This is a genomic window from Actinomadura sp. NTSP31 (assembly GCF_041951385.1).
Taxonomy (GTDB): domain Bacteria; phylum Actinomycetota; class Actinomycetes; order Streptosporangiales; family Streptosporangiaceae; genus Spirillospora; species Spirillospora napierensis.
On sequence record NZ_JBGNUT010000030.1, the window covers coordinates 1 to 57,671 of the forward strand.

A 57,671-nucleotide genomic window follows, 5' to 3' on the forward strand; every position below is an offset into this window, starting at 1 on the left:
GTTCTGAGATTGATCGTCCGCAGGCCCTGACCTGCGGACGATCAATCTCAGAACGGACTCAGTACGGTAAAGCTTGCCGGTCTAGACCGGGTTTGTGTTGCAGAGCACGGTGGAGGCGAACGTACTATTCGGGCGGTTTGTCCTGCGTGTTGAGCGAGCACGTCCGCCCGAGATGACGACGAGATCACAAGTCAGATACGGGTACTGGCGCAGCCCGTCTCACGGATGGACAGTCATGGCCGAGGGGCTACCTTTCCCTTCAGCAAACGCGGCGTAACGGGCACGGGGTCAGCGGATGATCTCCGCGACCGCCGGTCACCGCGCCGGCGGCGGCATGGCCGAACCTGTGGCCGGACGGTAGGAGGTATGCAGCGTGGGGGCACCGATCGAGGTCTCCGGTTCCGAGGCGGAAGCACAGCCGGACGCCGTCCTCGCGGGTGTTGAACGCTCGGCGATCCAAGGGCGCTCGCTCGGCCAGATCGCCTGGACCCGCCTGAAGCGGGACAAGGTCGCGATGGCCAGCGCCGTGTTCATCGTCCTGCTGATCATCGCCGCCCTGCCCGGGGTCACCAACCTGCTGGTCGGCTGGTTCGGGTCCCCGCCCGACAAGTTCCACCAGACGCTCGTGGACCCGACGCTCGGCACCCCGTACGGCAAGTTCGGCGGCATCAGCGGGCACCACATCTTCGGCATCGAGCCGACCAACGGCCGCGACCTGTTCGCCCGCGTGCTGTACGGCGCGCGCGTCTCGCTGATCATCGGCGTGCTGGCCACGCTGGTGTCGGTGGTCATCGGCACGCTGCTCGGCGTCGCGGCCGGCTTCTTCGGCGGCTGGGTCGACATGGTGATCGCCCGGCTGATGGACATCTTCCTGGCGTTCCCGCTGATCATGTTCGCGATCGCGCTGTCGGGCGTGCTGCCCAGCAGCATGCTCGGGCTGTCGGGCAACAACCTGCGGATCGCGATCCTGGTGTTCGTCATCGGCTTCTTCGCCTGGCCGTACATCGGCCGCATCATCCGCGGGCAGACGCTGTCGCTGCGCGAACGGGAGTTCGTGGACGCGGCCCGCAGCATGGGCGCGGGCAACGCCTACATCCTGTTCAAGGAGCTGCTGCCGAACCTCGTCGCGCCGATCACCGTCTACGCGACGCTGCTGATCCCGACGAACATCCTGTTCGAGGCGGCGCTGTCCTTCCTGGGCGTCGGCATCAACCCGCCCGCGCCGTCCTGGGGCGGGATGCTGAACCAGGCCACCGAGCTGTACTCCGTCGCCCCGCACTTCGTCATCGTCCCAGGTCTGGCGATCTTCGTCACGGTGCTCGCCTTCAACCTGTTCGGCGACGGTCTGCGCGACGCTCTCGACCCTCGGTCCCGTTGACCCCGGCACTTGGCCGGCAGTAGTGAAAGGGAAGTAATGAGATCTTCCAAGGTCATCTCCGTGGCGGCGGCGGGAGCCGTCGTCCTCAGCCTCGGGCTCAGCGCCTGCGGCGGGGGCGACGACTCCGGCGACGGCGGCGGCGGCAAGGCGAAGTTCGACGCCGGGTCCAAGGGCATCGTCAACGCGTCCGACAAAAAGGGCGGCACGCTGGTGATGGCGCAGCCGGACGACTTCGAGTCGCTCGACCCCGCCAACATCTACTACGCCTACGGCTCGGACTTCTTCCGGCTCTACTCCCGGACGCTGGTGACCTACACCTCCAAGCCGGGCGAGGAGGGCACCAAGCCGTCCCCGGACCTGGCGCAGGGCCTCGGCACGCCGTCCGACGGCAACAAGACCTGGACCTACAAGCTGAAGCCCGGCCTCAAGTACGAGGACGGCAGCGTCATCAAGGCCCAGGACGTCAAGTACGCGGTCGCGCGCACCTTCGACCGCGGCGTGCTGCGCAACGGCCCGTCCTACTTCACGCAGATGCTGGACGCGGGCGACTACAAGGGCCCGTTCAAGGACAAGAACCTCGACCACTTCAAGGGCGTCACGACGCCCGACGACTCGACCGTCGTCTTCCACCTGAAGGCGCCGTTCTCCGAGTGGGACCAGCTGGTGATGTTCAGCGGCCAGACCGTCCCGGTCCCGCAGGCCAAGGACACCGGCACCCAGTACGGCATGCACCCGTTCTCCTCGGGCCCGTACAAGTGGCAGGCCGACTACAAGATGAAGCAGGGCGGCACCCTGGTCCGCAACACCTACTGGGACCCGAAGACCGACCCGAACCGCAAGGCCCTCCCGGACAAGGTCGTCGTCCAGTCCGGCCTGTCGGCGGACGAGATCGACAACCGTGAGATCGACGGCACCGTGCAGATCGACCTGCCCGGCACCGGCGTGCAGGCCGCGGCCCGGCAGAAGATCCTGAGCGACCCCAAGCTCAAGGCCAACTCCGACGACCCGCTGGCCGGCTTCCACTGGTACATGCCGATCAACACCGAGATCGTGCCGAACGTCGAGTGCCGCAAGGCGATCGTCTACGCGACCAACCGCGACGCGCTCTGGCGCGCCTACGGCGGTGACGTGGGCGGCGAGATGGCCACCTCGATCATGCCGGCCGACATCCAGGGCCGCGAGAAGGGCACCGACGCCTACACCAAGGCCCAGGTCGGCTTCACCGGCGACGTGAACGCCGCCAAGCAGGCCCTCGCCAAGTGCGGCAAGCCGAGCGGCTTCGCCGTCACGATGCTGTTCCGCAGCGACCGCCCGAAGGAGCAGGCCGCCGCGGAGGCGATGGAGCAGGCGCTCGGCCGCGTCGGCATCAAGCTGACCCTCAAGGGCTACCCGCACGGCACCTACACCAACGAGCAGTTCGGCTCGCCGGAGTTCAACAAGAAGAACAACGTGGGCCTCGGCACCTACGGCTGGGCCCCCGACTGGCCCACCGGCTACGGCTACCTGCAGGCGGGCACGGACGGCAAGGCCATCGTCGACACCGGCAACGTCAACATCTCCATGTTGAAGGACCCGCAGATCGACAAGATGTGGAACGACGTCGTCAAGGTCAACGACCCGAACCAGCGCGCGCAGATCTACAACCAGATCGACCAGCGCGTCCGCGACCTGGCGGCGATCATCCCGACCGTCTACGCCAAGTCCCTGCTGTACAGGTCGCCGAAGCTCACCAACGTCTACGTCCACTCGGGCTACGGCATGTACGACTACGCCAACCTCGGTGTGACCAGCTGAGCAGGCACCTTCCGCACTACCCGATAGAAGGCAGGTGAAGGCAGAGGGCGACCGCCGGGGCCGATCCCCCGGCGGCCGCCCGTGCCAGACGCTGTGATCGCATTTCTTGTTCGCCGCCTGCTCGGCGCCGTAGCGCTGCTGATCGTGATCAGCCTCGTGACGTACGGGATCTTCTTCCTGCTGCCCAAGCTCGCCGGTGTGTCCACAGACGACCTGGCGGCGAGGTTCGCCGGCAAGGCCCCCGACCCGTCGACGCTGGAGGCGATCAAGGAGCGGTTCGGCCTCGACAAGCCGTTCTTCGTGCAGTACGGCGAGTTCATGAAGACGCTCGTCACCGGCGGTGACTACGACACCGGCACGTCCACGGTGCACTGCTCCGCCCCGTGCCTGGGCTACTCCTTCCGGACCAACCAGGCCGTGACGCCGCAGCTGCTGGAGCGCGCGCCGGTGACCATCTCCATCGCGGTGGGCGCCGCCGTGCTGTGGCTGCTCGCGGGCGTCGCGACCGGCGTCGTGTCGGCGCTGAAGAAGGGCAGCATCTTCGACCGCGCCGCGATGATCATCGCGCTGGCCGGCGTCTCCCTGCCGATCTTCTTCACCGGCCTGCTGGGCCTGGCCTACGTCGTCCACGCCTGGGGCATCCTGCCCGAGGTGAACTGGACGCCGCTGAGCCAGGACCCGGCGAAATGGTTCACCTCGCTGATCCTGCCCTGGATCAGCCTCGCGCTGCTGTACGCCGCGATGTACGCGCGGCTCACACGGGCGGGCATGCTGGAGACCATGAACGAGGACTTCGTCCGCACGGCGAGGGCCAAGGGGCTCAGGGAGTCCACGGTCGTCACCAGGCACGCGCTGCGCGCCACGCTGACGCCGATCCTGACCGTGTTCGGCCTGGACTTCGGCCTCCTGCTCGGCGGAGCCATCATCACCGAGGCGACCTTCGGCCTTCCCGGGCTCGGACGGCTGGCCCTGGACGGGGTGAACCAGAGCGACCTGCCCGTGGTCGTCGGCGTGACGATCATGACGGCGCTGTTCGTCGTGCTGATGAACCTCATCGTGGACATGCTGTACGCCGTCGTCGACCCGAGAGTGAGGCTGGCCTGATGACCGACACCACCCCGGCCGGCACCGCGCCGGCCGCCGGGGGGCAAGCTCCCACGGCGTTCCTCGAGGTCCGCGACCTCAAGATCCACTTCCCGACCGACGACGGGCTGGTCAAGTCCGTGGACGGCCTGTCGTTCGAGCTGGAGCGGGGCCGCACCCTCGGCATCGTCGGCGAGTCCGGCTCCGGCAAGAGCGTCACCAGCCTCGGCATCCTCGGCCTGCACAACCGCGACAACGCCAACGTGTCCGGCGAGATCTGGCTGGACGGCAAGGAGCTCGTCGGCGCCCCCCGCGGCGAGGTCCGCCGGCTGCGCGGCCGCAAGATGGCGATGATCTTCCAGGACCCGCTGTCGTCGATGCACCCCTTCTACACGGTCGGCCACCAGATCATCGAGGCCTACCGGGTGCACAACGACGTGTCCAAGCAGGTGGCCCGCAAGCACGCCATCGACATGCTCGGCCGCGTCGGCATCCCCAAGCCCGACAAGCGGGTCGACGACTACCCGCACCAGTTCTCCGGCGGCATGCGGCAGCGCGCGATGATCGCGATGGCGCTGTCCTGCGACCCCGAGCTGCTGATCGCCGACGAGCCCACCACCGCGCTGGACGTTACCGTCCAGGCGCAGATCCTGGACCTCATCCGGGACCTGCAGCAGGAGTTCAACTCCGCCGTCATCATGATCACCCACGATCTCGGGGTGGTCGCGGAGCTGTCGGACGACATCCTGGTGATGTACGCGGGCCGCTGCGCGGAGTACGCCTCGGTCGAGGACGCCTTCCACAAGCCGCTGCACCCCTACACCTGGGGGCTGCTCGGCTCGATGCCGAGGCTGGACCGCGAGCGCACCGAGCGGCTGATGCCGATCAAGGGCACCCCGCCGAGCCTGATCAACGTCCCGCAGGGCTGCGCGTTCAACCCGCGCTGCGCCTACCGGGACCTGAACGGCGACAAGTCCACGACGGTGCGGCCCGACCTGGTCGAGGCGGTCCCGGGCCACAAGGTGGCCTGCCATCTCCCGCTGGAGAAGAAGCGGGAGATCTGGGAATCCGAGATCCGGCCGAAGCTGTGACGAGCACGGGGAACGAGACTGTGAGCACTTCTGAGACCGCCGCGCCGGGGACCGCCGTCCCCGGCGCCGCGGAGGCCTCCGCCGACGCGGCAGCGGCCCGTCCCGAGCGGGACGGGGAGATGCTGCTGGAGGTGGACGGCCTCGGCAAGCACTTCCCCGTCACCTCGGGGCTGCTGCGCCGGCAGGTCGGGGCGGTGAAGGCCGTTGACGGCGTGTCCTTCTCCGTCCGCAAGGGCGAGACCCTCGGCCTGGTGGGGGAGTCGGGCTGCGGCAAGTCCACCACCGGCCGGATGATCATGCGGCTGCTGGACCCCAGCTTCGGCACCATCCGGTTCGAGGGCCAGGACATCACCGCGATGTCGCAGTCGCGGATGCGGCCGCTCCGCCGCGACCTGCAGATGATCTTCCAGGACCCGTACTCGTCGCTGAACCCGCGCAAGACGGTCGGCGCGATCGTCGGGGCCCCGTTCCGGCTGCAGAACATCCAGACCGAGAACGGCGTGAAGAAGGCCGTCCAGGAGATCCTGGAGCTCGTCGGCCTCAGCCCCGAGCACTACAACCGGTACCCGCACGAGTTCTCCGGCGGCCAGCGCCAGCGGATCGGCATCGCCCGCACCCTGGCGCTCAAGCCGAAGCTGATCGTCGCGGACGAGCCGGTGTCGGCGCTGGACGTGTCGGTGCAGGCGCAGGTCGTCAACCTGCTGGAGGACCTGCAGGACGAGCTCGACCTCACCTACGTGGTGATCGCGCACGACCTGTCGGTCGTCCGGCACATCTCCGACCGGGTCGCCGTCATGTACCTCGGCAAGATCGTCGAGATCGCGGACCGCAACGACCTGTACGAGCGGCCCATGCACCCCTACACCAACGCGCTGCTGTCGGCCGTGCCGATCCCCGACCCGGCCGAGCGCGGGAACCGGCAGCGGATCCGGCTGCAGGGCGACGTGCCGAGCCCCCTCGACCCGCCGCCCGCCTGCCGGTTCCACACCCGCTGCTGGAAGGCGCAGGACATCTGCAAGCAGGTCGAGCCGCCGCTGATCGAGCTCAGCCACGGCCACCACGCCGCCTGCCACTTCCCGGAGAACACCACCGTGTCGGCCACCGACGAGGTCGCCAAGGCCGCGGTGGCGCCCGGCGCCGCACCGGCCGCCGAGACCGACGGCGAACCGACCGACTAGCGACCGGCCGGCCCGGCCGCGCGTTCCGGCGCCGGGCCGCCGGTGAGGACCCGCCCATGGGCGTGCCTCCCGCACGCCGAAGCCCCGGCCCCCCGCGAAGGGGGACCGGGGCTTCGCCGTACCGCGCGCCCGGCCCTACTCGGTCGAGATGGCCTTCAGCACGTCCATCCGGCCGGCCCGCCACGCCGGCCACAGCGCCGCCAGCACACCGATCACCGCCGCGACCACCAGGTACACGCCCAGCGTCCCGTACGGCACCGCCAGCACTCCGAGGCCCTGGTCCTTCAGCGCGTTCTGCAGCGCCGCGCCGAACGCCACCCCGATGCCCATCCCGAGCACCGCCCCGAACACCGCGATCACGATGGACTCGACCCGGATCATCCGGCGCAGCTGCCGCCGAGAGATCCCGATCGCGCGCAGCAGCCCGATCTCCCGGGTCCGCTCGATCACCGACAGCGCCAGGGTGTTGACCACCCCGACCGCCGCGATGATGACCGACATCGCCAGCAGGATGGACAGGAACGTCACGAACCCGTCGACCTGCTTGCGGGCGTCCTTCTTCAGCGACGCCTGGTCCGACACCTTCAGGTTCGGGTATGCCTTGATCGCCGACTCGATGGACGTCTTGGTCGCCGCGTCGGTCCTCGAGGCGTTCACCAGCACCGCGTCCACCGACGGGCGCACCGTGTGCCTCAGGTACACCTGCTCGGAGACGATCCGGCTGCCGATGAGGTCGCTCTTGGCGAAGATCCCCGTCACCTTCAGCCGTTCGGTCTTCCCGTCGGGGAACAGCGCCGGCACCGTCGACCCGACGTGCCAGCCCTTGTCCTTCGCGGTCGACTCGTTCACCATCAGCCCGGCCGCGCCGATCGACGTGCCGCCCGACACCACCTTCAGCCGCGCCGCCTCGGTGATCACGCCGACGTCGCCCGACATGTACGTGCCGCGCTCGCCGTCGATCTTCGCGGTGCCCTCGTAGGTCGCCGACGCCGACTCCACCCCGGGCGCCGCCTTGATCTTCTGCGCGGCGTCGGCGGTGATGTCGCCGCCGGTCGCCTGCACCAGGTAGTCCGCGCCGAACTGCGCGTCCACCTGCTCGTCGACCGACGCCCGCATCGTCGCGCCCAGCACGTTCACCGTCGTGATCAGCGCCAGCCCGATCATCAGCGCGGCGGCCGTCGCGGCGGTGCGGCGCGGGTTGCGCAGCGCGTTCTGCCGCGCCAGCCGCCCCGGCGCGCCCAGCAGCCGCGCGAACGGCCACCCCAGCACCTTCACCACCGGGACGCTGATCACCGGAGCGAGCATCGCCACCCCGACGAACACCGCGAACGCGCCCCCGCCGACCGGCACCGCCGGGTTCCCGCCGCTCCCGGCCAGGCCCGCCGCGATGAGGCCCGCGCCGACCAGCGTCAGCAGCGAACCGAGCGCCACCCGGATCCGCAGCGTCCGCTGCGGCAGCGCCACGTCGTCGCGCATCGCCGCGACCGGCGGGATCTTCGCCGCGCGCCGCGCCGGGAAGTACGCCGACACCACCGTCACCACGATCCCGACGACGTACGACCAGATCACCGGCGTCGCGGTGAACGTCAGCCCGCCCGACCCCGCGTCGCCCATCTGCGTCTGCAGCAACGCCGCCAGGCCCGCGCCGGCCGCCAGCCCCAGCGTCGACCCGACGACCCCGACCGCGACCGCCTCACCGATCACCGCCCGCGTCACCTGCGGGCGGGCCGCGCCGATCGCGCGCAGCAGCGCCAGCTCCCGGGTCCGCTGCGCCACCAGCATCGAGAACGTGTTGAAGATGATGAACGCCCCGACGAAGATCGAGATCAGCGCGAACGCCAGCAGGAACGTGCGGAAGAACCCCATGAGCTGCGCGACGTCGCTCTTGTTCTCGTCGCGCATCTTCGTGCCGGTGACGGCCTCCACACCGCCCGGCAGCACCTTCGCGACCCGGTCGCGCAGCTGCGCCTCCGACGGGCCCGTGGTGCCCATCTCGATGTCGCTGAAGTAGCCGGGCTTCAGCATCAGCCGCTGCGCCGTCGGGGTGTCGAACGCGGTGACGCTCGCGCCCATCAGGTTGCCGGTGTCGATCAGCCCGACGATCCGCATCCGCTGCGCCGGCCCCGCCGAGACGACCCCGACAGTGTCGCCGACCGCCAGCTTCCCCTTCTTCGCCGTCTCCGCGTCGACGACCACCTCGCCGGGCCCGTTCGGCGCCCGGCCCGACTTCAGGTCGAACGACCCGCCGGTGTTCCAGTTCGTGCCGAGCTGCGGCGGGCCCTGCCCGCCCGACCCGACGAGCTTGCCGTCGCGGCCCACGACGGCCGCGTAGCCGTTCACGTTGCCCTGCGGGTCCTTCACCCCGTCGACGCCCCGCAGCGCCTTCAGCACCGACGCGGGCACCGGCTGCGCCGCCTGCCCGTCATCGTCGCCGCCGACGACCTTCTTCGCCCGCACGTCCACGGCGACGTTCTTGCCGACCCGGCTGAACAGGTCGTCGAACTGCTTGTTCATCGTGTCGGTGAAGATCAGCGTGCCGGCCACGAACGCCACGCCGAGGATCACCGCGACGGCCGTCAGCACCAGCCTGATCTTGTGCGCCGCCAGATTGCGGAGCGTGACCTTGCCCATCATCGCGCCGCGACCCCCGGTCCCTGCGGCGCCGGGGCGCCGGCGGCGTCGAAGCCCTTCATCCGCTCCAGCACCCGCTCGGCCGTCGGCCCGGTCATCGTGTCGACGATCTGCCCGTCCGACAGGAACAGCACCTGGTCGGCGTACGCCGCCGCGGACGGGTCGTGCGTCACCATCACGATCGTCTGCGCCATCCGCCGCACCGAGTCCTGCAGGAACGACAGCACCTCCGCGCCGGACCGCGAGTCCAGGTTCCCGGTCGGCTCGTCCGCGAAGATGATCTCCGGGCGGGACGCCAGCGCCCGCGCGCACGCCACCCGCTGCTGCTGCCCGCCCGACAGCTCCGACGGGCGGTGCTTCAGCCGGGGCCGCAGCCCCACGGTGTCGATCACCTCGTCCACCCACGCCCGGTCCGCCTTACGGCCCGCGATGTCCATCGGCAGCGTGATGTTCTCCAGCGCCGTCAGCGTCGGGACCAGGTTGAACGCCTGGAAGATGAACCCGATCTTGTCGCGGCGCAGCCGCGTCAGCTGCTTGTCCTTCAGCCCCGTCAGCTCGGTGTCGCCGATGAAGACCTGCCCGGAGTCCACCGAGTCCAGCCCCGCCATGCAGTGCATCAGCGTGGACTTCCCGGAACCCGACGGGCCCATGATCGCGGTGAACCGGCCGCGGGGGATCCCCACGGTCACCGCGTCGAGCGCGACCACCTGGGCGTCGCCGCGCCCGTACACCTTGGCGATCTGATGGGCCCGTGCGGCGAAGTCGCCCGCCCCGGGCGCGTACTGCGCATCAGCGGTCGATGGGGCGGTGTTCGTCACGTGAACTCCCCTGTGTGAGTGGATGAGGGTGGAAGTGCCGCGGGCCGCGCTTCCGTCCCCCGGCGGCCCGTCCCTCAGAACAGTAGGAGTCGGGCGGCCCCGTGAGATGCACCCCAGGAATGGACTTACCGCTCCCTCCCTGGCAGGAGAGGCGGTGCCGGGGTCGTCCTACCGGAGTAGGGGACCCACCGGCGAAAGATGGGTCCGCTCAGGGACGATCCCTGAGGCCGGACCCGTGGACCACCGCCCCACCAGCGCCGACGGCCGCCACGGGCCTCCGGGACGCCCCTGGCCGGGGTCGGCCCCCGCCCCTGGCCCGGGTCGGCCCCCCGAGGCCGCCCGCGAGGGCGCCGGGGGAGGGGTCAGCTCTGGCCGGGGCGGCTCAACCCGGTCTCGTAGGCGTACACCACGGCCTGCACCCGGTCCCGCAGCCCCAGCTTCGCCAGCACGTTCCCCACGTGCGTCTTCACCGTCGTCTCGCTCACCACGAGCTCCGCGGCGATCTCCGCGTTCGACTGGCCCCGCGCCACATGCGCCAGCACCTCGCGCTCCCGCGCGGTCAGCGTGTCCAGCCCCGGCGGCGGCGCCGCGTCCCGCACCGACGGCAGCCGCGTCGCGAACCGGTCCAGCAGCCGCCGCGTCACGCTCGGCGCCACGATCGCGTCGCCCTCCGCCACGATCCGGATCGCCTGCACCAGGTCCTCCGGCGGCGAGTCCTTCAGCAGGAACCCGCTCGCCCCCGCCCGCACCGCCTCGATCACGTACTCGTCCAGGTCGAACGTCGTCAGGATCAGCACCTTCGGGTCGTGCGACGCCGCACCGTCCCGGATGATCCGCCGGGTCGCCTCGATCCCGTCCACGCCCGGCATCCGGATGTCCATCAGCACCACGTCCGGCAGCAGCGACCGCGTCATCTCCACCGCCGCCGCGCCGTCCCCGGCCTCGCCGACCACCGCGATGTCCGCCTCGGCCTCCAGGATCAGCCGGAACCCCGTGCGCAGCAACGGCTGATCATCGACGAGCAGCACCCGCACCGCGCTCACCGCGCCACCCCGCTCACGTCCATCGTCCCCGCTCCTCGCCCCGCTCCTCGGCCTGCGCCCCGCCCGGGCCCGGCCACCGTCACCCTATGCCCTCCCCGCCTCCGCGGCGGCCCGCCCGCCCCGACCCCGCGCCCCGCCCCGGACTCCGCCCCGGCCACCTCACGCCTCCAGCGGGAACCGCGCCCGCACCCCGAACCCGCCGCCCACCCGCGGCCCGATCCGCAGCTCACCCCCGTACAACGCCACCCGCTCGTACATCCCCACCAGCCCATGCCCCGGATTGTCCGTCCCGTCCGCCACGATCGTCGCCGTGCCCCGCCCGTCGTCCTCGATCTCCACCGTCAGATCCGCCTCCGTGTAGTACAGCCGCACCCACGCCCGCGCCTGCGCCCCCGCATGCTTCAACGTGTTCGTCAGCGCCTCCTGGATCAGCCGGAACGCCGCCACGTCCACCCCCGGCGACGGCTTCCGCGCCTCGCCCTCGATCCACAGCTGCACCGACAGCCCCGTCTCCCGCACATGGTCCAGCAGCTCCCCGAGATCCCCCAGACCCGGCTGCGGCGCCAGCTCCCGCCCCGCCTGCTCGGCGTCCCGATCCGTCCGCAGCACCCCCACGATCCGCCGCATCTCGCTCAGCGCCGTCCGCCCGACCTCCTCGATCGTCGACATCGCCTCCCGCGCGCTGCCCGGGTCCCGGTCGATGATCCGCCGCGCCGCCCCCGCCTGCACCGTCATCACGCTCACATGGTGCGCCACCACGTCGTGCAGCTCCCGCGCGATCCGCGACCGCTCCTCGATCCGCGCCGCCCGCGCGTCGGTGCCCCGCGCCCGCTCCAGCCGCGCCGCCCGGTCCTCCAGCTCCGCGAAGTACGCCCGCCGCAGCCGCAGGTTCCGGCCCAGCACCCACACCCCCGCCACCAGCGCGCAGTCGCTCACCAGCACCACCGGCGACGTCTCCACCGGCAGCATCACCAGCGACACCAGGAACGCCACGAACCCCGCCACGCCGCCCAGCGCGCTCTGCGCCAGCCCCCGGTGCGCCGACAGGCTGTAGATCGCGATCAGGAACGCCATCACGTCCGGCACCGACGGCGGATACCCCCGCACCGTCAGCGCCAGCTCGCCCGCCACGATCAGCAGCAGCACCGGCAGCGGACGGCGCCGCCGCCACGTCAGCGCCATCGTCACCACGACGACGATCAGCCCGTCCGCCGCGTCCGGGGTCCGGAAGTCCCCGTAGTCACCGCCGTCCCGGTAGTCCTGCAGGTACAGCTGCGGCAGGCCCACCAGCAGCAGCCCCAGCGCGAGCAAGGCGTCCGCCGCCTGCGGACGCGCCTGCAGCCAGGCACGAAAGGTACGAAGACCACGGATGCGGGGTGACACGACTCTCACCCTAGGAGGTCATGGCAGGTCGTGACCCCTCCTGCGCGCGGATCCGCGATCCTCCCCAAGGAGGACGCCGCCCGGCGCCCCTACGACCCGCGACGGCCCCACGCCCGCCGGGCCTCCCGGCCCGACGCGCGCGGGCCCGCACACGTCGCTACAGATCGTCGCGCTCGCGCGCCGCGACCGCCACCGCCGACCCCTCCAGATCCGCCGGAGACGGCCGCCGCACCGGCACCGCCGGCAGCGGCGGGGGAGTACCCCCGAACTCCGGGCACCGCTCCTTGTGATCGCACCAGTCGCACAACCGGCTCGTCCGCGGCCGCCACTCACCCGAATCCATCGCCCGCCGGATCGCCTGCCACAGAGCCTCCACCTTCCGCTCCGTCGCCCGCAGATCCCGCTCCTCCGGCTCGTACCGCAGCACCTCGCCGTTCCCCAGATACATCAGCTGCAGCAACCGCGGCACCCGCCCGTGCAACCGCCACAGCACCAGCGCATAGAACTTCATCTGGAACAGCGCCCGCGCCTCGAAATCCGCCCGCGGCGCCGTCCCCGTCTTGTAGTCCACGATCCGCACGTCACCACTCGGCGCCACATCGACCCGGTCGATGTACCCCCGCAGCTTCAACCCCGAATCCAGCACCGTCTCCACGAACAGCTCCCGCTCGGCCGGCTCCAGCCGCCGCGGATCCTCCAGCGTGAAGTACCGCTCCACCATCCGCCGCGCCTGCCCCAGCCACTCCGACCGGTCCGCCTCACCGGCCTCACCGTCCTCGAACAGCCCCGCCAGCTCAGGCTCCGCCGCCAGCAGCCGCTCCCACTGCGGCCCCAGCAGCTCCAGCGCCGCCCCCACCGTCCGGCCGCCCGCCGGCAGGTCGTACAACCGCTCCAGCACCGCGTGCACCAGCGTCCCCCGCGCCGCCGCCGGACTCGGCCGCTCCGGAAGCCGATCGATCACCCGGAACCGGTACAGCAGCGGACACGTCATGAAATCACCCGCCCGCGACGGCGACAGCGACCCCACCACCTCAGGACCCTCCACCACGGGCCCGCCGCCACCCCGCGGAGACGGAACGGACACCTCACCACCGGCCTCGGTCGTCGTCATGGCACAGCAGCGTAGGCGACACCCCCGACGAAATCCCGCACCCCCGCCCCACCCGCCGAGATCACCGCGCACCGCACGCCGACCCGCCCCAACGGGGCCGTAGCATCGGACACGTGACCAACAGCGCGCCCCCGACCCAGGGCAAGACGCCCGCCGGCGACCCCGGCCCCCGCAAAGGCGGCCCCGACGCCCGGCCCGGCCTCTACATGGGCCGCCCCTTCGGCGTCCCCGTCTACGTCTCGCCCAGCTGGTTCCTGGTCGCCATCCTCGTCACCGTCATGTTCGAAGGCCAGGTCAACGGCGTCATCGACCGCCCCGCCAGCTACCTCGTCGCCTTCGCCTACGCCGTCCTGCTCTACGGCTCGGTCTTCGTCCACGAACTCAGCCACGCCGTCACCGCCCGCGTCCTCGGTCTCCCCGTCCGCTCCGTCACCCTCCACATCCTCGGCGGCGAGACCTCCATCGAACGCGAGGCCGCCACCCCCGGCCGCGAATTCCTGATCGCCTTCGCCGGCCCCCTCATCAACCTCGTCCTCGCCGGACTCGGCCTCCTCGCCCACGCCGTCCTCCCCCTCCCCGACGTCGCCCTCCTCCTCATCGACGCCCTCACCTTCGCCAACCTCCTCGTCGGCGTCTTCAACCTGCTGCCAGGCCTCCCCCTCGACGGCGGCCGCCTCGTCCGCGCCGCCGTCTGGAAGGCCACCGGCCACAGCCGCAACGGCGCCATCTTCGCCGGCTGGGTCGGTCGCGCCGTCGCCATCGGCTGCCTCATCACCGGCGCCTACCTCGCCACCTACCGCACCGAAGGCGGCACCGGCGGCTTCGGCTGGCTCGCCCTCCTGTGGTCCGCCCTCGTCGCCTCCTTCATCTGGGTCGGCGCCACCCAGGCCATCCGCGCCGAACGCTTCCGCGACCGCGTCCCCCTGCTGTCCGCCCGCCGCCTCGCCCGCCGCGCCACCCTCGTCACCCCCGACACCCCCCTCGCCGAAGCCGTCCGCCGCGCCCACGCCGACCACGCCGGCGCGCTCGTCGTCGCCGACCACGACGGCAACCCCCAGGGCATCGTCAGCGAGAAGGCCGTCACCGCCACCCCCGAGCACCGCCGCCCCTGGATCACCGTCGGCGAACTGTCCCGCGGCCTCGAACCCCAGCTCACCCTCCCCGCCGACCTCACCGGCGAAGACCTCCTCACCGCGCTGCGCCGCAACCCCGCCTCCGAATACCTCCTCACCGAACCCGACGGCCGCGTCTACGGCGTCCTCGCCGTCACCGACGTCGACCGCGCCTTCGCCGGCGTCTAGACGACGCCCCCGCCGCCCCGCCTGGACGGCCTGAGCTGCGGCCGCCCGCCGCTAGCCTTGACCACCATGAGCGAACCCCAGCCCACCGGGCCCGCACCCTCTACCGGCCGCATCCCCCACGGCCCGTTCCGGCCCGGCGACCAGGTTCAGCTCACCGACCCCAAGGGCCGCATCAACACCATCACCCTCCAGCCCGGGAAGCTCTACCACTCCCACAAGGGCTCCGTCCCCCACGACGACATCATCGGCAGCCCCGAAGGCACCGTCTACCGCTCCAGCGGCGGCGTCGAATACCTCGCCTTCCGGCCCCTCCTCGCCGACTTCGCCGTCCGCATGCCCCGCGGCGCCGCCGTCGTCTACCCCAAGGACGCCGCCCAGATCGTCGCCATGGCCGACATCTTCCCCGGCGCCCGCGTCATCGAGGCCGGCGCCGGCTCCGGCGCCCTCAGCTGCTTCCTCCTGCGCGCCGTCGGCGAACACGGCCTCGTCTCCTCCTACGAACGCCGCGCCGACTTCGCCGACATCGCCCGCGCCAACGTCGAGAAGTTCTTCGGCGGCCCCCACCCCTCCTGGCGCCTCACCGTCGGCTCCCTCGAGGACGCCCTCACCGAGACCGAGGCCGACCGCGTCGTCCTCGACATGCTCGCCCCCTGGGAGACCCTCGACGCGGTCGCCAAGGCCCTCATCCCCGGCGGCATGGTCTGCGCCTACATCGCCACCACCACCCAGATGTCCCGCGTCGTCGAGGACCTGCGCGCCCACGGCGCCTTCGCCGAGCCCTACGCCTTCGAGACCCTCCTGCGCTCCTGGCACGTCGACGGCCTCGCCGTCCGCCCCGACCACCGCATGGTCGGCCACACCGGCTTCCTCGTCACCGCCCGCCGCCTCGCCGACGGCGTCACCCCGCCCGTCCGCCGCCGCCGTCCCGCCAAGGGCGCCCACCCCGCCCCCGAGACCGGCACGCCCGCCGCCGACACCCCTGCCGCCGGCACCCCCGCGCCCGGCGACGCCGCCCCCGCGCCCGCCACCGAGCCCTAGACGGCGGGACCACCCCGCCTCAGGGCAAGCTCCGGCAACCCGCCGCGCCGCGACACGCCCGTGTCCCACCCCACACACCCCGAAATCGACAAACCCTCCACCCCGACATGCCCCCACACCCAAAACCCCAGGTCCGCGCAGCACAACACCGCCACCAACACCACCCCCGCACCGCCCCCCGAACACCACCCGAACCACCCCCGCACGACACGAGTACCGAATGGGCAGGTTACGGAAGCCCTCCAGATAGGTAGGGTCTCAGTAGGTCGTCGGCTCTCTTCGTGAGGAGGTGACGGGGCGTGGCCGCTCGTGACGATGCTGGGGCGCGACGGGCGCAGCACGACAAGGAGGTCAAGGACCTCCAAACGCAGATCTCCTTCCTGGAGGAGGAGATCTCCGTGCTGCGCCGCAAGCTCGCGGAATCCCCGCGCCAAGTACGTGTCCTAGAAGAACGCCTCCATGAGGCACAAGCGAACCTGGCCGCAGTGACGGGCCAGAACGAGCGACTCGTAGCGACCCTCAAAGAGGCTCGCGAACAGATCGTGGCGCTCAAGGAGGAGGTCGACAGGCTCGCGCAACCACCCTCCGGATTCGGGGTCTTCCTCGAAGCCCGCGACGACGGAACCGTCGACATCTTCACCGGGGGACGCAAGCTGCGCGTCAACGTCAGCCCCGCGGTCGACGTCGACGAACTCCAACGCGGCCAGGAGGTCATGCTCAACGAGGCCCTCAACGTCGTCGAAGCGCTCAAGTTCGAGGAGCAGGGCGAAGTCGTCATGCTCAAGGAGCTCTTCGACGACGGCGAACGCGCCCTCGTGATCGGGCACACCGACGAGGAACGCGTCATCAAGCTCGCCGAACCACTGCGCGGAGTCCCGCTCCGCGCCGGCGACTCCCTGATGCTCGAACCCCGCTCCGGCTACGCCTACGAGAAGATCCACAAGGCCGAGGTCGAGGAACTCGTCCTCGAAGAGGTCCCCGACATCTCCTACGAGGAGATCGGCGGCCTCGGCTCGCAGATCGAAATGATCCGCGACGCGGTCGAACTGCCCTACCTGCACGCCGACCTCTTCCGGGAGCACCACCTGCGGCCGCCCAAGGGCGTCCTGCTCTACGGGCCGCCCGGATGCGGCAAGACCCTCATCGCCAAGGCCGTCGCCAACAGCCTGGCCAAGAAGGTCGCCGAGCAGACCGGCAAGGAGGGCAAGAGCTTCTTCCTCAACATCAAGGGCCCGGAGCTCCTCAACAAGTACGTGGGCGAGACCGAGCGGCACATCCGCCTGGTCTTCCAGCGCGCCCGCGAGAAGGCCTCCGCCGGAACCCCGGTCATCGTCTTCTTCGACGAGATGGACTCCATCTTCCGCACCCGCGGATCCGGCGTCTCCTCCGACGTCGAGAACACCATCGTCCCGCAGCTGCTCAGCGAGATCGACGGCGTCGAGGGACTGGAGAACGTCATCGTCATCGGCGCCTCCAACCGCGAGGACATGATCGACCCCGCGATCCTGCGGCCCGGCCGCCTGGACGTCAAGATCAAGATCGAGCGGCCCGACGCCGAGGCCGCCAAGGACATCTTCTCCAAGTACATCCTCACCGGCCTCCCGCTGCACCCCGACGACCTCAAGGAGCACGGCAGCTCCGAGGAGGCCACCGTCGAGGCCATGATCCAGCGGACGGTCGAGCGGATGTACGCCGAGACCGAGGAGAACCGCTTCCTCGAGGTCACCTACGCCAACGGCGACAAGGAAGTCCTGTTCTTCAAGGACTTCAACTCCGGCGCGATGATCCAGAACATCGTCGACCGGGCCAAGAAGATGGCCATCAAGCAGTTCCTCGACACCGGCCAGAAGGGCCTGCGGGTCAACCACCTGCTCGCCGCCTGCGTCGACGAGTTCAGCGAGAACGAGGACCTGCCCAACACCACCAACCCCGACGACTGGGCCCGCATCTCCGGAAAGAAGGGCGAGCGGATCGTCTACATCCGCACCCTCGTCTCCGGCACCAAGGGCGCGGAAGCCGGCCGATCCATCGACACCGTCGCCAACACCGGCCAGTACCTGTAACCCGCACCACACGAACGGCCGAACGGCGGCCGCCCCACCAGCGGGGCGGCCGCCGCACGCCGTCCGCACGCCCTCCGCGGCCCGCCGACACGCCCCGGGAACGACCGGCCCCATGGCTCCACCCTCCCGGCCCCGATAGGCTCGACCATATGAGTGTTCGGCGGGTGATGGGCATCGAGACCGAGTACGGCATCTCCGTACCCGGACAGCCAGGGGCCAACGCGATGGTGACCTCCAGCCAGGTCGTCAACGCCTACCTCGCGGCATCGGCGGCACGGGCCCGCAGGGCCCGATGGGACTTCGAGGAGGAGAACCCCCTCCGCGACGCCCGCGGCTTCGACCTCGCCCGCGAGGTCGCCGACCCCACCCAGCTCACCGACGAGGACCTCGGCCTCGCCAACATCATCCTCACCAACGGCGCCCGGCTCTACGTCGACCACGCCCACCCCGAGTACTCCGCGCCCGAATGCACCAACCCCCGCGACGCCGTCATCTGGGACAAGGCCGGCGAGCGCGTCATGGCCGACGCCGCCGCCCGCGCCGCCATGGTCCCCGGCACCCACCCCATCCAGCTCTACAAGAACAACACCGACAACAAGGGCGCCTCCTACGGCTGCCATGAGAACTACCTCATGCGCCGCGAGACCCCCTTCGCCGACATCGTCCGCCACCTCACCCCCTTCTTCGTCTCCCGCCAGGTCGTCTGCGGCGCTGGCCGCGTCGGCATCGGCGTCGACGGACGCGGCGACGGCTTCCAGATCAGCCAGCGCGCCGACTTCTTCGAGGTCGAGGTCGGTCTCGAGACCACCCTCAAGCGCCCCATCATCAACACCCGCGACGAACCCCACGCCGACCCCGAGAAGTACCGGCGCCTCCACGTCATCATCGGCGACGCCAACATGGCCGAGCTGTCCACCTACCTCAAGCTCGGCACCACCTCCCTCGTCCTCGCCATGATCGAGGACGGCTTCCTCACCGTCGACCTGTCCGTCGACATGCCCGTCGCCGCCCTGCGCGCCGTCTCCCACGACCCGTCCTGCAAGCACCTGCTCACCCTCCGCGACGGCCGCAAGATGACCGCCGTCCAGCTCCAGATGGAGTACCTCGAGCAGTCCCGCAAGTACGTCGAGGACCGCTACGGCGCCGACGTCGACGAGATGACCAAGGACGTCCTGGACCGCTGGGAGTCCGTCCTGCACCGCCTCGGCGACGACCCCATGCAGCTGTCCCGCGAACTCGACTGGGTCGCCAAGCTCGCCCTCCTCGAGGGCTACCGCAGCCGCGACGGGATCGACTGGTCCCACCCGCGCCTCCAGCTCGTCGACCTGCAGTACGCCGACATCCGGCCCGACAAGGGCCTGTACAACCGCCTGGCGTCCCGCGACCGCGTCGAGCACCTCATCACCGAGGCGGAGGTCGAGCACGCCATCGACGACCCGCCCGAGGACACCCGCGCCTACTTCCGCGGCCGGTGCCTGCGGCAGTACGCCGACTCCGTGGCCGCCGCGTCCTGGGACTCGGTCATCTTCGACGTCCCCGGCCGCGAGTCGCTCCAGCGCGTCCCGACCCTGGAGCCGCTGCGCGGCACCAAGCAGCACGTGGGCGCCCTGCTGGACCGCTGCCGCACCGCGGCCGACCTGGTGGCCACGCTGACCGGCCAGAGCTGAGCCGAGCCCCTCCGGGGGCCGGCCCGCGGGCGCCGTCCAGATCTTGGACGGCGCCCTTTGGATAGTGCCACTATCGAGCGACGTCCCGCGCTGACCTGCGGCGACGGGCGATGTCGCGGTTTCGTGACCGCTTTGCCTGTTTCATGGACCGGCGGACGGGCGATAACCGGATCAGGCCCCCCGGCGCCTACCACGACCGGGCGAAACGGACCGCGAGATCCGCTCGCCGACGAAGATCGGAGATAGGCTCGGGGTACCGGCAGAAGCGGAGGTACGGAATGGCCACGAAGGACACCGGCGGTCAGAAGCAGACCACCCGGCGCACGGAAGAGGTCGAGGAGACCGAGGCCACGACCACCGAAGACGTCCAGGAGCGGCAGGAGAAGCTCACCGACGACGTCGATTCCATTCTCGACGAAATTGACGAAGTCCTCGAAGAAAATGCAGAGGAATTTGTCCGTGGCTTTGTCCAAAAAGGCGGCCAGTAATATGATAAATCCGGACATGTCCGAATCGGTCAGAGAATGGACAGTGTCCGCGTAGTCGGAACATCATTAGACGGTGAAGGGCATGGGCGGGACTGGTAAAGTCCCGCCCATGCTCACAAAGAAGTGTCGTGATTGCGGCGAGATCAAGCCGGTCACCGAATTCTGGAAGCGGAAGGCGTCCGCAGACGGCCTTGCGCTCTACTGCAAGACGTGCTTCGGCCTGCGAAATGCCTCGTGTTACCGGGGAAAGCAGGCTGTGCGCGGCAAAGGGGCTCGCGTCTATCGGCGGCGCTCGGTCGTGCCTGAGGGGATGAAGTACTGCCCTCGGTGCGAAACGGTCAAGAACGTCGAAGAGTTCGGGAGTAACAAGTCTCGAAAGTCCGGTCTCTCCGTGTACTGCAAGCCATGCCACAATCGGGTGATCGCCGAGCACAAGCAGGTGAAGTACGGCAGCGAGCGCAACTTCCTGCTCAAGCTCCGCTACGGGGTGACCGAGCACGAGGTCGAGCAGATGATCGCCGAGCAGGGCGGCGTCTGCGTCATCTGCCTCCGGGCGCCGGCGAAGCACGTCGACCACAGCCACCTCACCGGCCTGGTCCGCCGGGTCCTCTGCTTCAAGTGCAACGGCGGGCTCGGCCAGTTCCACGACGACCCCGCCGTGCTCCGCCTGGCGGCGGACTACCTCGAGTTGCGCGGCTCGCATGCACGGCGGATGCGCATCGAGGTGGGCGCTCCGGTCTTCGGAGGTCCGGACCGCGTCAAATGGGACCCGTTCTGGCGGACGCGCGGCAGCACCTCGCAGTCCTCACGGCACTACCACCTGCGCCAGAAGTACGGCATCAACGACGAGGACGCGAAGTGGCTCCTGAAGGTTCAGGTCGGCCTCTGCGCCATCTGCGCCGATCACCCGGCGGAACACGTCGATCACGACCATGACACCGGTGCGGTGCGCGGACTTGCCTGCACCGGCTGCAACAGCGGCATGGGGCAGCTGAGGGACGACCCGGTCGCCCTTCGGCGAGCGGCGGACTACGTGGAGGGGCGGCTCGTGCAGACGGTGCCGACGCCTGACGGCGGGACGCGGCTGTCGCTGACGGTTCCGGATGTCGACCCGGCGACGGTGCCGAAGGGCGGGTGGAAGGAGCTCTGGGAGGAGGACGGCCGGTACCGCAAGGAGACGCTGCCGTTCGACGAGGAGCTCGACATGCCGACGTGGGTCGGGACGGACGAGGACGGCGCCTTCGTGTACTCCTGACCGTTCTCGGAGCGTGGCGGGGACGACACGCGCACACGACCGGCCCGTCGTGTGCGCGTTCCTTGTGTGCGGGTGGTGGGGCTTTCGTGGGGGAAGGTTCGCCGTGGGCTGACGCGGTGGTGGATCACGCGGCATGCGCCGGGTGAGGGTTGAACAGTAGGGTCGTAGTGGTCTGCGCCGGTGGGGCATGTGAGGGCACCGGCGCCTGGTGGAGGGAAGGGAGTCGCGTGGCGTCCCACGATTCGCACACCGGACGTCTGCCGGGGCTGTTCATGAGCCCGGATACGTCTTCGTTCACGGAGTTCCTGGGGGTGTACTCGCCGGAGTTGCTGCCGGGCCGGCGCGCGGTGCCGGCGTCGCGGGCGGGGGATGAGATCCCGCATGGGACGACGATCGTCGCGGTGAGCTTCCCCGGCGGGGTGGTGATGGCGGGGGACCGGCGGGCGACGGCGGGGAACGTGATCGCGCAGCGGGACATCGAGAAGGTGTTCCGGGCGGACGAGTTCTCGGCGATCGCGATCGCGGGGACGGCCGGTATCGGGATCGAGATGGTGCGGCTGTTCCAGGTGGAGCTGGAGCATTACGAGAAGCGCGAGGGCCGGACGCTGTCGGTGGAGGGCAAGGCGAACCGGCTGGCGACGATGGTGCGGCAGAACCTGGCGATGGCGATGCAGGGGCTGGCGGTGGTGCCGCTGTTCGCGGGCTATGACGAGGAGCGGGACGGGGGGCGGATCTTCTCCTACGATCCGGCGGGCGGCCGGTACGAGGAGCGGGACTTCCACTCGATCGGTTCGGGGTCGGTGTTCGCGCGGGGTGCGCTGAAGAAGCTGTACCGGGCGGGGTTGTCGGCGGAGGACGCGGCGCTGGTGTGCGTGCAGGCGCTGTACGACGCGGCCGACGACGATTCGGCGACGGGCGGTCCGGATCTGGCGCGGCGGATCTTCCCGGTGGTGGCGTCGGTGACGTCGGACGGGTACCGCCGGCTGGGTGAGGACGAGGTGGGCGCGTTGGCGCAGGCCGTCGTGGATGGACGTTACGAGTCGCCGGGCGGTCCGACCGCCCCGCTGCGATAGAAGGGAGCCGACCGGTGTCCATGCCGTTCTATGTGTCGCCCGAACAGCAGATGAAGGACAAGGCGGACTATGCGCGTAAGGGGATCGCGCGTGGCCGCAGTGTGGTGGTGCTGCAGTACGACGACGGCATCCTGTTCGTGGCGGACAATCCGTCGCGTGCGCTGCACAAGATCAGTGAGATCTATGACCGGATCGCGTTCGCGGCGGTGGGGAAGTACAACGAGTTCGAGAACCTGCGGCTGGGCGGGGTCCGGTACGCGGACATCAACGGGTACCAGTACGACCGCCGGGACGTGACGGCGCGGGGGCTGGCGAACGTGTACGCGCAGTCGCTGGGGACGATCTTCACGGAGACGAACAAGCCGTACGAGGTGGAGTTGGTCGTTGCGGAGGTGGGCGAGGGCGCGGATACGGACCAGATCTACCGGTTGACGTTCGACGGGTCGGTGGCCGATGAGCACGGCTACGTGGCGATGGGCGGTCAGACGGAGTCGGTGGCGCAGGCGCTGAAGGACGGGTACGAGGAGGGGGCGTCGCTGGAGGCGGCGCTGCGGACGGCGGTGCGGGCGCTGGAGGCGCAGGACTCGGATCGGCGGCTGGAGGCGAAGTCGCTGGAGGTGGCGGTGCTGGACCGCAATCGGGAGCACCGGTTGTTCCGGCGGTTGCCGGCGCGGCGGATCGAGGAGTTGCTGGCGGAGGGTGCCGGCGGTTCGGGTTCGGGTTCGTCGGAGTCCGGGGCGTCGGGTTCGTCGGGGCCGTCGGTGGCGGATGTGGACGATGTGCTGGAGGACGGCGAGAAGGACTGATCCGTTGCCGGGGGCGCCTGGTGAGTGTGGCGCCTGGGTGAGTTTGGCCCGTCGTGGCCGGGTGGTGTGGTGCCGTCCGGCCGCGGCGGGTTTGTTTCATGCGGGAAACGGTGGGCTTTTGAGACTGCCAAGTGGGGGCCGGGCCGCATAGGGTCGTGGTGTGGACAGGCGCATCTTCGGGCTTGAGAACGAGTACGGCGTCACTTGCACCTTCCGGGGGCAGCGGCGGTTGTCACCGGACGAGGTGGCGCGCTATCTGTTCCGCAGGGTGGTGTCCTGGGGGCGGAGCAGCAACGTGTTCCTGCGCAACGGTGCGCGGCTCTATCTGGATGTGGGGAGTCATCCGGAGTACGCCACGCCGGAGTGCGACAGCGTCGTGGACCTGGTGACGCATGACAAGGCGGGGGAGCGGATCCTGGAGGGTCTGCTGGTGGATGCGGAGCGGCGGTTGCGCGAGGAGGGGATCGCCGGCGACATCTACCTGTTCAAGAACAACACGGATTCGGCGGGGAACTCGTACGGGTGCCATGAGAACTATCTCGTGGGGCGTCATGGGGAGTTCGGGCGGCTGGCGGACGTGCTGATCCCGTATCTGGTGACGCGGCAGATCATCTGTGGTGCGGGGAAGGTGCTGCAGACGCCGCGGGGTGCGGTGTACTGCGTGTCGCAGCGGGCGGAGCACATCTGGGAGGGCGTGTCGTCGGCGACGACGCGGTCGCGTCCGATCATCAACACGCGGGACGAGCCGCATGCGGACGCGGAGCGGTTCCGGCGGCTGCACGTGATCGTCGGTGACTCGAACATGAGCGAGGCGACGATGCTGCTGAAGGTCGGGGCGACCGACCTGGTGCTGCGGATGGTGGAGGCGGGGGTGGTGATGCGTGATCTGACGCTGGAGAACCCGATCCGGGCGATCCGGGAGGTCAGTCATGACATGACGGGGCGGCGGAAGGTGCGGTTGGCGAACGGGCGCGAGGCGAGTTCGCTGGAGATCCAGAAGGAGTACTTCGGGAAGGCGCGGGACTTCGTGGATTCGCGGGGCGGGGACGCGACGTCGAAGCGGGTGCTGGATCTGTGGGAGCGGACGCTGCGGGCGGTGGAGACGGGCGATCTGGACCTGGTGTCGCGGGAGATCGACTGGGTGATGAAGTACAAGCTGATCGAGCGGTATCGGCGCAAGTACGATCTGCCGCTGTCGTCGCCGCGGGTGGCTCAGCTGGATCTGACGTATCACGACGTGCATCGTGACCGGGGGTTGTACTACCTGCTGGAGAAGCGGGGTTCGGTGGAGCGGGTGTCGCGGGATCTGGACATCTTCGAGGCGAAGTCGGTGCCGCCGCAGACGACGCGGGCGCGGTTGCGGGGGGAGTTCATCCGGAAGGCGCAGGAGAAGCGGCGCGATTTCACGGTGGACTGGGTGCATCTGAAGTTGAACGACCAGGCGCAGCGGACGGTGCTGTGCAAGGATCCGTTCCGGTCGGTGGACGAGCGGGTGGACAAGCTGATCGCGGGGATGTGACGGGCCGGCCGGGTGCCGTCGCGCGGGGCGGCGGCGCTCGGGGCCGGTGTGGTGGGTGCGACTCGCGTGGTGTGCGCTACCGGCTGGTCACTTGGGTTGTAGGGTGAGCGCGCAGCAGCGCTCATCACCCCTCGAAGGACCCGTATGCGCCGTCGTGTTCTCCGTCGTGTCTTCGTCCTGCCCGCCGTCGCCGTGCTGGCCGTGCCGCTGGTGGCGGGGTGTTCGGGTGGTTCGGATGTGAAGGTGTCGGTGAAGGGCGCGTTCGGGCGTCTGCCGGAGGTGTCGTTCCCGAAGGGCGGTCCGGAGGGGTCGTTCGCGGTGAAGACGCTGAAGGCGGGGAAGGGGACGGCGGCCCGCAAGGGTGATCTTGTGATGGCGGACTATGTGGGGTACCGCTGGAGCAAGTCGGGTCGCAAGCTGGTGGCGAGCAGTTACGCGGACGGGCGTCCGGGGTTCTTTTCGACGTGGCAGCTGGTGCCGGGTCTGGTGAAGGCGTTGGACGGGGCGCGGCCGGGGTCGCGGGTGGTGGCGCGGATTCCGCCGAAGGACGGGTTCGGGGCGTCGGGTGATGCGCGGCATCAGGTGGGGCCGGGCGACACGCTGGTGTACGTGCTGGATGTGCTGGGGGTGTATTCGGGGAAGGCGGGTCCGCACGGGCAGAAGCAGGCGCCGCTGGACGATGCGAAGCTGCCGGGGGTGGCGGACGCGCCGGCGGGGCGGACGCCGGTGGTGACGGTGCCGAAGGTGGCGGCGCCGAAGAAGCTGCAGGTGCGGACGCTGGTGCGGGGTGATGGGCCGGTGCTGCGGAAGGGGCAGCTGCTGGCGACGCAGTATGCGGGTTATTTCTGGCGTGATGGGCGGGTGTTCAGTTCGTCGTGGTCGGCGGGGCATCCGTTCGGTGTGGTGGTCGGTACGGGTCAGGTGATGAAGGGCTGGGATCAGGCGCTGCTGGGTCAGCGGGTGGGGAGCCGGTTGCTGCTGGTGGTGCCGCCGTCGCTGGGGTACGGGTCGAAGGGGTTGGCGCAGTACGGGATCCGGGGGTCGGACACGCTGGTGTTCGTGGTGGATCTGCTGGGCGCCCACTAGGGGGCGTCGCGGGTTCTATGTTCTATCGCCGCTGTTCTTAGAATGGCGGGGTGGAGGACATCGAGGCGGTGGCGCTGCTGCAGGATCCGGTGCGGCGGCGGTTGTACGAGGTCGTGGTGGCGCGGGGCCGCGAGGTGGGGCGGAACGAGGCGGCGGAGGCCGCGGGGGTGGGGCGGACGCTGGCGGCGTTCCATCTGGACAAGCTGGTGGACGCGGGTCTGCTGGAGGCGGGGAGCCGGCGGTTGTCGGGGCGGTCGGGGCCGGGGGCGGGGCGTCCGGCGAAGGTGTACCGGCGGTCGGCGGTGGAGCGCGGGGTGTCGTTGCCGGCGCGTGATTACCGGACGGTGGCGGGGCTGCTGGCGGAGGCGGCGGAGCGTGCGGGGCTGGACCGGGAGGTGCAGGAGGCGGCGCGCCGTGAGGGTGCCGCGTCGGCGGCCGGGGAGCCGTGCGGTGATCTGGGCGCGTTGGCGAAGGTGCTGGAGGCCCGCGGTTATGAGCCGGTCGAGGAGGACGGCGGGGACGGCGGCGGGCCGGTGCTGCGGATGCGCAACTGCCCGTTCCATGCGCTGGCGGAGCGGTTTCCTCCTTTGGTGTGCGGGATGAACCTGGCGTTGCTGGAGGGGCTGGTGGAGGGCTCGGAGGGGGTGCGGGTGCGGATGGATGCGCGGCCGGGGTGGTGTTGCGTGGTGGCCGAGCCTTCTAAAAACAATGAGGATTGACATAGAAGTTGCGGCCGTGGTGGAGTGACGCCATGACCGAACACGAGGACGTCCGCGCCGGATTCCATCTCGCCCAGTTCAACGTCGCCACGCTCCACTACCCGCTGGACGACCCGCGGACCGCGGACTTCGTGGCGCTGCTCGATCCGGTGAACGCGCTCGCCGACGGGGCGCCCGGGTTCGTGTGGCGGCTCGTCGAGGACGGGCAGGCGGACGCGACGCGGATGCGCCCCGCCGGCGACGACGTGATCGTCACCTTCTCGGTGTGGGAGTCGAAGGAGGCGCTGTGGGACTTCGTGTACCGCAGCACGCACCTGGCGGCGATGCGGCGGCGCCGCGAGTGGTTCCAGCGGCACGCGGAGGCGCACCTGGTGATGTGGTGGATCCCGGCCGGGCGCATCCCGACGGTGGAAGAGGGCCTGGAGCGGCTGCGCCTGCTGCGCGAGCAGGGGCCGTCGCCCCGCGCGTTCACGTTCTCCGCGTCCTACACGGTCGAGGAGGCCGCGGCCGCCGGTGCGGTGGTGGAAGGGGCCGAGCCCGCGGCGCTGTGAAGGCGCCGCCGGCCCCGGCCCGCGGCGCCGGTCAGTCGAGGAGGGCGGCGGTGTGGCGGCCCGCGGCGGCGGCGGTGAGGAAGTAGGCGAGGTCCTCGTCGAGGCGGCGGCCCATGGTGGACAGGCGGACGCCCCAGTCCTTCTCGGCGGCCTTGAGCGTGTCGCGGAGACCGTCGACGGGGACCGGGACGAGGGTGTGCCGGTCGCCGAGCGGGGCGGCCTCGGCGGCGACGCGGGCGCCGAACTCGCCGCCGAGCTCGGGGACGGGGACGTCGGCGCGGGCGAGCGCGACGCGGCCGTAGGCGGTGAGGCAGTGGTGGGAGACGCCGATGTGGCGTTCGCGCTTGTCGCCCTCGCTGACCCGCAGGGACGCGACGGGGCGTCCGGCGAGGACGGAGGCGGCGTTGACGGCCTCGCCCGCCGAGACGCCGGAGAACCCCCATTTCGTGCCGGTGCCGAGGTTGCCGGGGCCCTGGGCGAGGACGACGGCGTCGGCGTCCAGCACGAGGCGGGCGGCGAGGAGGCCGGTGTGGACGGTGACGGCCTCCAGGTCGCCGCCGAACGCCTGCCCGGCGGTGACGGTGGCGGCGAGGGCGCCGGCGTCCTTGAGGCGGGCGATGGACATGGAGAACCAGGACGGCAGCGCGCCGCCGTCCTGCATGACGTAGACGATCCGGGCGCCGGGCCGTTCGGCGAGCAGCCCGGCGAGGATCGGCGGCAGCGCCGAGTGCAGGTCGGCGACGACGACGGGCATGCCGTCCAGGGAGTCGGCGTCGCGGAGCGCCTCGTGGTGGGGGGAGTCCTGCTCGTCGGCGCCGAGGACGGTGGCCTGCAGCGGGGTGTAGCGGGCCTTGACGAGGTGGCCGGGTCCGGACGGGTCGGCCGGGAGCCGGTCGGGGACGGCGACGACCATGGCGTAGCCGCCGGTGCCGAGCCCCATCGCCAAGGCCGTAGTGTTGAGCAGGACGGTGTCGCCGGGTTCGGGGCGTCCGACCAGGTCGGGGTAGGCCAGTGCGCGGTGCGCGCCGTCGCCCCCGATCACGACGTCGAGTTCGACCGCCCCCGGCCATTCGCGGCGGATGCCCTCTACTGTGCCTTTGCGCCATCGGATCACACCGGGAAACGGTAGCGTCCTGGGCGAGGAGCGGGGGCGTGATCGGGCCGGTGGCCCGGCCGGGCCGCCGGGGGTCGCCGGGAGCGCAGGGCGGAGCGTCAGGCTTCCGCGGAAGGGTTGGTGGCGAAGTGTCGCGGCGCAAGACCGAGCGCCTGCTGAATCTGGTGGTCTGCCTGCTCGCCACCCGGCGTTATCTGACCGCCGAGCAGATCCGGCGGGCGGTGCCGGGCTACCCGGACTCCGACGAGGCGTTCAAGCGGATGTTCGAGCGCGACAAGGAGGAGTTGCGCGAGCTGGGCGTGCCGCTGGAGGTGGGCAGCGATCAGCAGGGCGGCGGCGGCGAGGAGACCGGCTACCGGATCCCGCCGCAGGCCTACGAGCTGCCCGACATCCACCTGTCGCCGGACGAGGCGGCGGTGCTGGGCCTGGCCGCGCGGGTGTGGCAGCGCGCGAGCATGGCGGAGGCCGCCTCCGGGGCGCTGCTGAAGCTGCGCGCGGCCGGGGTGGAGACGGACGTGGCGACGGCGGTGGGGGTGGAGCCGCGGGTGAACACCGGCGATCCGGCGTTCCCGGCGCTGTGGGAGGCGGTCCGCGACGGCCGTCCGGTGGCGTTCGACTACCAGGGGATCGGGCGGACGTCGGTGGCGCGGCGGCATCTGGAGCCGTGGGGCGTGGTGTCGCGGCGGGGCCGCTGGTACGCGGTGGGGTTCGACCGCGACCGCGAGGAGGAGCGGGTGTTCCGGCTGAGCCGCATCGTCGGCGAGGTGGTGCCGGACGGCCCGGACGGGTCGGTGACTGTCCCGGACGGCGTGGACGTGCGGAAGATCGCGTTCGACTGGGGCGACCCGGTGACCGAGCCGCGGCCGGCGACGGTGCGGCTGCGGGCCGGCGCGGCGCAGGGGCCGCGGCGGTGGGCGCGGGACGTGCGGCCCGTGACCGGTGAGGGCGCGGACGGGCAGTGGGACGAGGCCGTCCTGACGTTCCGCGACGTGGACCGGTTCGCGCCGTACCTGGCGCGGTTCGCCGATGACGTGGTGGTGCTGGATCCGCCGGACCTGCGCGAGGCGGTCATCCAGCAGTTGAAGTCGGTGCTGGGGTGAGCGGGGCGATGGGCGACACGAGGACCGGGAAGACGGGCCGGCCGGCCGCGAAGGCGGGCGGCCCGAAGGGCAAGGCGGCCGCGACGACGTCGACGGACCGGCTGGCGCGGCTGCTGGCGCTGGTGCCGTACGTGGTGAACCGCGACTCGGTGCTGCTCGGCGAGGCGGCGGCCGCGTTCGGGGTGACCGAGAAGCAGCTGATCGACGACCTGAACCTGCTGTGGTGCGTGGAGCTGCGCGCGCCGGACCCGTACTGCCCGATCGACCTGTCCTACGAGGGCGGGGAGATCACGGTGGCGGAGGCGGAGTCGATCGCGCGGCCGCTGCGGCTGAAGGTGGACGAGGCGTCGGCGCTGCTGGTGGCGCTGCGGATGCTGGCGGGCATCCCGGACCTGCACGACCGGGACGCGCTGTCGCGGGTGATCGCGAAGCTGGAGTCGGCGGCGGGCGCCGCGGCGGCGGTGTCGAGCAAGGTGGCGGTGGAGGTCGACGCGCGCGGCGGGTCGGCCGACTCGGCGCGCACGGGCCTCGGGACGCTGCGGGACGCGATCGCGGCGGGCCGCCGCGTCCACCTGCGGTACTACGTGCCGGCGCGGGACGAGAACACCGAGCGGGACGTGGACCCGATGCGGCTGCTGGTGGTGGAGGGCAACACCTATCTGGAGGGGTGGTGCCGCCGCGCGGAGGCGGTCCGGCTGTTCAAGCTGGACCGGATCTCGGACCTGGCGGTGCTGGACGTGCCGGCGGAGGTGCCCGACGAGGCCGAGCCGATCGACGTGGACGCCGGGCTGTTCCGGCCGTCGCCGCAGGACGTGGCGGTGACGCTGGAGCTGACCGCGCGGGGCCGCTGGGTCGCCGACTACTACCCGTGCGAGAGCGTGGAGGAGCTGGGGGAGGGGCGGCTGCGGGCGGTGCTGCGCACGCCCGACACCCGGTGGGTGCGGGGGCTGGCGCTGCGGCTGGGCGACCAGGGCCGGGTGGTCGCGCCGGAGTCGCTGGCCGAGGGCGTCCGCGACGACGCGTCCCGCGCGCTGGCGCTGTACGGGATGGCGTGATCCGCGGGCCGGTGGCGGCGGTGGGCGCGTCCGGCGCGGTGCCGGTGGGGCATCCGGCCGGGGGATCGGCTACCGTGGCGGGCGTGGCGTGGGTTGGGGTGTCGGTGTCGCTGGGCTTCGTCGGCCTGGCCGTGCTCGCCTGGTGCGCGTTCCGCGTCTACCTGGGCGTGCGGCGGTTCGGCCGTGAACTGGAGCGCACCAGGCGGCGGCTGGCGCCCAAACAGTCGGCGTTGCGCGATGAACTGTCCGAACTCCAGGACGCTCGAGTGCCACAAGCGCCCGGGGACGGCGTACGATCGTCCTGAGGACCCCTGCTGAAGAGGATTGTCATGGCTGGACTGGGTACGCCCGAGATTCTGATCATCCTGGTGGTCGTGCTGCTGCTGTTCGGATCGGCGAAGCTGCCGCAGCTCGCGCGGTCGCTGGGCAAGTCGGCGCGCATCCTGAAGGCCGAGACCAAGGGCCTGCACGACGACGACTCCGGTGAGGGCAAGGAGGCCAAGGCGGCCGCAGCGGCGCCGCCGGCCGACCCCGCCGCCGACGGCGCGCGCGACAAGGCGGCGCGGCTGCGCGAGGAGGCGGCGCGGCTGGAGCGCGAGGCGGCCGCCGCCGAGGGCGGGCAGCGCAGCCGGGGCGCGCTGGCGTCCGGTGAGCCGATCGAGGGTGTGCCGGTGTCGGACCCGGGCCGGATGCGCCAGGGCTGACGGCCGCCCGAGCCGCCCGACAGGCCGCACACCCCCAGCCGACCCGAGCCCTGAAAGCCCGCTATGAAGCCCAGGCAGAACCCCGCGCCCGACGGCCGCATGCCGCTCATGGACCATCTGCGCGAGCTGCGGAACCGGTTGATCAAGGCGATCCTGGGGCTGGTCGCGGGCGCGCTCGTCGGCTGGCTGTGCTTCGGCCCGATCTGGGACTTCCTGAAGCAGCCGTACACGCGGATCCCGAAGGAGCACTGCCTGGCCGGCAAGTGCGACCTGGTCGTGCACGGGATCTTCGACGGGTTCTTCATCCACCTGAAGGTCGCGCTGATCGTCGGCGCGGTGCTGTCCTCGCCGATCTGGCTGTACCAGATCTGGGCGTTCGTGGCGCCGGGGCTGTACCGGCGCGAGCGCCGCTGGACGTACACGTTCATGGCGGCGGCGGTCCCGCTGTTCTGCGCGGGCGCGGCGCTGGCGTACCTGACGATGGACAAGGGCCTGAAGATCTTCATCGGGCTCGCGCCGGGCGACACCACCGTGCTGGTCGGCGTGCAGGACTACCTGGGCTACGCCCAGGCGATGCTGCTGATCTTCGGGTTGACGTTCGAGCTGCCGCTGTTCGTGGTGATGCTGAACCTGGTCGGGGTGCTCACCCACGAGCGGATCCGCAAGTCGCGGCGGCTGCTGGTGTTCGGGGTGTTCGTGTTCGCGGCGGTCGCCACGCCCAGCCAGGACCCGTTCACGATGCTGGCGCTGGCGCTGCCGACGGTGGTGCTGTTCGAGTTCGCCGAGGTGCTGGCGTTCTTCCACGACCGCCGCAAGGTGCGCCGCCCCGACCCCGACGCGGGCCTGTCCGACGACGAGGCGTCCCCGCTGGACCTGGAGGCGATCGACGCCGAGCTCGAGGGCGGCGGCCGCGCCCGCTGAGGGTTCCGCGGGGCGTCCCCGCAGCCGGGGCGGGGGATGTGGCGGGGACGCGCGGGAAAACCGGTCCCGAATTGGGAAACGGGCCGGTCGAAACCGTAGGCTCGAAGGCATGACCTCCCCCGACACCGCGCCGGCCGCGCAGAGCCCGGCCCAGCGGTACGCGGCCTACCGTTCGCGCACCGCAGGGAACGGCCCGGCCCTGCTGGACTTCCGCACCCTGTACGACTTCGAGCTGGACGCGTTCCAGATCGACGCGTGCCAGGCGCTGGAGGACGGCAGCGGCGTGCTGGTCGCGGCGCCCACCGGCTCCGGCAAGACGGTCGTGGGGGAGTTCGCGGTCCACCTGGCGCTGACCGGCGGCACCAAGTGCTTCTACACCACGCCGATCAAGGCGCTGTCGAACCAGAAGTACGCCGACCTCGTCCGCCGGTACGGCCCCGACAAGGTCGGGCTGCTGACGGGCGACAACAGCGTCAACGGCGAGGCGCCGATCGTGGTGATGACCACCGAGGTGCTGCGCAACATGCTGTACGCGCAGTCGCCGACCCTCGCCGGGCTGGCGTTCGTGGTGATGGACGAGGTGCACTACCTCGCCGACCGGTTCCGCGGCGCGGTATGGGAAGAGGTGATCATCCACGTTCCGGAGTCGGTGCGGATCGTGGCGCTGTCCGCGACGGTGTCCAACGCCGAGGAGTTCGGCGAGTGGCTGCACGAGGTCCGCGGCGACACCGCGGTGATCGTGGACGAGCACCGGCCCGTCCCGCTGTTCCAGCACATGCTGGTGGGGGCGCGGCTGTACGACCTGTTCGTCGACACCGGCAAGGGCAAGGACCGGCAGGCCCGCCTGAACCCGCAGCTGACGCGGATGGCGGTGGAGGAGGTCCGCCGCGCCAAGGTCAACCAGGGGCGCCGCACCGGCCGCCGGCGGGCGCCGCGCCCGCAGCGGTTCCGGCCGCCGGCCCGTCCCGACGTGATCGAGCGGCTGGAGCGGGCCGGGCTGCTGCCGGCGATCACGTTCATCTTCAGCCGCGCCGGGTGCGACGCGGCGGTCCTGCAGTGCCTGCACGCGGGGATCCGGCTGACCTCCAAGGAGGAGGCGGAGGAGATCCGCGCGCACGCGGAGCTGCGCACCTCCGACATCTCGCCCGAGGACCTGCGGATCCTCGGCTACACCGACTTCGTGGAGGCCCTGCAGCGCGGCGTGGCCGCGCACCACGCGGGGATGCTGCCGACGTTCAAGGAGATCGTCGAGGAGCTGTTCACCCGCGGGCTGATCAAGGCGGTGTTCGCCACCGAGACCCTCGCGCTCGGCATCAACATGCCGGCCCGCACCGTGGTGATCGAGAAGCTCGACAAGTGGAACGGCGAGGCGCACGTCGACCTGACGCCGGGGGAGTACACGCAGCTGACGGGCCGGGCGGGGCGCCGCGGCATCGACGTGGAGGGCCACGCGGTGGTGGTGTGGGGGCCGAGCGTGGAGCCGGCGTCGGTCGCGGGGCTCGCCGGCACCCGCACCTACCCGCTGAACTCCAGCTTCCGGCCGTCGTACAACATGGCGGTGAACCTCGTCGGCGCCGTCGGGATCGAGCGCGCCCGGACGCTGCTGGAGGAGTCGTTCGCGCAGTTCCAGGCCGACCGGGCGGTGGTGGGGCTGGCGCGGCAGGTCCGCAAGAACGAGGAGGCCCTGGAGGGGTACGCCAAGGCCGCCGAATGCCATCTCGGCGACTTCATGGAGTACGCGGCGATGCGGCGGCGGCTGTCGGACCGGGAGGCGGAGCTGTCGCGGGAGCGGTCGTCGTCGCGGCGCGCCGAGGCGGCGAAGTCGCTGGAGCATCTGCGGCCGGGTGATGTGATCCTGGTGCCGTCGGGGCGCCGGTCCGGGCTCGCCGTCGTCCTCGACCCCGGGGTGGGGCGCCGCTCGGACGGGCCGGCGCCGCTGGTGCTGACGGTGAACCGGTCGGTGCAGCGGCTGTCGATCCAGGACTTCCCGCGCGCGGTGGAGCCCGTCGACCGGATCCGCATCCCCAAGTCGTTCAGCCCCCGCAACCCGCAGGACCGCCGCGACCTGGCGTCCACGCTGCGCAACAAGGTGCCCGACGACGTCCGGGAGCGGCGCCGCGGCCGCGGCGACTCCGCCGCCGACGACGCCGAGATCGCGCGGCTGCGGGCCGAGCTGCGCGCCCACCCGGTGCACGGCTGCGACAAGCGCGAGGACCACGCCCGCTGGGCCGAGCGGTACCACCGGCTGGACCGCGAGACCGAGCAGCTGCGGCGCCGCGTCGAGGGCCGCTCCCAGGTGATCGCCCGCACCTTCGACCGGGTGTGCGCCGTCCTGCAGCAGCTCGGCTACCTCGACGGCGACGACGTCACCGCCGAGGGCCGCCGCCTCGGCCGCATCTACAACGAGCTGGACCTGCTGACCGCGGAGAGCCTGCGCGCCGGGCTGTGGGAGAAGCTCGACCACGCCGAGCTGGCCGCGTGCGTGTCCGCGCTGGTGTACGAGTCGCGGCAGCCCGACGACGCGACCCCGCCGCGCACCCCGACCGGCCCGTCCCAGGACGCGCTGGCCGCGATGGTTCGGCTGTGGGGCGAGCTGGAGGCCGTCGAGCGCGACAACCGGGTGTCGTTCCTGCGCGAGCCCGACCTGGGGTTCGCGTGGACGGCGTACCGGTGGGCCAAGGGCGACGACCTCGACGAGGTGCTGCTGGAGAGCGACCGGACCGCCGGCGACTTCGTCCGCGCCGTCAAGCAGCTGCTGGACCTGCTCGGCCAGATCGTCGACGCCGCGCCGGAGAACAGCCACCTGCGCAAGACGGCCCGCCGCGCCATGGACGCGATGCGCCGCGGCGTCGTCGCCTACACCTCCGTGGGCTGATCAGGCGCGTGGGCTGATCAGGCGTCCTGCTCGGCGGGCAGGGCGAGGTCGGCGGCGACGGCGGAGGCGAACGCGCCGCGGGCGGCGACCGCCACCCACAGGACGGGGGCGACCGCGGCGAGCACGACCCAGCCGAGGCCGTCGACCAGCGCCGACGTCAGCACCGCGACGACGGCGGTGCCGCCGCCGATGAACGCCGCGACGAGCCCGGCGCGCAGCGGGCCCGGGCCGTCGGCGCCGGCGTCGGTCAGCCCGAACTGGTGCAGCACGCACATGACCAGGCCCAGCGAGCCGAGCGCGAGCGCGCCCGTGGCGTACAGGGCGGCGGCGAGGCCCGAGGTGAGGAAGCCGCCGGCGTGCGCGGCGATCGGGCCGAGGTCGCCGACGTTCAGGAACGGCGGGAACGCCCGGTGGTCGGCGCGGTCGGTGGACAGGAACCGCTTCCAGCCGCCGCCGTCCGGGCCGTGCACGACCGCCAGGCACAGCAGCAGGCACGCCAGGATCACCTGGCAGGTCGCCCAGCGGATCCGCCCGGCGACCAGGAGTCCGCGCGTGACCAGGAACCCGGCAGCGGTCAGCGCGACCTCCCCGGCCGCCAGGGCGGTGAGGAAGCCGTGCGAGACGTGGCCGCGGTACTGCAGCGTCGCCCACTGCGGATACGCGGCGGCGACGAACACGCTCGTCGGGACGAACACCAGGACGCTGTAGGCCATCGCGAGGGCGAAGTGGCGGCCCCCGGTGGCGCCCGCGACGCGCGGCGCCCGGCCCGGCACCGCCTCGGCGGCCCGCCCCGCACGGGTCTCCGGCTCGTCGCAGGTGCCGGCCGCGTCCGCGCGGGCGCCGCGCAGCTGGTGGGCGGCGGCCAGCGCGATGCCCGCCCCGGCCGCGTACGACCACGGCAGGTCGGCGTAGACGCCCAGCATTCGGCGGCCTCCGGGCGGTCAGGGGCGGGCCTGCCGGCGGCGGGCGCGGCGGCTGGCGAGGGTCCGGTCGACGCGGTACCCGGCGAGCCGGACCAGCAGCGGGCGCGGCGGGCGGCGCAGGAACGCCGGGGTGAGGTGGTGCAGGTCGGTGGCGGTGCGCAGGACGATGTCGGCGGCGCGCCGCCGGTTGCGGGTCCAGGGCAGCCCGTACTGCGCGCGCAGCGGTTCCGGCAGCAGCGCGGTCGTGACCAGGCGGAACACCATGAGCGCCGGGGCGAGCGCGCGCAGCTTGCGCGGGTACAGCACGGCGGCGGCGACCTCTCGGGCGGTGTCGGTGACCTCCAGCGACGCCACCGTCTCGGCCATGTAGGCGCGGAACGCCGCCAGGTCGGGCGGCTGGGCGTCCAGCGGGCAGCCGAGGACCTCCGCGACGATCCGCGCCTGCCGGTAGTACTCCTCCGCCAGGTCCGGCTCGTCCTCGCCGGGCCGCATCACGTGCTCGTAGATGTACAGGGCCGAGTCGACGAGGGTGGCGTTCACCCACAGCTGCAGGTCCGGGTCGTTGCCGGAGTAGCCCTCGCCGCGGACGGCGGTGTGGACGCCGCGGACCTTCGCGGCGATCCGCGCGACCTGGTCCGGCGTCCCGAACGTGGTGACGAGCAGGAAGTCCAGGGTGCCGAACAGGCGGGCGAGCGGCCGGTCGGCGAAGTCGCTGTGCTCGGCGACGCCGCGGGCGACCCCCGGGTGCGCCAGCTGCATCAGCAGGGCGCGGCCGGCGCCGAGGCCGATCAGCGGCTCGGCGGCGAGGGCGCGCAGCACCTCCCGGTCGGCGAGGCGCTCGGCGAGCCGTTCGCCCGTCGGCACGGACGCCTGCATGGACGCCGGCTGCGCGGCCGGCGCGGGGACGGGCGGGGTGCGCGGGGTGGTCACGGGGCCTCCCGGTGGTCGGCGGCCTGGTCCTGCCGCCATCCTCCCGCAATTATTGGCAGGGCGTCAATAAAGCCGGGCGGCCGGTGAGCGGTGGCGGCGGTCCCGCCGAATCGTCGTCATACATCCCGCCAACGCACGAAAAACGTGCACCGAGGCGGGCGGGCGATGGCACAATCGAGGCTTCTGTCAACCCCCGAGGGCAGTGGGACCGCCGGTGCGGCGCCGTGACGGCGGCCACCGGGCCGCCCACGCGCTCCGCGAGAAAGGTCCAGCCCCGTGGCCATCCGCGACAAGATGCGCGCCAACGCGGCCGACGTCCTGCAGCCGGGCGAGAGCGTCCAGGCCGTGTTCGGAGCCCAGACGACCAGCCAGTACTTCGCCCTGCTGTCCTACTGGATCATCCTGTTCACCAACGCCTACCGGGTCGTGGTGGTCACCGACCGGCGCATCCTGGTCTGCCGGTCCGGGCGGCTGCGCATGACCCCGGTCAACGAGGTGCTGCGCGAGCTGCCCCGGCACACCCGGATCGGCCCGCCGTCCGGCCTGTGGTGGCGCTGCGACTCGCTCGGCGAGCGCCTCTACGTGCACAAGCGCTTCCACAAGGACGTCAACGCCGCCGACGGCGTCGCCGTCTGACCCGTCCTCCGGACCGGCGTCCCGCCGGGGCCGCCACCGGGGTGCGCGTCCTCCCGCCGGAGCCCTCCCCGCACGCCCGCGGGGAGGGCTCCGGCGTTGCCGGCGGACGCGGTCAGGGCGCCGCCGCCAGGACCGCGTCCGCGACCTGCCGGGGATGCGACACCAGCGACAGGTGGCGGGCACCGGGGACGATCGCGGGCGGCGGCGCGCCGATCCGCCGCGCCGTCTCATAAGGGGCCCCGCGGGAGAACACGTCGTCCTCGGCCCCGAAGACCACCGCCTTGGGCGTCCGGATCCGCGCCAGCTCCGCCACCCGCGCCGCCGGCAGCCCCACGACCGCCTGCATCCGCCACACCGCGTCCTCCGCCCCCGGCAGCTGGAACGGCCGCCGCCACTGCCGCACCCCCGCCTCGTCCAGCCGGGGGCACGACGGCCCGCACTGCGCCCCGTAGATCTTCCGGATCGCCCAGTCCGACCGGACGACCAGCCGGGTCAGCGTCGTCCGGTACGGGTCGCGCAGCAGGAACCGCAGCTCGTCGGCGCCCTCGCCGGCGCCGGTGTCGAGGGCGTCGCCGTCCAGGAACACCAGCCCGGCCGCCCGCCCCGGCGCCTTCAGCGCCGCCGCCGCGATCACCCCCGCGCCGCTGGAATGCCCGACCAGCGCCGCCCGGTCCAGGCCCATCGCGTCCAGGAACCCCAGCAGCTGCGCGGCCTGGTGCGCGGTGTCGAACGGCCCGCGCCGCTCGCTGTAGCCCCACCCGGTCAGGTCCAGCGCGTACACGCGGTGCCGGGCCGCCAGCAGCGGCGCGACCCGCGACCACGTGTCGGCGGACTCGAAGGCGCCGTGCACCAGCACCACCGCGGTCCCGCTCGCACCCCACGCGCGGTACCGGGTCCGGACCCCGTCCGCCTCGGCGAAGCGGGCCCCGGCCGGCGGCCCCGCCCGCCCGGCCGTCGCCGCGTTGTAGGCGAAGGAGAACACCGTGACGGCCACCAGCAGCAGCACCACGGCGACCAGCAGCCGCCGGCCCCAGCGCAGCAGCCGTGAACGCCGCCGGGGACCGCCGGGCTCCAGCGCCCGCGCGGCGGTCGCGGCCGACGACGATGCGGACGGTTCGGGCACAGCGGTCATCGCACTCCTTCGGGGGATACGATCATCCTCCCCGGAACGCGCGCGCTCAGGCGTCCCGCGCCGGGCGCAATCCCGACTGCTCCCCGCGCCGTACGCCGGACCGCTCCGCGCCCGCCGATCCCCTACCGGAGGTGGAGGCGCATCGGCTCACGGGAGGATCCGCGCGGACCGCGCGGCGCGCTAGTGTGATGCCGATCACTGGAACCGACCCCCGGGACGCGCGCATGATCGAGGCGGAGAACCTCACCAAGCGCTACGGCGACAAGACCGCCGTGGACGACCTGTCCTTCACCGTCGTCCCCGGACGGGTGACGGGCTTCCTCGGCCCGAACGGCGCCGGGAAGTCGACCACCATGCGGCTGCTGCTCGGCCTGGACCGCCCCACCCGCGGCGACGCGCGCATCGCCGGACGGCACTACCGCGACCTGCCCGCGCCCATGCGCGTGGTCGGCGCCCTGCTCGAGGCCCGCGCCGTGCACACCGGCCGCAGCGCCTACAACCACCTGCTGTGCCTGGCCCAGACCCAGGGCATCGGCCGCCGCCGCGTCGACGAGGTCGCCGACCTCGTCGGCCTCACCGAGGTCGCCCGCAAGCGCGCCGGCGGATTCTCCCTCGGCATGGGGCAGCGGCTCGGCATCGCCGCCGCGCTGCTCGGCGACCCGTCCGTGCTGATCCTGGACGAGCCGGTCAACGGCCTGGACCCCGAGGGCATCGTCTGGATCCGCACCCTCATGCAGCGGCTCGCCGGGCAGGGCCGCACCGTGTTCGTCTCCAGCCACCTGATGAACGAGATGGCCGTCACCGCCGACCACCTCATCGTCATCGGCCGCGGCCGGCTCATCGCCGACTGCTCCACCGAGGAGTTCATCGAGCGCAGCACCGAGAAGATGGTGATCGTCCGCAGCCCGGACGCCGCCCGCCTCGCCGACGTGCTCGCCGCCGAGGGCGCCAAGACCACCCCGGACGGCGGCACCGGCCTCACCGTCACCCACATGGAGGCGCCGCGCGTCGGCGAGCTCGCCGCCGCCGAGCGCATCGTCCTGCACGAGCTGACCCCGCGGCGCGGCTCCCTCGAAGCGGCGTTCATGGAGCTGACCCGCGACAGCGTCGAGTACGGCGCCGTCGCCGACCCGGCCGCGTCCGCCGCGTCCGCGCCGCCCGTCATGCCGCCCGCCGCCCCGGACTCCCCGGACGCCGCGCCCGCCGAGAAGGGGGAGACCCGATGACCGCCACCGCCAAGCCCGCCGCCGCGCCGGCGGGCGACCCGGCCGGTTTCGCGCGGCCCGGCTTCGGCCGGCTGCTGGTAGCCGAATGGACCAAGATCCGCTCGGTCCGCTCCACGCTGTGGTCGCTCATCCTGCTGGTCGTGCTCGACCTCGGCTTCACCGCGCTGTTCATGGGCCTCACCGTCGGCCAGTGGGACAAGACCGACGCCGGCGACCGCGCGCAGCTCGCCGCCGACCCCGTCTCCGCGATCCTCGGCAGCGGCTTCTTCCTCAGCCAGCTGACCATCTGCGTCCTCGGCGTGCTGGTGATCGCCTCCGAGTACTCCACCGGCATGATCCGCGCCAGCCTGCTCGCCGTGCCGCGCCGGCTGCCGATGCTGTGGGCCAAGGCCGTCGTGTTCGGGCTGCTGGTCCTCGTCCTCGGCGTCGTGGTGTCGTTCGTGTCGTTCTTCATCGGCGCCGCGATCCTGCACGGCAAGGCCGACGTCTCGCTCGGCGACCCCGGCGTGCTGCGCGCCGTCCTCGGCGGCGGCCTCTACCTGGCCATGCTCGGGCTGTTCGCGCTCGCGATCGGCGCGATCGTCCGGCACCCGGCCGGCGGCATCACCGGCGTCATCGGCTTCGTGCTGGTGCTCGCGCCGCTCGCCGCGCTGCTGCCCGGCAGCCTCGGCGACCACGTGCACGCCTACCTGCCCTCCGAGGCCGGCCAGCTGATCGCCAAGGCGCACCAGGGCAAGGACGACCTGCTCACCCCCTGGCAGGGGTACGGGGTGTTCGCCGCCTGGACCGCCGCGCTGATGGCCGCCGCCGCGGTCCTGCTCAAGCGCCGCGACGCCTGACGCCCACCGGAGGGCCCGGCGCGCGGAACCGCCGCCCGCTGAGCCCTCCCGGGGGCGGTCAGCCGCCGGAGCCGAGGACCGTGCGGAACCACACGACCTTGCCGCCGGCGGTGGGATGCCAGCCGCGCGCCACCGACAGCGCCTGCACCAGCAGCAGCCCGTAGCCGTGCTCGTCGCACTCGCCGGGGGAGCGGCGCCGGGGCGGCCGCGGGTCGGCGTCCGACACCTCGCAGCGCAGCGTCCCGGCCGCGGTGTCGGCCTCCAGCCGCAGGTGCACGGGCGGGCGGCCGTGGGTGAGGGCGTTGGCGACCAGCTCGTCGGCCAGCAGCAGCACCACGTCCGCGCCGGCCGCATGGCCCCATTCGCGCAGCACCTCGCGGATCCGGACGCGGACCGCGGCGACCTGCGCGGGATCGTCGGGGACCGGCCACCCCGTGGTGGTGCGCACGGTCTCACCTCTGGACGGCGGTGGGACGGGGGGCGGGCGCCGCCTGCGTGTGCGGCGACCCGGCGGGCCCGGCGCCGCCGCGCGGGGACGGGGCCGTGATCCCGTACCGACACGGTAACGCCGTCCCGCCGGATCGGCCAGAAAGTTCCGGAACCCGCACCGCGGGGTCAGGTGTTCACCGCCCGCCGTTCCGCGCCGGGTCAGGCGTACAGGCCGTCGAGCCAGCTCTGCCACGCCTTCCGCGTCGCGTCCTCGTCGCCTGCCGCGCCGGGCGCGAAGCGATGCAGCGCGATCCCGACCGGTGCGCCCCAGGCGTCGCGGCCGAAGAACCGGTACATCGCGTCCTCGGTGCGCAGGCCGAGGAAGTCGTCGTTGCGGAAGTCGACGACCGCGCCGGTCACGCCGACGCCGGGCAGGTCCACCCGCACCCGGTCGCCCTCGGCCGCGCCGTCCGCCGCGGACGCACCCAGCCCGAACGCCGGGCCCACCGCCGCGAACGACCCCTTCGCCGCGGACGCCTCCGGGCCCTGCACGTCGGTGTGCACCGCGGGCCGCCCCGCGAAGTGCATGAGGTACTGCCGCAGCGTGTGCAGGTAGAAGTCGGTGTGCTTGTTCGCGCCGTCGTACTGGTCGTCCCAGTTCTCCACGAAGATCCCGCTGTGCACGTAGCGGACCCATGACCGGCCGCCCTCGCGGGGCTCGATCAGGTGGTCGAGCTGGTTGAGCACCTGCCCGACCTCCTTCAGCTCCTCCGGGGACTCCGACCGGGCGACCAGCCGGTGCGGCGGGTCCCAGGCGGTCACCGTGGCGCCGAACGCGGCCGCGCCGCCCTCGCGCGGCTCGTACTCGGTCGGCCACAGCCAACCGGCGGTGTTCACCGTGATCGCGTCCCACACCCGCTCGGGCGGCGCGTCCACCTCGAACTCGCGGACGATCTCGAATTCCTTCGCCATGACGTGCTCCTCGCCTTCCACTCAGCGTTCCGTTCCATGTGCCGTGCCGCCGCGCGGCGGCCGATGATCCTCAGGACCCGGGCGGGCCGTCCGGGCCCTGCTCGACGCCCGGCCGTTCGGCGGGTTCCGCCTTGAGCGACGGGTGCAGGGCGATGACGACGCGGTGCCCGCGGCCGCCCTCCGCCGAGGCGTCGTGGTACTTGCGCACCAGCGCGCCGACACCGGCGGTCAACTCCTCGACGAACGCCGCCCGGTCGGCGGCCGAGGCGAACCGCACCTCCCCGTCCAACGCGTAGGTCGCGAGCCGCCGGTTCGCCCGCTCGGCGCCGGTGATGAGCGCCCCCACGTCGCGGACCAGCCGCGCCGCCAGCGCCAGCAGCCAGCGCGCCGACAGGGCGTCGCGGTGGCGGTCCGGGTCGGGCTGCAACCCGGGCAGCGCCAGCGGCGAGATGACGTAGGACGCCGCCGTCGCCCGCATCAGCCGCTCGGTCATGTTGCCCTTGCGGCGCTCCTCGACCAGCTCGACGAGCCCGTGCCGCTCCAGCGCCCGCAGATGGTAGTTCACCTTCTGCCGCGGCAGCCCGACCCGCGCCGCCAAGGCCGCCGCCGACAGCGGCTCGGCCAGCTCGGCCAGCAGCCGCGCCCGCATCGGGTCCAGCGACGCGGCCGCCGCCGCGGATTCCTCGATCACCGTCACGTCCAGCATGCGTCCATCATGGCCACCGACAAATCAAATTGTCAAGGAAAGTGTTGTTGTCGGTACGCGGGTTAGCCTGAGCCGATGAACCTCATCCCGGCTCCCCGCGGCATCGAGCGGACGGGCGGCTCCGGCCCCTGGACCGGCGAGGTCCGCGCCCGCACCGACCCGTTCCTGCCCCCGGAGGGCTACCGGCTCGCCATCGGCCCGGACGGGGCGGACATCACCGGCGGCGCCGAGGCGGGCGTGTCCTGGGCGCGCCAGATGGCGGATCGAGATCGGACGCCACCCCCGGCTCACCGAGGTCGGCGCGTGGCGGCGCAGGACCCGGCTCGGCTGGGGTGAGCCCGCCCGCTGGGACGAGCGCCCGCACGGCGGCTTCTACACCCGCGACGACCTGCGCGAGATCGTCGCCTACGCCGCCGCCCGCCACATCAGCGTCGTCCCGGAGATCGACGTGCCCGGCCACTCGCAGGCCGCCATCGCCGCCTACCCCGACCTCGGCAACACCCACGTGATCGACACGAGCGCGCTGGAGGTCCGGACCGCCTGGGGGATCTGCCCCAAGGTGCTCGCCCCCTCGGCTGGGACGAGATCCTCGAGGGCGGCCTCGCCGAGGGCGCGGCGGTGACGTCCTGGCGCGGGTACGCCGCCGGGATCGCCGCCGCGGAGGCGGGCCACGACGTCGTCATGTGCCCCCGCCAGCACGTCTACCTGGACCACCGGCAGGCGCCCGGCGACGACGAGCCGGTCCCGCTCGTCCGCGCCCCTGGCAGCGGCGGCCCGGGATCCGCGGCCGGGTCAAGCACGGCCCGCCGCCCCAGGAGTGATCAAGAGCCCGGGTCGGCGGCGCGTTCGTGGGTACTCAGCCCCCACGTACGGCGGCGCTCGGAAAGGAGACACGGTGGCAGGCACGGGGGCACGGGACTCGCTGCCGAAGGCGCTGCGCGACTACGCGCTGATCGCGGACGGGGAGCGCGGCGTCCTGGTCGGGCCGCACGGCGAGTTCGCCTGGATGTGCTTCCCCGCCTGGGACTCGCCCGCCGCGTTCTGCGGCCTGCTCGGCGGCCCCGGCGACTACGTCGTCCAACCCGACGCCGGACGCTGGGTGTGGGGCGGCTACTACGAGGACCGCGGGCTCATCTGGCACAGCCGGTGGGTGACCGGCGACGGCGGCATGGTCGAGTGCCGCGAGGCCCTCGCCCGGCCCGCCGGCCGCGACCGCGCCGTCGTGCTGCGCCGCTGCCGGGCCGTGCGCGGCAAGGCCCGGATGCGCGTCCTGCTGGACGTGCGCGCCGGCGAGCGCGCCGAGCGGATGCGGGACCTGCACCACCACGGCGCCGAGTGGACGGCCCGCAGCGGCACCGCGCGGATCCGCTGGCGCGGCGGCGACGAGGCGGTGGTGCGGGAGAACGCCGACGGCGGCCCCGTCCTCGCCCTCACCTTCGACCTCGCCGAGGGCGAGACCCGCGACCTGGTGCTGGAGATCGCCGACGGCGCCGCCGCGGGCACCGCCGACAGCCCCCTGGACGCCGGCGCGCTCTGGGACGCCACCGAGCGCGGCTGGCGCGAGGCGGTGCCGTCCTGCACCGACACGATCGCGCCGCGCGACGCCCGGCTGGCCTACTCGGTGCTGACCGGTCTCACCAGCGCCGGCGGCGGCATGGTCGCGGCCGCCACCACCGCCCTGCCCGAACGCTCCGACGAGGGCCGCAACTACGACTACCGGTACGCCTGGATCCGCGACCAGTGCTTCGCCGGACGCGCCGTCGCCGTGCACGGCGGGCCGCCGCACCTGCTCCGCAACGCCGCCGAGTTCGTCACCGCCCGCGTCCTGGCCGACGGCGACCGCCTCAAGCCCGCCTACACCGTCAGCGGCGGCGACGTCCCGCGCCAGCGGGAGGCGGACCTGCCCGGCTACCCGGGCGCCACCGCCGTCACCGGCAACCGCGCGAGCGAGCAGTTCCAGCTCGACGCGCTCGGCGAGGCGCTGCTGCTCCTCGCGGTGGCCGCCGAACGCGAGCCGCCCGGCGCCGACCAGGCGAAGGCCGCCCGCGTCGCCGCCGACGTCATCGCCCGCCGCTGGCGGCAGCCCGAGGCCGGCATCTGGGAGACCCACGACGACCTGTGGACCCACTCGCGGCTCAGCTGCGTCGCCGGACTGCGGCAGGCCGCCCGGTACCTGGCCGGCCCGGCGGAGGCGTCCGCGTGGAACGGCCTCGCCGACGCCATCCTCGACGAGACCACCCGCACCTCCCTCACGGCCGGCGGACGGTGGAAACGGGCCCCCGGCGACGAGCGCGTGGACGCCGCGCTGCTCATCCCGCCGCTGCGCGGCTGCCTGCCGGACGAGGACCCGCGCACCGCCGCCACGCTGGAGGCCGTCCGCTCCGACCTCGTCCAGGAGGGCTTCGTCTACCGGTACCGGGCCGACGGCGAACCGCTCGGCGTCGCCGAGGGCGCCTTCACCCTCTGCGGCTTCTTCCTCGCCCTCGCCGAGCACCGCCAGGGCGACACCGCCCGCGCCCTCCGCACCTTCGAGCGGACCCGGTCCGGGTGCGCCACCAGCGGGCTGTTCTCCGAGGAGTACGACGTCCAGCAGCGGCAGCTGCGCGGCAACCTCCCGCAGGCGTTCGTGCACGCGCTGCTGCTGGAGTCCGCCGCCCGCCTGCGCGACTGAGGCGTCCCGCCCGGGGGGCGGCCCGGACGGGACGGACCCTCAGGCGTCGGCGGGCTGCGCGGCGGGCGCCTCCACGCGGGCGGCCCGCTTCCTGGTCTCCACGCCGAAGACCGCGACGACCAGCACCGCCAGCAGCAGCGGGACGGCGCCGAGCAGCGCGGTCGTGTTGATCGACGGCACCGTCGCGCCCACCACCAGCACGATCGTGACGATGACGCCGCCGAGCTTGCCGACGCCCGCCGACAGACCCGACCCGCGCGAGCGGATCCGGGTGGGGTAGATCTCCGAGCTGTAGGCGGCCAGGACCGCGGCGATGGTGGCGGTCCCGACGATCGGGCCGGCCAGCAGGACGTACAGCCAGGCCCGGTCGTGGGCGAGGGACTCGCCGGAGAACGAGAAGGCCACCAGCGCCGCCGCGGTCAGCGCGGTCAGCACGATGATCGTCTTCTTGGCGCTCCACAGCCCGTACATGGCGGCGGCGACGAACACCAGCGGCAGCCCCAGCAGCGCCGAGTCGCGCAGCGCCGCGTCAGCCGACTTCTGCGCCAGGCCGAGCTTCTGCAGGTTGGAGGGGATCCACAGCTGGAACCCGTAGGTCACCAGCCCGATGCCGAGCCCCAGCACCACCACCGCGACGCTCAGCCCGGCGAACGGCGCCCGGAACAGCGGGGTGAAACCGCCGCCGTGCGCGGCCTCCTTGCGCTCCTCGGCGGGCACCGCGTCGGCGGCGGGAACCGCGTCGGTTGCGGGGACCGCGTCCGTCGCTGCGCCGGGCGCGGTCTGCGCGCCGGTCTCGGTCCGCGCCTCCGGGGTGTCCTCGATCGCGCCGTAGCGGGTCATGATCGCGCGGGCCTCGTCCTCGCGCCCGTGCGCCAGCAGGAACCGCGGCGACTCGGGGATCCAGTGGTTCAGCGCGATCAGCAGCACGCCGGTCGGCATCCCCAGCAGCCACAGGATCCGCCAGGAGTAGTGCGGCACCAGCGCCGACGACAGCGAGCTGGTGATGGCGTAGGCCAGCGCCAGATTCCCGCCGATCAGCACCATCACCCAGCCGCGGTGCCGGCCCGGGATCATCTCCGCCAGCAGCGAGAAGGTGATCGGCAGCATCCCGCCCGCCGCCAGCCCCATCAGCAGGCACATCGCCAGGTTCCACGAGAACGACGGCATCGCCCCGCACACGGCGGTGGTCACGAACATCACACCGGCCAGCAGGATCGACGAGCGCCGCCCGATGCGGTCGCCGAGCCAGCCCCACAGGAACGAGCCGGCGACCGTCCCGGTCAGGCCGAACAGCGGCAGCAGCGCCACCGGCCAGTGCCCGCCGGGGTTCAGGGCCGACTTCAGCCCGTACTCTTTGCCCATCCCCGGCGCCACGAACGACAGCGTGATCGGCTTCATCGCGTCGATCGTCACCGCCGTCGTCATGACGATGACCAGGCCAATGTGCGCCGGGCGGAACGGCGCGTCGTACGCGGCGCGGACGCCCGTCACCCCGTTGCGGCGCGACGCGGCCAGGCCGCGCGGGATGAGCCCGTACGCGGTCAGCGCAAGGCCGACGACGATGAGCGCCATGCCGGTGATCATCGGGGCGTCCATCGACATGCCGCGCATCATGTAGTGCATGTCCGCCGAGTCGATGTACATCGGCAGGTGCAGGGCGACGCCCGCGACGCAGGCGATGAACCCGGTCCAGAAGGCGGGCGGATGGGCGAAGGTGATCCCGCCCATGGGCCGTGTTCGCATCAGTGTCCTTTCGGGAGGTGGTCAGACATTCCGGTTGGACTCGAAACGGAACGTCCGGGCCAGTCCGACCCGGACGGTCGCGCCGGGCGCCAGCTCGACGGGGGTGTCGGGCGGCAGCCGGACGAACTCCGCGGCGCCCGGCGCGCGCACCGCCGTCCCGTTGGCCGAGCCGAGGTCGACGACGGCGACCTGCCATTCCCGCAGCCGGACCAGCACGTGCCGGCGCGAGATCGACTCCTCGGCGTCGGTCATCCGCAGCGGGTGCGCGCGGCCCTCGGCCACCTCCGGCGCCCGCTCCGGCCGCCGGCCGACCAGCTGGTCGTCCTCCAGCGGGACCGCCTGCCCGTCGTCCAGCAGCAGCACGCCGAGCGGCGGCCGCGGCCCGTGGAACGGCGACAGCGTGAGCTGCAGCATCGAGATCCCGCAGACCGCGCAGTAGTGCGCGCGCGGATCGTTGAAGTGCTCGTTCTTGCAGTTGACGCCGAGGACCCGCGGCCCGCCCGGACGCCGCTTCGGGTGCCGGCGGATGAGGCTGACCTTCTCCTCGGGCGCGCCCTCGGCGCCCGCCGGCGTGCCGTCCACCGGCGTCGGCGGAAGCGGGCCCCGCTCCACCGCCGTCGCCGGGGCGGGCGCGACCGCCATCGGCCGGTCGGCGGGCGGCGGGGCGGGCGGCGGGGCGGACGCGGCCCGGCGGCGCACCGCGCGACGCAGACCGCCGCCGCGCACCACGCCCGACGCCAGCCGCAGCCGCGGCTCGGCCCGTCCCGCGCCGCCGAGCGCCAGCTCCAGGCTCGCCACCGGACCCTCGACCGTCCGCTCGGACGGCCCGTGCGGACCGCCGCCGACCCGCATCTCCCGACCGTCCGCCAGCATCACCCGCGCCGCGGCCTCGCCGCTGACCAGCACCGCGAGACCGGACGCCCCGGACGGCCCGGCGACCGCGCACGCCGCAGGCCGGCCGCCGCGCCGGGCCGCCAGCACCCGGGCGGCGCGGCGCACCAGCTCCGGGCCGTCGCCGCCCGCCTCCGCGACCTCCCGCAGCGCCGCCAGCAGCGCGTCCACCAGCGGCGCGGTCACCGCGTCGGGCGCCGCGCACACCAGCGACAGCTCGCCCTCCTGCGCGACCAGCCCGTCGCCGGGCAGCGGCCGGGCGAACGCCCCGCCGGTCACAGCAGCCGTCCGCCGCGCAGCCTCCACCGCACGAAGAACACCCGGATCGGCCCGTTGACGAACAGCCACTGGCCGAGCCACACGAACGCGAACATCGTCAGGAACATCGAAGCCGGCACGTGTCCTTCGATGCCGGGAACGAGGCCCGCGTTCAGCAGCAGCCACATGACCGCCCCCTCCGGGACGACGGTGACCAGCCCGAACAGCGTCGGCCAGTCCTTGTCCCAGCGGAACTGCATCAGCAGGTGGTACACCAGCTCCCACACCAGCCCCACCGCGATGACCGCGAGGAGCACCAGGAACGCCGTCCGGTACGCCGCGCCGAGCGAACCCGGCCTGCCCGGCAGCACCGGGACGATCAGCGCGGTGAGCAGCGCTCCGACGGTGGCCAGCACGAAGACGCGGGTCTGCAGCCGGCCGGCGAGGGTGGGGATCACGGTGGGGGGCTCCTGCGTGTCAGATGGGACGGCCGGTGAACCACTTGACCCACTGGCCGGTCGACCGCACCGGGCCCAGCCGCGCGCAGAAGCCGCGCCGGGCCAGGTCCGCGGCGATGTCCAGCGCCGCGGTCTGCATGCCGAGGAAGCTGTCGACGGCCGGGAAGTGGTTGCCCGCGGCGGCGGCGCCTGAGGCGTACAGCACGCCGCCCTCGCTCTCGGCGCCGAGCACCTCGAAGTGCTCGCCGACCGCGAGCCGGCCCGCGCCGTTGCGCCGCGCGCCGCCGTACTGCAGCAGGTCGGCCAGCACCCGGTGCTCGGGCATGTCGGCCTCCAGACCGGTGCAGTCGATGACGAAGTCCGACACGTACCGGCCGAGCCGCCCGTCGTCGCTGCGGGTCAGCGACACCAGCCGCCCGTCCGGGGCCGGCTCGACCCGGTCCACGACGGCCTGGAACGGGTGGTACCAGCCGCCCGCGCGGCCCTCGCGCATCTGCTGCTGCCAGCGCCGCAGCCGCGGCGTGGTCGTCCCGCCGACGGCCTTGGACAGCGCCGCGCGCCGCTCGGGCCCGGCGCGCCGGAACTGCGCCTTCAGTTGCCCGCCGAACGCCGACTTCGGCAGCGTGAACGCCTGGTAGGCCCAGCCGTCGCCGCCCTTGCGGCGCATCCACACGCCCTGGCCGTGCGAGCCGGTGACGAACGTGCGGAACATGTGCACGATCTGCGTCTGCAGCCCGTACTTCGCGCGGTCGTCCATCAGCCGCTGCAGCACCCGGGACGCGACGATGCCGGCGCCGCGCACCACGACCACGCCGGGACGCGACTTCAGCGTCTCGTACACGTGCTCGTGCGGCTCGTAGGCGTTGACGACGCGGTGGTAGTCGTTGTGGGTCTCGCGGAACTGCTGCAGGTCCGGCAGGAACTTCAGGCCGGGGTAGCCGACCGCCAGGTGCACGTACTGCGACCGCATCACGATCCGCTTGGTCGCGGACGTGCCGGGCGGCGGCGTCAGGACGGTGAAGTAGCCGCCGCCCATCCGGCGCCGCACCATCCGGACCTGCCCCTTGGCAAGCATCTGCCAGTAGGAGATCCGGTCGGCCTCGCGCCGGACGGTCTCGAACACGGTGGCGGCGCGCGGGCTGAAGAAGTCGGTCAGGACCGGCTCGGTCAGCACCTGCCACAGCAGCTTCACCGACCTGTCCCGCCACGCCTCGTGCAGCGCGTAGGAGGGGAAGCCCCAGATGTTGTCGGGCCGGGCGCCCGCGTCGGAGCGGATCCGCTCGCCCGCCGGCAGCTGCGAGACGCGGGTCAGGTACTCCCACGACTGCCAGGGCGCGTCCCGGCTGGACAGCACCCGGATCGAGCCCGCCGGGACGCCCTGGACGCGCAGCACGTCCACGAGCGTGAACGAGCCGAGCCCGCCGCCGACCGACACCAGCGGCGCGTCGAAGAGCGGGATTCCCGCGGCCTGCACCTGCTGGTCGTGCCAGACCGGCGATCGGAGCAGTTCGGGCGTGAGATCACCAACTGGTCGGGCACCCTGCAACGACGTCCCCCGGAACAAGATCAGACGAATCGGCCGACACCCTATCCCAAAGGATGCATCGTGCAGGGGAAGTCACGGCGGCCGCGGGTGGCGAGCGCCGTGGGGGCGCCGCCGGGCGCCGGATTGAAACGCGCCGGGCGGGTATGCGGTCGGACATGTCTGTATCGGCGGAGCGTCTGCGTCAGATCGGGAGGTTCGCGCAGGGTGGCAAGCACGTAAAGCGGGACCAGGGCGGCAAGCGGGACGGCGAGGCGGCCGGCGCGGACGAGGACTGGAAGACCGCGGCGCTGCGCCGCGACCTGACCGGCCGGGTGGACGGCGAGGTCCGCTTCGACCCGGGTTCGCGCGCCGCGTACGCGCACGACTCGTCCAACTACCAGCAGCCGCCCATCGGCGTGGTGGTGCCGCGCACCGTCGAGGCCGGCGTCGAGGCGGTCGCCGTCTGCGCCGAGCACGACGTCCCGGTGCTGTCGCGCGGCGGCGGGACGAGCCTGGCCGGGCAGTGCTGCAACACCGCCGTCGTCATCGACTGGTCCAAGTACTGCCGCGCGCTGATCTCGGTCGACCCGCGGCGGCGGACCGCGATCGTCGAGCCGGGCGCGTGCCTGGACGACCTGAACGAGGCGCTGTCGGAGCACCGGCTGATGGTCGGGCCGAAGCCGTCGACCCACGACACCTGCACGATCGGCGGGATGATCGGCAACAACTCGTGCGGCGCGTCGGCCCAGGCGTACGGGAAGATGGTCGACTCGGTCGTCCGGCTGGAGGTGCTGACCTACGACGGCGTGCGGATGTGGGTCGGACCCACCTCCGCCGAGGAGTACGAGCGGATCCAGGCCGAGGGCGGCCGCCGCGCCGAGATCTACCGGGCGCTGCGCGCGCTCCGCGACGACGGCATGGAGCTGATCCGCACCCGCTACCCCGACATCCCGCGCCGGGTGTCGGGCTACAACCTCGACTCGCTGCTGCCCGAGAAGGGCTTCGACGTCGCGCGGGCCCTCGTCGGGTCGGAGTCGACGCTGGTCACCGTGCTGCGCGCGGAGATCTGCCTGGTGCCGGTGCCGCCGTACGAGTCGCTGGCGGTGCTCGGCTACGACGACATCTTCGCCGCCGGCGACGCCGTCGCCCGCGTCCTGCCGTCCGAGCCGCTCGCGCTCGAGGGCATGGACGACACGCTCCTCGACCTCGCCCGCCAGGACAAGCTCGCCGGGCCCGAGGTGCTGAAGGACATGCCGGAGGGCGCCGGCTGGCTCATGGTCCGGTTCGGCGGCGACACCAAGGACGAGGCCGACCGGCGCGCCCGCGATCTCATCGAGCGCCTGGAGAACGAGCCCGACCCGCCGCACTGCACCTTCGTGCACGACCCCGAGGTCGAGGAGCTGCTCTGGAAGGTCCGCGAGGCCGGGCTCGGCGCCACCGCCTACCCGCCCGGGCACCCCGACACCCACGAGGGCTGGGAGGACTCCGCGGTGCCGCCCGAGCGGCTCGGCGACTACCTGCGCGACTTCCAGGCCCTCATCGACGAGTTCGGCTACGGCCCGGTGTCGCTGTACGGGCACTTCGGCCAGGGCTGCGTGCACACCCGCATCCCGTTCGACCTGGAGGACGAGCGCGGCACCGGCAACTACCGCAGGTTCATCGAACGCGCCGCCCGCATCGTCGTGGACTACGGCGGGTCGCTGTCGGGCGAGCACGGCGACGGCCAGTCCCGCGGCGAGCTGCTGCCGCTGATGTTCGGCGACGAGGTCGTCCGGCTGTTCGGGATGTTCAAGGCGATCTTCGACCCGCGCGGGAGGATGAACCCCGGCAAGGTCGTCAACCCCTACCGCCTCGACGACAACCTCGACCACCTCGGCTACGACCCCGCCGAACCGAAGACGCACTTCTCCTTCCCCGACGACGACCACCGCTTCACGCACGCGGCGGCCCGCTGCGTCGGGATCGGCAAGTGCCGCGCCTCGTCGGGCGGCGTGATGTGCCCGAGCTACCGGGCGACGGGGGAGGAGGAGCACTCCACCCGCGGCCGCGCCCGCATCCTGATGGAGATGATGCGCGGCATGCCCGGCGCCGGCGTGCCGAACCCGGCCTCGCCCGGACCGGGCGGCGCCGCCGTCATCACCGACGGCTGGCGGTCCGAGGACGTCCGCGACGCCCTGGACCTGTGCCTGGCCTGCAAGGGCTGCCGCAGCGACTGCCCGGTCAACGTCGACATGGCGACCTACAAGGCCGAGTTCCTGTCCCACCACTACGCCGGCCGGATCCGCCCGGCCGCGCACTACACGATGGGCTGGCTGCCGCTGTGGGCGAGGATGGCCTCCGTCGCGCCCGGCGCCGCCAACGCCGCACTGAACGTCCCCGGCCTCGACCGGGCGATCAAGCGGCTCGGCGGCATCGCGCCGCAGCGCCAGATGCCGCGCTTCGCCGCCGAGCGGTTCACCGACTGGTTCAAGCGCCGTCCCGCGCGCTCCGGGGGCCGCCGCGTCGTGCTGTGGCCCGACACCTTCACCAACAACTTCCACCCGCACATCGCCAAGGCCGCCGTCCGCGTGCTGGAGGCGTCCGGCTACCAGGTCGAGGTGCCGCCGGTGCCGATGTGCTGCGGCCTCACCTGGATCTCCACCGGCCAGCTCGGCGTCGCCGCCCGGGTGCTGCGCCGCACCGTGGACGCGCTGGCGCCGCGGCTGCGCGACGGGATCCCCGTGGTCGGGCTGGAACCCAGCTGCACCGCCGTGTTCCGCGCCGACGCGCCCGAGCTGATGGAGGGCGACCGCGTCGAGGACGACGTGAAGCGGCTGCGCGACCAGACCCGCACTCTCGCCGAACTGCTCGACGAGCACCAGGAGGAGTCCGGCGGAGCCTCGCCCGCCGCGTCCCACGACGTCGTCGCCGGGCTGGACCGGCCGAAGGTCCGCGCCATCGCCCAGCCGCACTGCCACCAGCACGCCGTCATGGGGTTCGGCACCGACGAGCGCGTCCTGTCCCGCGCCGGCGTCGAGGTCGAGACGCTCGACGTCGGCTGCTGCGGCCTGGCGGGCAACTTCGGCTTCGAGGCGGGCCACTACGAGGTCTCCACCAAGATCGCCGAGCAGGGCGTCTGGCCCGCGGTGAAGGACGCCGATCCCGGCACGACCGTCCTGGCGGACGGGTTCTCCTGCCGCACCCAGATCGAGGCGGGCACCGGCGCCCGCCCCCGCCACCTCGCCGAACTCCTCGCCGACCTGCTCCCCGACGAGGACCGGGAATGACCGGGCGCCCCGGCCGCGGCGGGACCGGCCGCGGCGGGACGGTCAGCCGCTCGGGACCAGCAGCGCCCAGGACTTCACCGAGCCGTGCCCGTGCCACGGCAGATGGTCGGCGATGTGCCCGAACGAGGCGCCCGCCTCCCCGTTCAGCAGCGTCACCTCGGTGATCGGCCCGGACGGCAGCCGCGCGCAGAAGGTGAACAGCCACACCGGGCGGTCCGGCAGCGCGTAGCCGGTGAACAGCTCCTCGATCACGACCTGCGTCGGCGGCCGGCCCGCCATGGCCGACCGGTCGTCCTCCGTCAGCCCGCCGAAGTCGCGGGTCGCGACCGGCCCGTAGTACACCCGCGCGGACCGCTCGCCGCCCGCCAGCGGCGTCACCGTCGCGTGCCCGGCGAGATCGCAGCCGGGCAGCAGCGCGGCGGCGAACACCGGGAACACGGTGTGCGCCCATCCGTCGAGCGCGTCGGCGGCCGGATGCCGGTCGCCGCCCGGCACCCCGACGGCCTGGTCCCAGGCGAACATCCCGCCGAAGCTCGGATGCGACACCCCGATCGGCAGCTGGACGAGCCCGTTGTCCTGCGGCTGCGGTGCGGCGATCGCGATCCGCACCCCGGTGCCGGCCACCTCGACCTCCGCGCCGCCGGCGGACGCGGGCAGCGCGTGCCCGTCCGCCAGCATCCGCGCGAGCAGCCCCGCGATCTCTTCCGCCCCGATGTCCATGATGATCACCGTAGCGGGACGCGCCCGGAGGCATCCGCCGTTCACCGGATCCGGGCGGCGGCCGCCGGTCAGACCAGGCCGGCCAGGGCGTCCAGGGTCGGGCCGAGCGGCGCGTCGAGGGTCACCAGCGCGTCCGCGTCGCCGCGCGTCGCGCCCCGGTTGACGATCGCCACCGGGATGCGGTGCCGCGCGGCGTGCCGGACGAACCGGTACCCCGACAGCACCGTCAGCGACGACCCGAGCACCAGCAGCGTCCCGGCGGACTCGGTGAGGGCGTAGCAGTCGCGGACCCGGGCGGGCGGCACGTTCTCCCCGAAGAAGATGACGTCGGGTTTCAGCAGGCCGCCGCAGCGCGCGCAGTCCACCATGCGGAAGGACGCGGCCTCGGCGTCCGACAGCACCGCGTCGCCGTCCGGGTTGATCATGCCGGGGCGGGCGTCCCAGCCGGGGTTGGCGGCGCGCAGCCGCTCCTCCAGCCGCGCCCGCGGCGTGCGCTCCCCGCAGCCCAGGCACACCACGCGGTCGAGGCCGCCGTGCAGCTCGACGACGCCGGCGGCGCCCGCCGCCTGGTGCAGGCCGTCCACGTTCTGGGTGATGATCCCGGCGAGCAGGCCGCGGCGCTGCAGTTCGGCGACCGCGCGGTGGCCGGCGTTCGGGCGGGCGCCGGCGATGTGCCGCCAGCCCAGGTGGCTGCGCGCCCAGTACCGGCGCCGCGCCGCCGCGTCCCCGGTGAAGCGCTGGTAGGTCATCGGCTCGGCGCGCCGCCGCCGGCCGGTCTCGCCGCGGTAGTCGGGGATGCCCGACTCGGTGGACAGCCCCGCCCCGCTCAGCACCACCACGTCGCCGTCGGCGACCAGATCCGCCAGCACCGCCAGCTCCGGGGCCGTCGCCCCGGCCCGCTCCCCAACAACCTGTGTCACCTCTCCATGGTGCACGACGGCGCGGCTGACCGTCCGTCCTGACAGAGGGTGAGCGTCCGCCCGTCGCGAACGTGCGGATCTTGACCGGGTTGACTGACTCTCGTCACACTCTGACCGGGATACGTGCAGGTCAGATGCCCGAATGACGGAGTTCGAGCAATTTCGCGCCAGGTGATGACCGAAGTCGGTCACGGGTGCTACGTTCCCCTGCGTGACCTCGAGCAAGCGACGTGCGCAGATCGTGTCATCGGTGCGCACGAAGGGGGCGGCGTCCGTCCGGGAGCTGGCCGAGAGCCTGCAGGTGAGCGAGTCCACGATCCGCCGCGATCTGGACCTGCTCGACCGCAACGGCGAGCTCGTCCGCACCTACGGCGGAGCGGCGCCGACCCCCCGGGCGGCGGCGCCGGAGATCTCCTTCGCGGCGTCGGCCGAGCACGACAGCGCCGAGAAGGAGGCGGTGGCGGCGCGGGCCGCCGCCCTGGTCGAGGACGACATGGTCGTCGTGCTCGACATCGGCACCAGCACCCGGCTGCTCGCCCGGCACCTGCGCGGCCGCCCGGTCACCGTGATCACCGCGAACCTGGCCGTGCTGGACGAGCTGCGCGACGACGAGGCCGTCCGGCTCTGCCTGCTCGGCGGCGTGGTCCGGCGCAACTACCTGACGCTCGTCGGGTCGCTCACCGAGACCGCGCTCCGCCAGGTCCGCGCCGACCTGGTGTTCCTCAGCTGCACCGGAGTGCGGCCGAACGGCCTGGTGGTGGACGACATGGAGGTCGAGACCCCGATCAAGCAGGCGATGATCGACGCCGCCGACACGGTCGTGCTCGTCGCCTCCGAGGCCAAGTTCCCCGGCACCGGCTCCCTGCGCGTGTGCTCCCTCGCGCAGGTCGACGCGCTCGTCACCACGGCCGGCGCCGATCCGAAGACTCTCGAGCTCTGCCGCCAGGCGGGCGGGAAGGTGTACATCGCATGAAGCTGGCGATTCTCGGCGGCGGCGGGTTCCGGGTGCCCTACGTGTACCAGGCGCTGCTGCGCGACCACGGCTCCCCGCGCATCGAGGAGGTCTGGCTGCAGGACTCCGACGCCGGCCGCCTGGAGGCGATGGCGGCCGTCCTGGCCGCGCTCGCGGGCGGCGACGGGGCCGGCGCCGCGCCGCAGGTGTTCACCTCCACCGACCTGGACAAGGCGCTGGAGGGCGCCGACTTCGTGTTCGCGGCGATCCGCGTCGGCGGGCTCGCCGGGCGGGTGTGCGACGAGCGGGTCGCGCTCGACCTGAACGTGCTCGGCCAGGAGACGACCGGGCCCGGCGGGCTCGCCTACGGGCTGCGCACCATCCCGGTCATGCTCGACATCGCGCGCCGGGTGAAGGCGCTCGCGCCGGACGCCTACGTCATCAACTTCACCAACCCCGCCGGGATGATCACCGAGGCGATGCAGTCGGTGCTCGGCGACCGGGTGCTCGGCATCTGCGACACCCCGTCCGGCCTCGGCACCCGGGTCGCCGCCGCGCTCGGCCTCGACCCGTCCCGCGTGCAGCTGGACTACGTCGGCCTGAACCACCTCGGCTGGATGCGCCGCATCCTGCACGACGGCGTGGACGTGCTGCCCCGGCTGCTCGCCGACGACGGGCTGCTCGGCTCGCTGGAGGAGGGCGTGGTGTTCGGCCGCGAATGGCTCCGCGAGCTCGGCGTGATCCCCAACGAGTACCTGTACTACTACTACTTCAACCGCGAGGCGGTGCGCGCCACCCTCGACGCCCCGCAGACCCGCGGCGAGTTCCTGGCCGGGCAGCAGGCCGCGTTCTACGAGCGGATCGCCGCGGCGTCCGGCGGCGCGGCGATGGAGCTGTGGCGCGAGACCGTCGCGTCCCGCAGCGCCAGCTACATGGCCGAGATGAAGGGCGCGGCGACCGGCACCGAGCTGGAGGGGCACGCCGGCGTCGACCCGGTCGACGAGGGCTACGCGGGCGTCGCGCTGGGCGTGATGGCCGCGATCAGCCGCAACGAGCCCGCCACCATGATCCTGAACGTGCGCAACGGGTCGACGGTGCCCGCGCTGCCGGCCGACGCGGTGGTGGAGGTGCCGGCGCTGGTGGACGCCGGCGGCGTGCACCCGCTGTCGCTGGTCCAGCCCGACCTGCACCAGACCGGGCTGATGCAGCAGGTCAAGGCGGTCGAACGGCTGACGATCAGCGCCGCGCGGACCGGCTCGCGCGCCGACGCCGCCAAGGCGTTCGCGCTGCACCCCCTGGTCGACTCGGTGTCGGTGGGGCGGCGGCTGCTGGACGGCTACGCCGCCCGCATCCCGGAGGTCGCGGCCGTGTTCGCGGGCGGGACGTGACGGGCCGCCGGCCCGGCGGCGCTCCCGCCGCCCGCCCGGGCCGAGCCCCGTCCCGTTTTGTCATGACATTCGGTCATCCTGGTCCCAGCTCTGACGGTCCTCGTGAGGAGGCGCAATGACAGCAGGAACCCTGCGCGGGGCCGCGTCCGCGGCGGTCGGCGACGGCGGCGCGGAGGCCGCCGGCACCGGCGCGGCCGCGGGTGCGGCGGCCCCGGGCCGGCCGCCCGAGCCGTCGATGGCC

General features: G+C 72.6%; 50 protein-coding genes and 1 pseudogene (1 of these 51 running past the window's edge). 33 read left to right on the forward strand and 18 right to left on the reverse strand.

All coding sequences use genetic code 11. The annotated features are described in order from the left end of the window. The first annotated feature begins 373 nt into the window (after positions 1-373). The 5 genes from ACA514_RS37035 (at position 374) to ACA514_RS37055 (ending at position 6,524) form a co-directional block, all read left to right on the forward strand. Positions 374-1,378, forward strand: coding sequence for an ABC transporter permease (locus ACA514_RS37035; RefSeq protein ID WP_375045949.1), 1,005 nt, complete (start codon positions 374-376; stop codon positions 1,376-1,378). Between the two features lie 36 nt (positions 1,379-1,414). Further along, on the forward strand, positions 1,415-3,172 hold the full coding sequence (locus ACA514_RS37040; RefSeq protein ID WP_375045950.1) for an ABC transporter substrate-binding protein: 1,758 nt from the start codon (positions 1,415-1,417) through the stop codon (positions 3,170-3,172). Positions 3,173-3,265: 93 nt separating this feature from the next. Then, the gene (locus ACA514_RS37045; RefSeq protein ID WP_375045951.1) at positions 3,266-4,276 is read left to right on the forward strand and encodes an ABC transporter permease; all 1,011 of its coding nucleotides are present in this window, start codon (positions 3,266-3,268) and stop codon (positions 4,274-4,276) included. Beyond that, positions 4,276-5,346 carry an ABC transporter ATP-binding protein gene (locus ACA514_RS37050; protein WP_375045952.1) on the forward strand — a complete coding sequence of 357 codons (1,071 nt, stop codon included), beginning with the start codon at positions 4,276-4,278 and terminating at the stop codon, positions 5,344-5,346. The genes ACA514_RS37045 and ACA514_RS37050 overlap by 1 nt, the downstream gene beginning before the upstream one ends. 20 nt (positions 5,347-5,366) lie before the next feature. Then, positions 5,367-6,524, forward strand: a complete 1,158-nt coding sequence (locus tag ACA514_RS37055; protein ID WP_375045953.1) for an ABC transporter ATP-binding protein — start codon at positions 5,367-5,369, stop codon at positions 6,522-6,524. 135 nt (positions 6,525-6,659) lie between these two features. Here ACA514_RS37055 and ACA514_RS37060 read toward each other — a convergent pair whose 3' ends face one another. The 5 genes from ACA514_RS37060 to ACA514_RS37080 form a co-directional block, all read right to left on the reverse strand. Beyond that, complete coding sequence (locus tag ACA514_RS37060; RefSeq protein WP_375045954.1) at positions 6,660-9,158, reverse strand: ABC transporter permease; 2,499 nt, start codon at positions 9,156-9,158, stop codon at positions 6,660-6,662. Beyond that, positions 9,155-9,973 (reverse strand): ABC transporter ATP-binding protein, encoded by an 819-nt coding sequence (locus ACA514_RS37065; protein ID WP_375045955.1) that lies wholly within the window; start codon positions 9,971-9,973, stop codon positions 9,155-9,157. The genes ACA514_RS37060 and ACA514_RS37065 overlap by 4 nt, the downstream gene beginning before the upstream one ends. 362 nt (positions 9,974-10,335) lie before the next feature. Then, positions 10,336-11,016 (reverse strand): response regulator, encoded by a 681-nt coding sequence (locus tag ACA514_RS37070; RefSeq protein ID WP_375045956.1) that lies wholly within the window; start codon positions 11,014-11,016, stop codon positions 10,336-10,338. A 159-nt stretch (positions 11,017-11,175) separates the two neighbouring features. Continuing rightward, the gene (locus ACA514_RS37075; protein ID WP_375045957.1) at positions 11,176-12,399 is read right to left on the reverse strand and encodes a sensor histidine kinase; all 1,224 of its coding nucleotides are present in this window, start codon (positions 12,397-12,399) and stop codon (positions 11,176-11,178) included. A gap of 157 nt (positions 12,400-12,556) precedes the next feature. Next, the gene (locus ACA514_RS37080; RefSeq protein ID WP_375045958.1) at positions 12,557-13,510 is read right to left on the reverse strand and encodes a RecB family exonuclease; all 954 of its coding nucleotides are present in this window, start codon (positions 13,508-13,510) and stop codon (positions 12,557-12,559) included. 113 nt (positions 13,511-13,623) lie between these two features. Between ACA514_RS37080 and ACA514_RS37085 the strand changes: the two genes are divergently transcribed. The 12 genes from ACA514_RS37085 to ACA514_RS37140 all read left to right on the forward strand — a co-directional run bounded on the left by ACA514_RS37085 (position 13,624) and on the right by ACA514_RS37140 (position 27,076). Continuing rightward, on the forward strand, positions 13,624-14,811 hold the full coding sequence (locus ACA514_RS37085; protein WP_375045959.1) for a site-2 protease family protein: 1,188 nt from the start codon (positions 13,624-13,626) through the stop codon (positions 14,809-14,811). 66 nt (positions 14,812-14,877) lie between these two features. Then, complete coding sequence (locus ACA514_RS37090; RefSeq protein ID WP_375045960.1) at positions 14,878-15,849, forward strand: tRNA (adenine-N1)-methyltransferase; 972 nt, start codon at positions 14,878-14,880, stop codon at positions 15,847-15,849. Positions 15,850-16,148: 299 nt separating this feature from the next. Then, the gene (arc, locus tag ACA514_RS37095) at positions 16,149-17,912 is read left to right on the forward strand and encodes a proteasome ATPase (protein ID WP_375045961.1); all 1,764 of its coding nucleotides are present in this window, start codon (positions 16,149-16,151) and stop codon (positions 17,910-17,912) included. 149 nt (positions 17,913-18,061) lie between these two features. Then, positions 18,062-19,579: a depupylase/deamidase Dop gene (dop, locus tag ACA514_RS37100; RefSeq protein ID WP_285921176.1), complete on the forward strand. Its 1,518-nt coding sequence runs from the start codon at positions 18,062-18,064 to the stop codon at positions 19,577-19,579. Between the two features lie 278 nt (positions 19,580-19,857). Continuing rightward, the gene (locus ACA514_RS37105) at positions 19,858-20,067 is read left to right on the forward strand and encodes a ubiquitin-like protein Pup (protein WP_067638008.1); all 210 of its coding nucleotides are present in this window, start codon (positions 19,858-19,860) and stop codon (positions 20,065-20,067) included. A 109-nt stretch (positions 20,068-20,176) separates the two neighbouring features. Next, the gene (locus ACA514_RS37110; protein WP_375045962.1) at positions 20,177-21,322 is read left to right on the forward strand and encodes an endonuclease domain-containing protein; all 1,146 of its coding nucleotides are present in this window, start codon (positions 20,177-20,179) and stop codon (positions 21,320-21,322) included. 272 nt (positions 21,323-21,594) lie between these two features. Next, on the forward strand, positions 21,595-22,395 hold the full coding sequence (gene prcB, locus ACA514_RS37115; RefSeq protein WP_375046062.1) for a proteasome subunit beta: 801 nt from the start codon (positions 21,595-21,597) through the stop codon (positions 22,393-22,395). A gap of 20 nt (positions 22,396-22,415) precedes the next feature. Further along, on the forward strand, positions 22,416-23,201 hold the full coding sequence (gene prcA, locus ACA514_RS37120) for a proteasome subunit alpha (protein ID WP_375046063.1): 786 nt from the start codon (positions 22,416-22,418) through the stop codon (positions 23,199-23,201). 160 nt (positions 23,202-23,361) lie between these two features. Continuing rightward, positions 23,362-24,720 carry a Pup--protein ligase gene (gene pafA, locus ACA514_RS37125; protein ID WP_285921179.1) on the forward strand — a complete coding sequence of 453 codons (1,359 nt, stop codon included), beginning with the start codon at positions 23,362-23,364 and terminating at the stop codon, positions 24,718-24,720. 144 nt (positions 24,721-24,864) lie between these two features. Then, positions 24,865-25,806, forward strand: coding sequence for an FKBP-type peptidyl-prolyl cis-trans isomerase (locus ACA514_RS37130; protein WP_375045963.1), 942 nt, complete (start codon positions 24,865-24,867; stop codon positions 25,804-25,806). Between the two features lie 50 nt (positions 25,807-25,856). Continuing rightward, complete coding sequence (locus tag ACA514_RS37135) at positions 25,857-26,525, forward strand: helix-turn-helix transcriptional regulator (protein WP_375045964.1); 669 nt, start codon at positions 25,857-25,859, stop codon at positions 26,523-26,525. 32 nt (positions 26,526-26,557) lie between these two features. Further along, complete coding sequence (locus ACA514_RS37140; RefSeq protein WP_375045965.1) at positions 26,558-27,076, forward strand: DUF3291 domain-containing protein; 519 nt, start codon at positions 26,558-26,560, stop codon at positions 27,074-27,076. Between the two features lie 31 nt (positions 27,077-27,107). Here ACA514_RS37140 and ACA514_RS37145 read toward each other — a convergent pair whose 3' ends face one another. Further along, positions 27,108-28,190, reverse strand: coding sequence for a DUF3866 family protein (locus ACA514_RS37145; protein WP_375045966.1), 1,083 nt, complete (start codon positions 28,188-28,190; stop codon positions 27,108-27,110). Between the two features lie 128 nt (positions 28,191-28,318). Here ACA514_RS37145 and ACA514_RS37150 point away from each other — a divergent pair, with 128 nt between their 5' ends. The 6 genes from ACA514_RS37150 (at position 28,319) to ACA514_RS37175 (ending at position 34,845) form a co-directional block, all read left to right on the forward strand. After that, positions 28,319-29,290 (forward strand): helix-turn-helix transcriptional regulator, encoded by a 972-nt coding sequence (locus ACA514_RS37150; RefSeq protein ID WP_375045967.1) that lies wholly within the window; start codon positions 28,319-28,321, stop codon positions 29,288-29,290. A gap of 8 nt (positions 29,291-29,298) precedes the next feature. Further along, positions 29,299-30,345 (forward strand): helix-turn-helix transcriptional regulator, encoded by a 1,047-nt coding sequence (locus ACA514_RS37155; protein WP_375045968.1) that lies wholly within the window; start codon positions 29,299-29,301, stop codon positions 30,343-30,345. Between the two features lie 83 nt (positions 30,346-30,428). Then, positions 30,429-30,650 carry a hypothetical protein gene (locus ACA514_RS37160; RefSeq protein WP_375045969.1) on the forward strand — a complete coding sequence of 74 codons (222 nt, stop codon included), beginning with the start codon at positions 30,429-30,431 and terminating at the stop codon, positions 30,648-30,650. A 24-nt stretch (positions 30,651-30,674) separates the two neighbouring features. Continuing rightward, entirely contained in the window at positions 30,675-31,049 is a 375-nt protein-coding gene (gene tatA / locus ACA514_RS37165) for a Sec-independent protein translocase subunit TatA (protein WP_375045970.1), read from the forward strand. Between the two features lie 63 nt (positions 31,050-31,112). After that, the gene (gene tatC / locus ACA514_RS37170; protein WP_375045971.1) at positions 31,113-31,970 is read left to right on the forward strand and encodes a twin-arginine translocase subunit TatC; all 858 of its coding nucleotides are present in this window, start codon (positions 31,113-31,115) and stop codon (positions 31,968-31,970) included. Positions 31,971-32,079: 109 nt separating this feature from the next. After that, positions 32,080-34,845 (forward strand): DEAD/DEAH box helicase, encoded by a 2,766-nt coding sequence (locus tag ACA514_RS37175; protein ID WP_375045972.1) that lies wholly within the window; start codon positions 32,080-32,082, stop codon positions 34,843-34,845. Between the two features lie 17 nt (positions 34,846-34,862). Here ACA514_RS37175 and ACA514_RS37180 read toward each other — a convergent pair whose 3' ends face one another. Then, complete coding sequence (locus tag ACA514_RS37180) at positions 34,863-35,768, reverse strand: hypothetical protein (protein WP_375045973.1); 906 nt, start codon at positions 35,766-35,768, stop codon at positions 34,863-34,865. Positions 35,769-35,786: 18 nt separating this feature from the next. Then, positions 35,787-36,698 (reverse strand): oxygenase MpaB family protein, encoded by a 912-nt coding sequence (locus tag ACA514_RS37185; RefSeq protein ID WP_375045974.1) that lies wholly within the window; start codon positions 36,696-36,698, stop codon positions 35,787-35,789. Positions 36,699-36,974: 276 nt separating this feature from the next. Here ACA514_RS37185 and ACA514_RS37190 point away from each other — a divergent pair, with 276 nt between their 5' ends. Then, a complete protein-coding gene (locus ACA514_RS37190; RefSeq protein WP_375045975.1) occupies positions 36,975-37,334 on the forward strand; it encodes a hypothetical protein in 360 nt (119 codons plus the stop codon). Between the two features lie 112 nt (positions 37,335-37,446). On the opposite strand, the gene ACA514_RS37195 is transcribed toward ACA514_RS37190, so the two are convergent. Then, positions 37,447-38,466 carry an alpha/beta fold hydrolase gene (locus ACA514_RS37195; RefSeq protein ID WP_375045976.1) on the reverse strand — a complete coding sequence of 340 codons (1,020 nt, stop codon included), beginning with the start codon at positions 38,464-38,466 and terminating at the stop codon, positions 37,447-37,449. A 224-nt stretch (positions 38,467-38,690) separates the two neighbouring features. Here ACA514_RS37195 and ACA514_RS37200 point away from each other — a divergent pair, with 224 nt between their 5' ends. Together ACA514_RS37200 and ACA514_RS37205 are read left to right on the forward strand one after the other, a co-directional pair. Then, on the forward strand, positions 38,691-39,692 hold the full coding sequence (locus ACA514_RS37200; RefSeq protein WP_375046064.1) for an ABC transporter ATP-binding protein: 1,002 nt from the start codon (positions 38,691-38,693) through the stop codon (positions 39,690-39,692). Then, complete coding sequence (locus tag ACA514_RS37205; RefSeq protein WP_375045977.1) at positions 39,689-40,531, forward strand: ABC transporter permease; 843 nt, start codon at positions 39,689-39,691, stop codon at positions 40,529-40,531. Before ACA514_RS37200 ends, ACA514_RS37205 begins: the two co-directional genes overlap by 4 nt. Positions 40,532-40,589: 58 nt before the next feature. Here the strand turns inward: ACA514_RS37205 and ACA514_RS37210 are convergent, their stop codons facing one another. The 3 genes from ACA514_RS37210 to ACA514_RS37220 form a co-directional block, all read right to left on the reverse strand. Further along, a complete protein-coding gene (locus ACA514_RS37210; RefSeq protein ID WP_375045978.1) occupies positions 40,590-40,979 on the reverse strand; it encodes an ATP-binding protein in 390 nt (129 codons plus the stop codon). Between the two features lie 200 nt (positions 40,980-41,179). Beyond that, positions 41,180-41,932, reverse strand: coding sequence for an SRPBCC domain-containing protein (locus ACA514_RS37215; protein ID WP_375045979.1), 753 nt, complete (start codon positions 41,930-41,932; stop codon positions 41,180-41,182). A 70-nt stretch (positions 41,933-42,002) separates the two neighbouring features. Further along, positions 42,003-42,638, reverse strand: coding sequence for an ArsR/SmtB family transcription factor (locus ACA514_RS37220; RefSeq protein ID WP_375045980.1), 636 nt, complete (start codon positions 42,636-42,638; stop codon positions 42,003-42,005). A gap of 75 nt (positions 42,639-42,713) precedes the next feature. Here ACA514_RS37220 and ACA514_RS37225 point away from each other — a divergent pair, with 75 nt between their 5' ends. The 3 genes and pseudogenes from ACA514_RS37225 (at position 42,714) to ACA514_RS37235 (ending at position 45,309) form a co-directional block, all read left to right on the forward strand. Further along, complete coding sequence (locus tag ACA514_RS37225) at positions 42,714-42,974, forward strand: glycoside hydrolase family 20 zincin-like fold domain-containing protein (protein ID WP_375045981.1); 261 nt, start codon at positions 42,714-42,716, stop codon at positions 42,972-42,974. Next, positions 42,895-43,388, forward strand: a pseudogene (locus tag ACA514_RS37230) (family 20 glycosylhydrolase); the annotation flags it as partial. The gene ACA514_RS37225 and the pseudogene ACA514_RS37230, both read left to right, overlap by 80 nt. Positions 43,389-43,533: 145 nt before the next feature. Beyond that, positions 43,534-45,309, forward strand: coding sequence for a glycoside hydrolase family 15 protein (locus ACA514_RS37235; protein WP_375045982.1), 1,776 nt, complete (start codon positions 43,534-43,536; stop codon positions 45,307-45,309). Between the two features lie 39 nt (positions 45,310-45,348). Here ACA514_RS37235 and ACA514_RS37240 read toward each other — a convergent pair whose 3' ends face one another. Genes ACA514_RS37240 through ACA514_RS37255 form a run of 4 tightly spaced genes read right to left on the reverse strand, consistent with a single transcriptional unit; the run spans position 45,349 to position 50,133 of the window. Further along, a complete protein-coding gene (locus ACA514_RS37240) occupies positions 45,349-47,052 on the reverse strand; it encodes an MFS transporter (protein WP_375045983.1) in 1,704 nt (567 codons plus the stop codon). A gap of 21 nt (positions 47,053-47,073) precedes the next feature. Further along, positions 47,074-48,222, reverse strand: coding sequence for an FHA domain-containing protein (locus ACA514_RS37245; RefSeq protein ID WP_375045984.1), 1,149 nt, complete (start codon positions 48,220-48,222; stop codon positions 47,074-47,076). After that, positions 48,219-48,659, reverse strand: coding sequence for a hypothetical protein (locus tag ACA514_RS37250; RefSeq protein WP_375045985.1), 441 nt, complete (start codon positions 48,657-48,659; stop codon positions 48,219-48,221). Before ACA514_RS37250 ends, ACA514_RS37245 begins: the two co-directional genes overlap by 4 nt. Before the next feature lie 19 nt (positions 48,660-48,678). Continuing rightward, positions 48,679-50,133: a hypothetical protein gene (locus ACA514_RS37255; protein WP_375045986.1), complete on the reverse strand. Its 1,455-nt coding sequence runs from the start codon at positions 50,131-50,133 to the stop codon at positions 48,679-48,681. 227 nt (positions 50,134-50,360) lie between these two features. Here ACA514_RS37255 and ACA514_RS37260 point away from each other — a divergent pair, with 227 nt between their 5' ends. Next, a complete protein-coding gene (locus ACA514_RS37260) occupies positions 50,361-53,450 on the forward strand; it encodes an FAD-binding and (Fe-S)-binding domain-containing protein (RefSeq protein WP_375045987.1) in 3,090 nt (1,029 codons plus the stop codon). 42 nt (positions 53,451-53,492) lie between these two features. Here ACA514_RS37260 and ACA514_RS37265 read toward each other — a convergent pair whose 3' ends face one another. Continuing rightward, positions 53,493-54,170, reverse strand: a complete 678-nt coding sequence (locus ACA514_RS37265; protein WP_375045988.1) for a DUF6348 family protein — start codon at positions 54,168-54,170, stop codon at positions 53,493-53,495. Positions 54,171-54,238: 68 nt separating this feature from the next. Beyond that, complete coding sequence (locus tag ACA514_RS37270; RefSeq protein ID WP_375045989.1) at positions 54,239-55,090, reverse strand: NAD-dependent protein deacetylase; 852 nt, start codon at positions 55,088-55,090, stop codon at positions 54,239-54,241. A gap of 211 nt (positions 55,091-55,301) precedes the next feature. On the opposite strand from ACA514_RS37270, the gene ACA514_RS37275 reads away from it, so the two are divergent. The 3 genes from ACA514_RS37275 to ACA514_RS37285 form a co-directional block, all read left to right on the forward strand. Further along, positions 55,302-56,063 (forward strand): DeoR/GlpR family DNA-binding transcription regulator, encoded by a 762-nt coding sequence (locus tag ACA514_RS37275; protein WP_375045990.1) that lies wholly within the window; start codon positions 55,302-55,304, stop codon positions 56,061-56,063. Then, on the forward strand, positions 56,060-57,430 hold the full coding sequence (locus ACA514_RS37280; protein WP_375045991.1) for a 6-phospho-beta-glucosidase: 1,371 nt from the start codon (positions 56,060-56,062) through the stop codon (positions 57,428-57,430). The genes ACA514_RS37275 and ACA514_RS37280 overlap by 4 nt, the downstream gene beginning before the upstream one ends. A 115-nt stretch (positions 57,431-57,545) precedes the next feature. Then, positions 57,546-57,671, forward strand: partial view of a carbohydrate kinase family protein gene (locus tag ACA514_RS37285; RefSeq protein ID WP_375045992.1) — the 5' end (the start) only. It continues 1,137 nt past the right edge of the window; the window shows 126 of its 1,263 coding nt (coding positions 1-126); it begins with the start codon at positions 57,546-57,548; the stop codon falls past the right edge of the window.

What these genes read in the sequence shown, in the direction of transcription:
- ACA514_RS37195 (WP_375045976.1), bottom strand. Translation starts at nt 38,466, where the DNA reads ATGACCGCTGTGCCCGAACCGTCCGCATCGTCGTCGGCCGCGACCGCC.
- ACA514_RS37280 (WP_375045991.1), top strand. Translation starts at nt 56,060, where the DNA reads ATGAAGCTGGCGATTCTCGGCGGCGGCGGGTTCCGGGTGCCCTACGTG.
- tatA (WP_375045970.1), top strand. Translation starts at nt 30,675, where the DNA reads ATGGCTGGACTGGGTACGCCCGAGATTCTGATCATCCTGGTGGTCGTG.
- ACA514_RS37260 (WP_375045987.1), top strand. Translation starts at nt 50,361, where the DNA reads ATGTCTGTATCGGCGGAGCGTCTGCGTCAGATCGGGAGGTTCGCGCAG.
- ACA514_RS37140 (WP_375045965.1), top strand. Translation starts at nt 26,558, where the DNA reads ATGACCGAACACGAGGACGTCCGCGCCGGATTCCATCTCGCCCAGTTC.
- ACA514_RS37155 (WP_375045968.1), top strand. Translation starts at nt 29,299, where the DNA reads ATGGGCGACACGAGGACCGGGAAGACGGGCCGGCCGGCCGCGAAGGCG.
- ACA514_RS37215 (WP_375045979.1), bottom strand. Translation starts at nt 41,932, where the DNA reads ATGGCGAAGGAATTCGAGATCGTCCGCGAGTTCGAGGTGGACGCGCCG.
- ACA514_RS37090 (WP_375045960.1), top strand. Translation starts at nt 14,878, where the DNA reads ATGAGCGAACCCCAGCCCACCGGGCCCGCACCCTCTACCGGCCGCATC.
- prcA (WP_375046063.1), top strand. Translation starts at nt 22,416, where the DNA reads ATGCCGTTCTATGTGTCGCCCGAACAGCAGATGAAGGACAAGGCGGAC.
- ACA514_RS37060 (WP_375045954.1), bottom strand. Translation starts at nt 9,158, where the DNA reads ATGATGGGCAAGGTCACGCTCCGCAATCTGGCGGCGCACAAGATCAGG.
- ACA514_RS37205 (WP_375045977.1), top strand. Translation starts at nt 39,689, where the DNA reads ATGACCGCCACCGCCAAGCCCGCCGCCGCGCCGGCGGGCGACCCGGCC.
- ACA514_RS37220 (WP_375045980.1), bottom strand. Translation starts at nt 42,638, where the DNA reads ATGCTGGACGTGACGGTGATCGAGGAATCCGCGGCGGCGGCCGCGTCG.
- ACA514_RS37265 (WP_375045988.1), bottom strand. Translation starts at nt 54,170, where the DNA reads ATGGACATCGGGGCGGAAGAGATCGCGGGGCTGCTCGCGCGGATGCTG.
- ACA514_RS37175 (WP_375045972.1), top strand. Translation starts at nt 32,080, where the DNA reads ATGACCTCCCCCGACACCGCGCCGGCCGCGCAGAGCCCGGCCCAGCGG.
- ACA514_RS37105 (WP_067638008.1), top strand. Translation starts at nt 19,858, where the DNA reads ATGGCCACGAAGGACACCGGCGGTCAGAAGCAGACCACCCGGCGCACG.
- ACA514_RS37040 (WP_375045950.1), top strand. Translation starts at nt 1,415, where the DNA reads ATGAGATCTTCCAAGGTCATCTCCGTGGCGGCGGCGGGAGCCGTCGTC.
- ACA514_RS37110 (WP_375045962.1), top strand. Translation starts at nt 20,177, where the DNA reads ATGCTCACAAAGAAGTGTCGTGATTGCGGCGAGATCAAGCCGGTCACC.
- ACA514_RS37080 (WP_375045958.1), bottom strand. Translation starts at nt 13,510, where the DNA reads ATGACGACGACCGAGGCCGGTGGTGAGGTGTCCGTTCCGTCTCCGCGG.
- ACA514_RS37200 (WP_375046064.1), top strand. Translation starts at nt 38,691, where the DNA reads ATGATCGAGGCGGAGAACCTCACCAAGCGCTACGGCGACAAGACCGCC.
- ACA514_RS37225 (WP_375045981.1), top strand. Translation starts at nt 42,714, where the DNA reads ATGAACCTCATCCCGGCTCCCCGCGGCATCGAGCGGACGGGCGGCTCC.
- ACA514_RS37130 (WP_375045963.1), top strand. Translation starts at nt 24,865, where the DNA reads ATGCGCCGTCGTGTTCTCCGTCGTGTCTTCGTCCTGCCCGCCGTCGCC.
- ACA514_RS37180 (WP_375045973.1), bottom strand. Translation starts at nt 35,768, where the DNA reads ATGCTGGGCGTCTACGCCGACCTGCCGTGGTCGTACGCGGCCGGGGCG.
- dop (WP_285921176.1), top strand. Translation starts at nt 18,062, where the DNA reads ATGAGTGTTCGGCGGGTGATGGGCATCGAGACCGAGTACGGCATCTCC.
- ACA514_RS37050 (WP_375045952.1), top strand. Translation starts at nt 4,276, where the DNA reads ATGACCGACACCACCCCGGCCGGCACCGCGCCGGCCGCCGGGGGGCAA.
- ACA514_RS37240 (WP_375045983.1), bottom strand. Translation starts at nt 47,052, where the DNA reads ATGCGAACACGGCCCATGGGCGGGATCACCTTCGCCCATCCGCCCGCC.
- prcB (WP_375046062.1), top strand. Translation starts at nt 21,595, where the DNA reads ATGAGCCCGGATACGTCTTCGTTCACGGAGTTCCTGGGGGTGTACTCG.
- tatC (WP_375045971.1), top strand. Translation starts at nt 31,113, where the DNA reads ATGAAGCCCAGGCAGAACCCCGCGCCCGACGGCCGCATGCCGCTCATG.